General features: G+C 68.0%; 55 protein-coding genes and 1 pseudogene. 36 read left to right on the top strand and 20 right to left on the bottom strand.

Going from position 1 to position 54801, the window contains the following annotated elements:
• The first annotated feature begins 22 nt into the window (after positions 1-22).
• Positions 23-820 (top strand): IclR family transcriptional regulator, encoded by a 798-nt coding sequence (locus tag RR928_RS07530; protein WP_332538722.1) that lies wholly within the window; start codon positions 23-25, stop codon positions 818-820.
• 13 nt (positions 821-833) lie between these two features.
• Here RR928_RS07530 and RR928_RS07525 read toward each other — a convergent pair whose 3' ends face one another.
• From RR928_RS07525 to RR928_RS07515, 3 genes are read right to left on the bottom strand one after another with little or no spacing between them, the layout of a single operon-like run.
• On the bottom strand, positions 834-1508 hold the full coding sequence (locus tag RR928_RS07525; protein ID WP_332682016.1) for an RraA family protein: 675 nt from the start codon (positions 1506-1508) through the stop codon (positions 834-836).
• Between the two features lie 26 nt (positions 1509-1534).
• On the bottom strand, positions 1535-2503 hold the full coding sequence (locus RR928_RS07520) for a Bug family tripartite tricarboxylate transporter substrate binding protein (protein ID WP_332538724.1): 969 nt from the start codon (positions 2501-2503) through the stop codon (positions 1535-1537).
• A gap of 40 nt (positions 2504-2543) precedes the next feature.
• Positions 2544-3230, bottom strand: a complete 687-nt coding sequence (locus RR928_RS07515) for an RraA family protein (RefSeq protein ID WP_332538725.1) — start codon at positions 3228-3230, stop codon at positions 2544-2546.
• Between the two features lie 68 nt (positions 3231-3298).
• Between RR928_RS07515 and RR928_RS07510 the strand changes: the two genes are divergently transcribed.
• On the top strand, positions 3299-4201 hold the full coding sequence (locus RR928_RS07510) for a LysR family transcriptional regulator (RefSeq protein ID WP_332538727.1): 903 nt from the start codon (positions 3299-3301) through the stop codon (positions 4199-4201).
• Here RR928_RS07510 and RR928_RS07505 read toward each other — a convergent pair whose 3' ends face one another.
• Positions 4202-5128, bottom strand: coding sequence for a LysR substrate-binding domain-containing protein (locus RR928_RS07505; RefSeq protein WP_332682013.1), 927 nt, complete (start codon positions 5126-5128; stop codon positions 4202-4204). It abuts the gene before it with no gap.
• Between the two features lie 136 nt (positions 5129-5264).
• Here RR928_RS07505 and RR928_RS07500 point away from each other — a divergent pair, with 136 nt between their 5' ends.
• Complete coding sequence (locus RR928_RS07500) at positions 5265-5942, top strand: RraA family protein (RefSeq protein ID WP_332682011.1); 678 nt, start codon at positions 5265-5267, stop codon at positions 5940-5942.
• Positions 5935-7164, top strand: coding sequence for a pyridoxal phosphate-dependent aminotransferase (locus tag RR928_RS07495; RefSeq protein WP_332682008.1), 1230 nt, complete (start codon positions 5935-5937; stop codon positions 7162-7164). Before RR928_RS07500 ends, RR928_RS07495 begins: the two co-directional genes overlap by 8 nt.
• A 15-nt stretch (positions 7165-7179) precedes the next feature.
• Here RR928_RS07495 and RR928_RS07490 read toward each other — a convergent pair whose 3' ends face one another.
• A complete protein-coding gene (locus tag RR928_RS07490; RefSeq protein WP_332538730.1) occupies positions 7180-8115 on the bottom strand; it encodes a LysR family transcriptional regulator in 936 nt (311 codons plus the stop codon).
• 109 nt (positions 8116-8224) lie between these two features.
• On the opposite strand from RR928_RS07490, the gene RR928_RS07485 reads away from it, so the two are divergent.
• The 5 genes from RR928_RS07485 to RR928_RS07465 all read left to right on the top strand — a co-directional run bounded on the left by RR928_RS07485 (position 8225) and on the right by RR928_RS07465 (position 12671).
• On the top strand, positions 8225-8761 hold the full coding sequence (locus tag RR928_RS07485; RefSeq protein WP_332538731.1) for a phosphonopyruvate decarboxylase: 537 nt from the start codon (positions 8225-8227) through the stop codon (positions 8759-8761).
• Positions 8761-9357, top strand: a complete 597-nt coding sequence (locus tag RR928_RS07480; protein ID WP_332538733.1) for a thiamine pyrophosphate-dependent enzyme — start codon at positions 8761-8763, stop codon at positions 9355-9357. The genes RR928_RS07485 and RR928_RS07480 overlap by 1 nt, the downstream gene beginning before the upstream one ends.
• A 61-nt stretch (positions 9358-9418) precedes the next feature.
• The gene (locus RR928_RS07475) at positions 9419-10897 is read left to right on the top strand and encodes an aldehyde dehydrogenase (protein WP_332538734.1); all 1479 of its coding nucleotides are present in this window, start codon (positions 9419-9421) and stop codon (positions 10895-10897) included.
• Between the two features lie 88 nt (positions 10898-10985).
• Positions 10986-11984: a Bug family tripartite tricarboxylate transporter substrate binding protein gene (locus tag RR928_RS07470; RefSeq protein ID WP_332682005.1), complete on the top strand. Its 999-nt coding sequence runs from the start codon at positions 10986-10988 to the stop codon at positions 11982-11984.
• A 309-nt stretch (positions 11985-12293) separates the two neighbouring features.
• On the top strand, positions 12294-12671 hold the full coding sequence (locus RR928_RS07465) for a response regulator (RefSeq protein WP_332538737.1): 378 nt from the start codon (positions 12294-12296) through the stop codon (positions 12669-12671).
• Positions 12672-12751: 80 nt separating this feature from the next.
• On the opposite strand, the gene RR928_RS07460 is transcribed toward RR928_RS07465, so the two are convergent.
• The gene (locus RR928_RS07460; RefSeq protein WP_332547833.1) at positions 12752-13849 is read right to left on the bottom strand and encodes a sensor histidine kinase; all 1098 of its coding nucleotides are present in this window, start codon (positions 13847-13849) and stop codon (positions 12752-12754) included.
• A 75-nt stretch (positions 13850-13924) separates the two neighbouring features.
• Positions 13925-14896, bottom strand: coding sequence for a LysR substrate-binding domain-containing protein (locus tag RR928_RS07455; protein ID WP_332538740.1), 972 nt, complete (start codon positions 14894-14896; stop codon positions 13925-13927).
• A gap of 105 nt (positions 14897-15001) precedes the next feature.
• Between RR928_RS07455 and RR928_RS07450 the strand changes: the two genes are divergently transcribed.
• The 12 genes and pseudogenes from RR928_RS07450 to RR928_RS07395 all read left to right on the top strand — a co-directional run bounded on the left by RR928_RS07450 (position 15002) and on the right by RR928_RS07395 (position 25358).
• Positions 15002-15850 carry an FAS1-like dehydratase domain-containing protein gene (locus RR928_RS07450; protein WP_332682003.1) on the top strand — a complete coding sequence of 283 codons (849 nt, stop codon included), beginning with the start codon at positions 15002-15004 and terminating at the stop codon, positions 15848-15850.
• A 29-nt stretch (positions 15851-15879) separates the two neighbouring features.
• Positions 15880-17040: an acyl-CoA dehydrogenase family protein gene (locus tag RR928_RS07445; RefSeq protein ID WP_332682001.1), complete on the top strand. Its 1161-nt coding sequence runs from the start codon at positions 15880-15882 to the stop codon at positions 17038-17040.
• A 15-nt stretch (positions 17041-17055) separates the two neighbouring features.
• Positions 17056-18237, top strand: coding sequence for a CaiB/BaiF CoA transferase family protein (locus RR928_RS07440; protein ID WP_332681999.1), 1182 nt, complete (start codon positions 17056-17058; stop codon positions 18235-18237).
• 24 nt (positions 18238-18261) lie between these two features.
• Entirely contained in the window at positions 18262-19248 is a 987-nt protein-coding gene (locus tag RR928_RS07435; RefSeq protein WP_332681997.1) for a tripartite tricarboxylate transporter substrate-binding protein, read from the top strand.
• Between the two features lie 287 nt (positions 19249-19535).
• A pseudogene (locus RR928_RS07430) lies at positions 19536-19721 on the top strand (electron transfer flavoprotein subunit alpha/FixB family protein); the annotation flags it as partial.
• 2 nt (positions 19722-19723) lie between these two features.
• The gene (locus tag RR928_RS07425; RefSeq protein ID WP_332547829.1) at positions 19724-20377 is read left to right on the top strand and encodes an alpha/beta hydrolase; all 654 of its coding nucleotides are present in this window, start codon (positions 19724-19726) and stop codon (positions 20375-20377) included.
• Positions 20378-20389: 12 nt separating this feature from the next.
• Entirely contained in the window at positions 20390-21241 is an 852-nt protein-coding gene (locus RR928_RS07420; protein WP_332681995.1) for an HpcH/HpaI aldolase/citrate lyase family protein, read from the top strand.
• Positions 21242-21402: 161 nt separating this feature from the next.
• Positions 21403-21723 (top strand): ArsR/SmtB family transcription factor, encoded by a 321-nt coding sequence (locus RR928_RS07415; RefSeq protein ID WP_332537260.1) that lies wholly within the window; start codon positions 21403-21405, stop codon positions 21721-21723.
• A 7-nt stretch (positions 21724-21730) separates the two neighbouring features.
• Positions 21731-23020, top strand: coding sequence for an arsenic transporter (locus tag RR928_RS07410; protein ID WP_332681993.1), 1290 nt, complete (start codon positions 21731-21733; stop codon positions 23018-23020).
• Positions 23021-23031: 11 nt separating this feature from the next.
• Positions 23032-23463, top strand: a complete 432-nt coding sequence (gene arsC / locus RR928_RS07405) for an arsenate reductase (glutaredoxin) (RefSeq protein WP_332537257.1) — start codon at positions 23032-23034, stop codon at positions 23461-23463.
• Positions 23450-24166 carry an arsenical resistance protein ArsH gene (gene arsH, locus RR928_RS07400; protein WP_332681991.1) on the top strand — a complete coding sequence of 239 codons (717 nt, stop codon included), beginning with the start codon at positions 23450-23452 and terminating at the stop codon, positions 24164-24166. The genes arsC and arsH overlap by 14 nt, the downstream gene beginning before the upstream one ends.
• A gap of 4 nt (positions 24167-24170) precedes the next feature.
• Positions 24171-25358: an MFS transporter gene (locus RR928_RS07395; protein WP_332681989.1), complete on the top strand. Its 1188-nt coding sequence runs from the start codon at positions 24171-24173 to the stop codon at positions 25356-25358.
• On the opposite strand, the gene RR928_RS07390 is transcribed toward RR928_RS07395, so the two are convergent.
• Positions 25355-25993: an FMN-binding negative transcriptional regulator gene (locus RR928_RS07390; protein WP_332537252.1), complete on the bottom strand. Its 639-nt coding sequence runs from the start codon at positions 25991-25993 to the stop codon at positions 25355-25357. The two genes, RR928_RS07395 and RR928_RS07390, sit on opposite strands and share 4 nt — an antisense overlap.
• A 70-nt stretch (positions 25994-26063) precedes the next feature.
• Between RR928_RS07390 and pdxR the strand changes: the two genes are divergently transcribed.
• Positions 26064-27551 (top strand): MocR-like pyridoxine biosynthesis transcription factor PdxR, encoded by a 1488-nt coding sequence (pdxR, locus tag RR928_RS07385; RefSeq protein WP_332537251.1) that lies wholly within the window; start codon positions 26064-26066, stop codon positions 27549-27551.
• A gap of 20 nt (positions 27552-27571) precedes the next feature.
• Here the strand turns inward: pdxR and RR928_RS07380 are convergent, their stop codons facing one another.
• The 4 genes from RR928_RS07380 to RR928_RS07365 all read right to left on the bottom strand — a co-directional run bounded on the left by RR928_RS07380 (position 27572) and on the right by RR928_RS07365 (position 32639).
• Positions 27572-30025: a TonB-dependent siderophore receptor gene (locus RR928_RS07380; RefSeq protein WP_332681987.1), complete on the bottom strand. Its 2454-nt coding sequence runs from the start codon at positions 30023-30025 to the stop codon at positions 27572-27574.
• 151 nt (positions 30026-30176) lie between these two features.
• Positions 30177-31178, bottom strand: coding sequence for a FecR domain-containing protein (locus RR928_RS07375; RefSeq protein WP_332681985.1), 1002 nt, complete (start codon positions 31176-31178; stop codon positions 30177-30179).
• Position 31179: 1 nt separating this feature from the next.
• Positions 31180-31707 carry a sigma-70 family RNA polymerase sigma factor gene (locus RR928_RS07370; protein WP_332537246.1) on the bottom strand — a complete coding sequence of 176 codons (528 nt, stop codon included), beginning with the start codon at positions 31705-31707 and terminating at the stop codon, positions 31180-31182.
• Positions 31708-31724: 17 nt separating this feature from the next.
• Positions 31725-32639, bottom strand: coding sequence for a LysR family transcriptional regulator (locus RR928_RS07365; protein ID WP_332537245.1), 915 nt, complete (start codon positions 32637-32639; stop codon positions 31725-31727).
• Between the two features lie 51 nt (positions 32640-32690).
• Here RR928_RS07365 and RR928_RS07360 point away from each other — a divergent pair, with 51 nt between their 5' ends.
• Positions 32691-33617 (top strand): DMT family transporter, encoded by a 927-nt coding sequence (locus RR928_RS07360; protein WP_332537243.1) that lies wholly within the window; start codon positions 32691-32693, stop codon positions 33615-33617.
• 20 nt (positions 33618-33637) lie between these two features.
• Here RR928_RS07360 and RR928_RS07355 read toward each other — a convergent pair whose 3' ends face one another.
• Entirely contained in the window at positions 33638-34519 is an 882-nt protein-coding gene (locus RR928_RS07355; protein ID WP_332681983.1) for a LysR substrate-binding domain-containing protein, read from the bottom strand.
• A 229-nt stretch (positions 34520-34748) separates the two neighbouring features.
• On the opposite strand from RR928_RS07355, the gene phnD reads away from it, so the two are divergent.
• The 9 genes from phnD to RR928_RS07310 all read left to right on the top strand — a co-directional run bounded on the left by phnD (position 34749) and on the right by RR928_RS07310 (position 45330).
• Positions 34749-35612, top strand: coding sequence for a phosphonate ABC transporter substrate-binding protein (gene phnD, locus RR928_RS07350; protein ID WP_332547835.1), 864 nt, complete (start codon positions 34749-34751; stop codon positions 35610-35612).
• A complete protein-coding gene (gene phnC / locus RR928_RS07345) occupies positions 35609-36439 on the top strand; it encodes a phosphonate ABC transporter ATP-binding protein (protein ID WP_332537239.1) in 831 nt (276 codons plus the stop codon). Before phnD ends, phnC begins: the two co-directional genes overlap by 4 nt.
• Positions 36436-37254, top strand: a complete 819-nt coding sequence (gene phnE / locus RR928_RS07340; RefSeq protein WP_332537237.1) for a phosphonate ABC transporter, permease protein PhnE — start codon at positions 36436-36438, stop codon at positions 37252-37254. The genes phnC and phnE overlap by 4 nt, the downstream gene beginning before the upstream one ends.
• Positions 37254-38501 carry a phosphonoacetate hydrolase gene (phnA, locus tag RR928_RS07335; protein WP_332537236.1) on the top strand — a complete coding sequence of 416 codons (1248 nt, stop codon included), beginning with the start codon at positions 37254-37256 and terminating at the stop codon, positions 38499-38501. The genes phnE and phnA overlap by 1 nt, the downstream gene beginning before the upstream one ends.
• Positions 38502-38510: 9 nt before the next feature.
• On the top strand, positions 38511-39611 hold the full coding sequence (gene psrA, locus RR928_RS07330) for an iron-containing alcohol dehydrogenase PsrA (protein ID WP_332681980.1): 1101 nt from the start codon (positions 38511-38513) through the stop codon (positions 39609-39611).
• On the top strand, positions 39608-41062 hold the full coding sequence (phnY, locus tag RR928_RS07325) for a phosphonoacetaldehyde dehydrogenase (RefSeq protein ID WP_332547820.1): 1455 nt from the start codon (positions 39608-39610) through the stop codon (positions 41060-41062). The genes psrA and phnY overlap by 4 nt, the downstream gene beginning before the upstream one ends.
• A 119-nt stretch (positions 41063-41181) precedes the next feature.
• Complete coding sequence (locus tag RR928_RS07320) at positions 41182-41691, top strand: sigma-70 family RNA polymerase sigma factor (protein WP_332547819.1); 510 nt, start codon at positions 41182-41184, stop codon at positions 41689-41691.
• A complete protein-coding gene (locus RR928_RS07315) occupies positions 41688-42680 on the top strand; it encodes a FecR domain-containing protein (RefSeq protein WP_332681977.1) in 993 nt (330 codons plus the stop codon). Before RR928_RS07320 ends, RR928_RS07315 begins: the two co-directional genes overlap by 4 nt.
• Positions 42681-42780: 100 nt before the next feature.
• Complete coding sequence (locus tag RR928_RS07310) at positions 42781-45330, top strand: TonB-dependent siderophore receptor (RefSeq protein WP_332681975.1); 2550 nt, start codon at positions 42781-42783, stop codon at positions 45328-45330.
• Here the strand turns inward: RR928_RS07310 and RR928_RS07305 are convergent.
• From RR928_RS07305 to RR928_RS07285, 5 genes are read right to left on the bottom strand one after another with little or no spacing between them, the layout of a single operon-like run.
• Entirely contained in the window at positions 45327-45917 is a 591-nt protein-coding gene (locus RR928_RS07305; protein WP_332537225.1) for a VOC family protein, read from the bottom strand. The genes RR928_RS07310 and RR928_RS07305 overlap by 4 nt on opposite strands.
• A 23-nt stretch (positions 45918-45940) precedes the next feature.
• Positions 45941-46948: a zinc-dependent alcohol dehydrogenase family protein gene (locus tag RR928_RS07300; protein WP_332681973.1), complete on the bottom strand. Its 1008-nt coding sequence runs from the start codon at positions 46946-46948 to the stop codon at positions 45941-45943.
• Positions 46935-47513 carry an amino acid synthesis family protein gene (locus tag RR928_RS07295; protein WP_332537223.1) on the bottom strand — a complete coding sequence of 193 codons (579 nt, stop codon included), beginning with the start codon at positions 47511-47513 and terminating at the stop codon, positions 46935-46937. Before RR928_RS07295 ends, RR928_RS07300 begins: the two co-directional genes overlap by 14 nt.
• A 21-nt stretch (positions 47514-47534) precedes the next feature.
• Entirely contained in the window at positions 47535-48506 is a 972-nt protein-coding gene (locus tag RR928_RS07290; protein WP_332537221.1) for a tripartite tricarboxylate transporter substrate binding protein, read from the bottom strand.
• A 42-nt stretch (positions 48507-48548) separates the two neighbouring features.
• A complete protein-coding gene (locus tag RR928_RS07285; RefSeq protein WP_332547815.1) occupies positions 48549-49412 on the bottom strand; it encodes a fumarylacetoacetate hydrolase family protein in 864 nt (287 codons plus the stop codon).
• 140 nt (positions 49413-49552) lie between these two features.
• Between RR928_RS07285 and RR928_RS07280 the strand changes: the two genes are divergently transcribed.
• Positions 49553-50269 carry a GntR family transcriptional regulator gene (locus RR928_RS07280; RefSeq protein WP_332537217.1) on the top strand — a complete coding sequence of 239 codons (717 nt, stop codon included), beginning with the start codon at positions 49553-49555 and terminating at the stop codon, positions 50267-50269.
• Between the two features lie 17 nt (positions 50270-50286).
• The gene (locus tag RR928_RS07275) at positions 50287-50679 is read left to right on the top strand and encodes a DoxX family protein (RefSeq protein WP_332537215.1); all 393 of its coding nucleotides are present in this window, start codon (positions 50287-50289) and stop codon (positions 50677-50679) included.
• 36 nt (positions 50680-50715) lie between these two features.
• Here RR928_RS07275 and RR928_RS07270 read toward each other — a convergent pair whose 3' ends face one another.
• Complete coding sequence (locus tag RR928_RS07270; RefSeq protein ID WP_332537213.1) at positions 50716-51657, bottom strand: LysR substrate-binding domain-containing protein; 942 nt, start codon at positions 51655-51657, stop codon at positions 50716-50718.
• Positions 51658-51814: 157 nt separating this feature from the next.
• On the opposite strand from RR928_RS07270, the gene RR928_RS07265 reads away from it, so the two are divergent.
• Entirely contained in the window at positions 51815-52813 is a 999-nt protein-coding gene (locus RR928_RS07265; protein ID WP_332547814.1) for a Bug family tripartite tricarboxylate transporter substrate binding protein, read from the top strand.
• Between the two features lie 91 nt (positions 52814-52904).
• The gene (locus tag RR928_RS07260) at positions 52905-54056 is read left to right on the top strand and encodes a mandelate racemase/muconate lactonizing enzyme family protein (protein WP_332537209.1); all 1152 of its coding nucleotides are present in this window, start codon (positions 52905-52907) and stop codon (positions 54054-54056) included.
• Between the two features lie 112 nt (positions 54057-54168).
• Here the strand turns inward: RR928_RS07260 and RR928_RS07255 are convergent.
• Positions 54169-54801, bottom strand: a 633-nt coding sequence (locus RR928_RS07255; RefSeq protein ID WP_332681969.1) for a zinc-binding dehydrogenase, incomplete at its 5' end; no start/stop codon positions are given.

Below are 54801 nucleotides of genomic sequence, written 5' to 3'. Positions count from 1 at the left end.
TGTTTTGCCGCCAAGGACGCCCATGGACCCGGCCCGCTCAGAAATCCTGCATGACAAGCCCGGACAGTCGCCCGCGAACCGCTCGCTGGAGCGCGGCATAGAGATACTGCGCGCCTTCCGGCCGGGCTCCGAGCTGCTGGGCAACGGCGATCTGGTCGAGCGCACGGGGCTGTCCAAGGCCACGGTGAGCCGGCTGACGCAGACGCTGGTGGGCGCGGGCATGCTGCAGGTCGATCAGCAAAGCCGCGCCTATCGCCTGGCGCCCGCGGTGCTGAGCCTGGCGCATGCGATGCGCACTGGCTCGAGCGTGCTGTCGGTGGCCGCGCCGCGCATGCGCGCGCTGGCCGAAGGCCGCAGGATCAATGTGGGCCTGGCCTGCCCCGACCGCGATGAAATGGTCTATCTGGAGTCGATACGCTACAGCCGGCGCATCGTGCTGCGGCATGTGGTTTCGGGCCAGCGCGTGCCCATGGAGCTGACATCCCTGGGGCGCGCCTATCTCGCGGTCGCGCCCCAGGCCAGGCGCGAAGCGCTGCTGGCGCGCTTTGCGCAGCGGCGCGCGGCGCAGTGGCCGGCGCTGCAGGAGGAAATCGCCCGGGCGGCGCAGTCGGTGGCGGCGCGCGGCTTTTGCGCCGCGGCCTGGCAGCCCGAGGTGGTGGCGCTGGCCACGCCGCTGGTCACGGCCGACGCGGTCTATGTGCTCAACTGCAGCCTGTCCACGGCCGAGCCCCTGGCCCAGGTGGCCGAGGAGCTGTGCGCGCCTCTGCTGCAGCTGCGCGGCGAGATACTGCAGCAGCTGGACGCGGCCGCGGCCCCTTGAAGGGCGCGGGCGCTCAGCGCTCGATGAAGCAGTTCAGCCGCGTGAGCGTTGCATCGACCCAGGCGCGGTCCAGCGTGCCGGCTTCGATGTCGGCGACCATGCGGGCTTCGACTTCCTGCTTGGCGCGCGCCGCGGCCAGCAGGGTTTCGACCTGGTCGAACGGCACGCACAGCAGGCCGTCGCCGTCGCCTATCACCAGATCGCCGGGCTCGATCACCATGCCGTCAATCGCAATCGGCACATTGATCTCGCCGGGGCCGTCCTTGTAGGGGCCGCGGTGCGTGACGCCGGCGGCAAACACCGGAAAGTCGCGCTCGGCGATCCAGTCGGCGTCGCGGATGGCGCCGTTGATGACGATGCCGCCGAGCTTTTGCCGCATGGCGTCGCCGGTCATGATCTCGCCGATCAGCGCATTGGTCAGGTCGCCGCCGCCGTCGACGACGATGATGTCGCCGGGCACGGCCAGCTGCAGCGCCTTGTGGATCATGAGGTTGTCGCCGGGCCGGGTCTTGATGGTCAGCGCCGGGCCGGCCATGCGCGCGCTGCGGTGCATGGGACGCAGGCGCGGGCCTGCGGCCGTCATGCGCGCCATGCAGTCGCTGACATTGGCCACGGGCACGTCGAGGAACTGGCGCGCGAGCGCGAGGTCGACGGCGCGGCGGCGCTGGAGAATGCGAAGTCCTATCATGGGATCTTTCCTCTAGGGTGTCGGGCTCAGTCGGCCTTGGCGCCCGAGCGCTTGACCACGGATTCCCACAGCGGCAGCTCCTGGGCGATGAATCGGGTGAAGCTTTCGGGCGTTCCGCGGCTGTCGGTGGAGCCCATTTTTTCCAGGCTGGCGCGCACCTCCTTGGCGTCAAGCACGGTGTCGAGCGCCTGGCCCAGGCGCTGCACCAGCGCCGGCGGGGTTTTGGCCGGCGCGAACAGGCCGTACCAGTTCTCGGTCACGAAATCGGCCATGCCCAGCTCCTTCATGGTCGGCACGTTGGGCAGGCTCTTGGCGCGCTGGGCGCTGGTGGTGGCCAGGGCCCGCACCCGGCCCGAGGCGAGCTGCGGCACGATCACCGAGGTGGTCTCGAACGCCATCTGCACCTGGCCCGAGACCACGTCCTGCATGGCCGGGCCCTGGCCCTTGTACGGAATGTGCACGACATCGATGTTCTGCTCGAGCTTGAGCAGCTCGCCCATCAGATGCTGCGGGCTGCCGCTGCCGCCCGAGGCATAGCTGAACTTGCCGGGGTTCTTCTTCACCAGCTCCACGAGCTGCTGCAGGCTTTGCGCCGGCACGTTGGCATTCACATAGAGCACCAGCGGCACCGAGGCCACCTGGCCTATGGGCGCCAGGCCCTTGACCGGATCGACGCGCAGCTTGTAGAGGTTGCGGTTGATCGCCACGCCGGTGTTGTTGCCCAGCAGCAGCGTGCAGCCGTCGGGCGCGGCCAGCGCCACCTGTTCGGTGCCGATGTTGCTGCTGGCGCCGGCCTTGTTCTCGACAATCACCACCGTGCCCAGTTCCTTGGACAGGCCCGGCTGTATCAGCCGCGCCAGCAGGTCGGTGGTGCCGCCGGGCGGATACGGCGAAACCAGCTTGACGGTGTTGCAGGGGTAGGCGGCCTGGGCGTTGGCCGCGCCGCAAGCTGCGGCCAGCGCCGCGCAGGCGGCAAGGGTTGAAAGAATGCGCACGGGTTTGTCTCCTGTTTTTTATGGTCTGGGCTCGGGCTTTTCAGGCGTTGAGCGGTGAGTCGGCCGCGCGCTGCAGGCTGTGGTAGTTGAACTGCTTGCGCGCCTCGGTCAGCGGCGTGCCGGCCAGGGCGCTGGCGAGAATCTGCTCCTCTACCACGCGTGTCGCCAAGGCCTTTTGCAGCACTTCCTGCAGCCGCGCACGCGCCACCACCACGATGCCGTCGGCGTCGCCGACGATCAGGTCGCCGGGACATACGCGCACATCGCCCAGCGACACCGGCTGCTCATAGGCTTCGACCTGCACCCGGTCCTTGCCGGTGCGCATGAAGCGGCCGTTGGCGTACAGCGGATAGCCCGCAGCGTCGGCCTCGGCGGTGTCGCGGCATACGCCGTGCACCACCGTGCCCGCCAGGCCCTTGTGCGCCGCCAGCTGGCTCAGAATGCCGCCCCAGACCGTGCAGTCCAGGCGCCCGCCGTTGTCGAGCACGGCCACGGTGCCGGGCTGCAGCGTGTCGATGAAGTCGCCCACGGTGCCGGGCGCGGCGCGGTCTATGGGCGCGAAGCGCACGGTGAAGGCCAGGCCGAACAGCTTGGCCGGACCGGCAATGGGTTGTATGCCGAACGCGCTGCCGGGCAGCTTCAAGGCGTCCAGCGCGTCGGAGATTTCGGCCGTCGACAGGGTCTTGGCCTGTTCAAACCAGTCGGCTTGGGTGATGTCGGTGTTCATGAAACAGGATCATGAAGCACTGAATATCTGAATGCAATTGCTGAATTTTGAATTAATATTCAGAAATTATGAATCTAAGACAGCTGCGCTATTTCTGTGAAGTCGTCGAGGCCGGCAACGCCCGCGCCGCGGCCGAGAAGCTGTTTGTCGCACCCACGGCAATCAGCATGCAGATCAGCCAGCTGGAGACCCAGCTGGGCGGCGCGCTGCTCGACCGCGCGAGCCGGCCGATGAAGCTCACGCCGCTGGGCGAGTTTGTCTACCCCAAGGCGCGCGAGCTGCTGCTGGCCAGCAGCCGGCTGGAGTTCGAGGCCAAGGGCATGGCGGCCGGCAAGCTGGGCTGGCTGGGCATAGGCTTCACGCGCTCGACGATCTTTTCCATCCTGCCCGAAGCCGTGCGCGCAATGCAGTCGGCCTATCCCGACGTGCGCGTCGAATTGCTGGAGATACTCACCGAGGAGCAGCCCGCGGCGCTGCGCAGCGGCGCCATCCACCTGGGGATTGCGCGCAGCCTGGGCGCCTTCCCGCGCGAGCCCGATCTGCACTACACCGAGCTGTTTGACGACCCGCTGGTCGCGGCGCTGCCGGCCCAGCATCCGCTGGCGCGGCGCGCGGCGCTGGTGGCCGCCGATCTCGAGGCGCTGCCGTATGTGAGCTATCCCAAGGTGGCCAACGCCCACTTCTCGCGCCAGGTGCTGAGCATCCTGGCCCAGGCCGGCGCGCGCGTGCAGGTCGGCCATGAAGCCAAGGAGATACACACGGCGCTGGGCCTGGTGGCCGCGGGCCTGGGCACGACCATCGTCGGGCGCAGCGTGGCCGCGAACAATCGCACCGACCTGTGCTTTGTGCCGATCGCGGACCTGCCGCAGCAAAGCCAGGTGCTGGCGGTGCGCAAGGCCGGGCCGGCCCATCCGCTGGTGGCGGCGTTTCTGGCCAAGCTGGGCGAGCAGGTGCCGGCGCCGCCGGCTTGATCAGCCGCGGCGCGCCGGCGCTCTCGGCGGCCGGGCCCGCAGCCAGGCAATGGCTTCATCGACCATGGGATGGTGGCGCCGGGTGTTCCAGACTGCGGCCGCGGTCACGACCATGATCTTTTCGTGCAGCGGCCTGACAACCACGTTCTCGGGGGCGAGCTTGCGCATGGCCGCGGGCACCAGCGCGACGCCCTGGCCGCAGCTCACGTAGGCAATCTGCGAGGTCACCGAGCGCACCTCGTGGACCACACGCGGCGCGAATCCATGGCTGCGGCAGATGCTGGTCAGCAGATCGAAATACACCGGACTGACCTGGCGCGACGACATCACGAGCTGCTCGGTATCGAGCGCCTTCAGGCGTATGCGCGACTTGGCGGCCAGCGCGTGGTCCCTGTGCAGGGCCACCGCCAGCCGGTCTTCGGCCAGTGGCAACGTGGCGATATCGCCGCTGATTTCACCGTCGAGCCGCACAAATGCCAGGTCGATCTCGCCGGCTTCGAGCGCCGGCACGGCGTCCACACTGTCGATCTCCTTGACGAAGGTGGTGAGCTGCGGGTGGCGGCTTTTCAATGCGGCCAGCAGCGGCGGCACGGCGTCAAGCATGGCCGAAGTGATAGCGCCCACATGCAGCACGCCGGACTGGCCGGCCGCGACTTCGCGCACCACGCGTTCGAGCTGCTCGGCCTGCCCGACGAACTGGCGCACCGCGGGCAGCAGCGCCGCGCCCGCGGCGCTGAGCTGGGTGCCGCGGCGCGAGCGCTCGAACAGCTGCAGCTTGAGCGACTGCTCCAGCACCTTGATCTGTTCGGTCAGCGGCGGCTGCGACATGTTGAGCCGCTGCGCGGCGCGCCCGAAGTGCTGCTCCTCGGCGACCGCCAGGAACATCCACAGCTGGCGTATCAGGCGAAAGTCTATGGTCCTGGTCATGCGCGGACTCCTTGAAGGGGCGGGTGCGCCATCTTAGCGCTGATCCGATTTTTGTATCACAGCCATAGTAAGTTCGGAATTTACATATCAGTGCGCGGGCCAGACCATGCAGGGGTTCTTTCACGAGACCTCCAACATGTCTTCACATTCCATTCTCGAGCGCCTTGCGGTCTTCGACACCAACACTGTCTCCGATGCGCTGGATTTCCTCGGCCTGGCCGGCGCCACCTACGGCCTGCGCCCGCTGTGGGACTGCCCGAAGATAGTCGGCCGCGCCTCGACCATACAGCTAGGCCCCAAGCGGCAAGCCAAGCCGACCGTGCATCTGATCTCGCCGGTGATAGACGCCGTGACCAGCGACGAGCGCGTGCTGGTGATTGCCGGCGGCGCCGAGGGCATTTCCTGCTGGGGCGACATCCTGGCCAACGCGGCCGTGGCAAGGAAGGTGCGCGGCTCGGTGATCGACGGCCTGAGCCGCGACATCGAGGGCAGCGAGTCGGTCGGCTACCCGGTCTATGGCCGCGGCGTGACCATGATCAGCGCGCGCAACCGCGTGATCCAGATCGATTCGGGCCGCCCGGTGCAGATGGCCGGCGTCACCGTGCATGAGGACGACTACGTGATTGCCGACCGCTGCGGCACGGTGTTCGTGCCCGCGGCCCGCATCGAGGAAGTGCTCGACATGGCCGAGCGCATTGCGCGCCGCCAGGACGGCATGGTGGCCGCGGTGCGCGCCGGCCGCTCGGTGGCCGAAGTCATGCACGACAAGGAATTCGAGGCCATCGCCACCGCGCAGGAGAGCCGCAATGCATGACGACGCCCACCGCGCGCAGCGCACCCTGAACCGCTTCCTGGCCGATGCCCGGCCCTCGGCCACCTACCAGGTGATGGACCGCGTCGCGGCGCGCCGCGCCGCCGGCCACGCGGTGATCTCGCTGAGCGCGGGCGAGCCCGACTTCGACACCCCGGCTCATGTGCGCGCGGCCGGCATTGCCGCCATCGAGGCCGGCCAGACGCGCTACACCCAGGTGGCCGGCCTGCGTGCGCTGCGCGAGGCGATTGCCGCCAAGTTCGCGCGCGAGAACGGCCTGGGCGTCGACTGGCGCGACACGCTGGTGTGCAGCGGCGGCAAGCAGGTGATCTTCAACGCGCTGGCGGCGACGCTCAACGCAGGCGACGAAGTCATCGTGCCCGCGCCGTACTGGGTCAGCTACCCGGAAATCGTGCAGCTGTGCGGCGGCCGGGCCATCACCGTGGCCTGCGGCGCCGCCAGCGGCTTCAAGCTCACGCCGCGGGCGCTGGCCGCGGCGATCACGCCGCGCACGCGCTGGCTGATACTGAATTCACCGTCCAACCCCACGGGAGCGGTCTACAGCCGTGCCGAGCTGCAGGCGCTGGCCGAGGTGCTGCTGGCCCATCCCCAGGTGCTGGTGCTCAGCGACGACATCTACGAGCACCTGATCTTCGACGGCCTGGAATTCTTCACGCTGGCCCAGGTCGAGCCGCGCCTGCAGCCGCGCGTGCTGACCATGAACGGCGTCTCCAAGGCCTATGCCATGACCGGCTGGCGCATAGGTTTCGGCACCGGGCCGCGCTGGCTGATCGAGGCCATGGAAAAGCTGCAAGGCCAGCAGACCTCGGGTGCCTGCACGATTTCCCAGCATGCGGCGCTGGCCGCGCTGACCGGGCCGCAGGACTTCGTCCGCGAGTCCCGCGCGGTGTTCCAGCGCCGGCGCGACATGGTGGTCGAGCTGCTGAACCAGGCACCGGGCCTGCACTGCGCCGTGCCCCAGGGCGCGTTCTATGCGTTTGCTGCCTGCGCCGGCCTGCTGGGCAAGACCACGCCGGCCGGCACCACGCTGCACAGCGACGAGGATGTGGTCAACGCGCTGCTCGATGAAGCGGGCGTGGCCACCGTGCATGGCAGCGCCTTTGGTCTGGGCCCGTACATCCGCATTGCCTATGCGCTCGATGATGCGTCGCTGCGGCGTGCCTGCACGGCGATCCGCACGTTCTGCGCGGCGCTGACGGGCTGAAGCCGCGCGCAGCCTTCACGCTCCCAGCCACTGTCCCTCGGGCCAGTCGCCCGCGTCTATGGTCAGGCGCGCCTGCTGCACCAGCAGATCGATGGCGCAGCGCACATGGCGCGGCGTGGGCCGGTGCAGCGGCAGGGCCAGAACGATGGTGCGGCGGATTCCGGGAGCGGCCAGCGGCGCGCCCTTGAGCTTGCCCTCGCGCAGGTCGTCGGCCACGGCAATCGGCGGCAGGATGGTCAGGCCATGGCCGCCCAGCACCAGGCTGCGCTGCACGCTCAGCGCATTGGTCTCGGCCGACAGCTGCAGCGTGACGCCGGCAAGCACGCAGGCATGCTCGACCAGCGTGCGCAGCCCGTGCGGCGCGCTCGGCAGCACCATGCGCTGCGCGGCCAGCTCCGCCAGGGCGACGGGCCTATCGGGCTGCAGCGCGCTGTGCGGCGGGCCTATGACCCACAGCGCTTCCTCGACCAGCGGCGTGGTCTGGATGTCGGGCGAGCGCTCGGCGCCGTAGAGCAGGGCGGCGTCGACTTCGCCCGAGGCCAGCCATTGCATCAAGGTGCCCGCATAGCCCACGGCAATGCGCACGCGTATGCCCGGATGGGCGGCGGCCACGGCCGAGACCAGGGCGCTGGACAGCAGGTCGACGGTGCTGGGCAGCAGTCCCAGCGTCACCAGACCGCTCAGGCCGCCCGCACTGCGGCCGCTGAGTTCGGCGCGCGCGCGGTCGAGTTCCAGCAGCGCGCGGCGCGCATAGCCGACCAGCGCCTGGCCGGCCTCGGTCAGCGCCATGCCGTGGCGCTCGCGCTCGAACAGCGGCGTGCCCATGTCTTCCTCGAGCAAGCGGATCTGGCGCGAGACCGCGGGCTGCACCAGGTGCAGCAGCTCGGCCGCGCGCGTCACGTTGCCGGTCTCGGCCACCGTCAGAAAGGCGCGCAGCTGCTTCAAGTCCATGGCGTATGTCCCATCAGAAAGCGTGATTGTGGAATGCTGAAATTCTATTTGAGATTGCTTGTCATCAGATTTTATTATTTCCATATTCCAACCACTTCAAGCACTTCCCATGAACTCCCACCCGGATACGGCGCCTGACTGGCAAAAAGCCGTCTTCAATGTTCTCAAGGCCGGCGGTGTGCAGCAGATCGCCTATGTGCCCGACGCCGGCCACTCGCATGTGATACGCAGCGCCATTGCCGATCCCGACATCACCGACGTGGTGCTGACCACGGAAGAAGAGGGCGTTGCGCTGTGCAGCGGCGCCTGGCTCGGCGGCCAGCGCGCGGTGCTGCTGATGCAAAGCAGCGGCGTGGGCAACTGCGTGAACATGTTCTCGCTGCTGCAGTCGGCCGACCTGCCGTTCTTCACGCTGGTGACCATGCGCGGCGAGTACGCCGAGTTCAACCCCTGGCAAAGCCCCATGGGCCAGGCCACGCAGGCCGCGCTCGAATTGATGGGCATACAGGTGCTGCGCGCCTCCAAGCCCGAGGAAGTCGAGGAAATCGTCAGCGCCGGCTTTGACGCCGCGTTCGAAGCCGGCGCCAAGGTGGCCGTGCTGCTGGGACAGGAACTGATTGGCCGCAAGAAGTGGGAGCGCAAGTGATGAACCGCAAGCAATTGACAGCGCGCGCCGACCGCCGCGCCTTCGTGGCCCAGCTGATCGCGGCCACGCCCGAAGCGCTGATCGTCTCCGGCCTGGGCTCGGCGTCCTATGACGTGTTTGCCAGCGGCGACCGCGACAAGAACTACTACCTCTGGGGCGCCATGGGCGGCGCGACTTCGCTGGGCCTGGGCCTGGCGCTGGCCCAGCCCGACAAGCCGGTGGTGGTGATCACCGGCGACGGCGAGCAGCTGATGGGCATTGGCAGCCTGGCGACGATTGCCGCCAAGCAGCCCAGTAACCTGACCATCGTGGTGCTGGACAACGGCCACTTCGGCGAGACCGGCATGCAGCAAAGCCATTCGAGCCTGGGCACCGACCTGGTGGCCGTGGCCAAGGGCTTCGGCATCGCCGACGCGTTCTCGGTCGACAGCACGGCGGCCAGCGCCGAGATCGCCCAGGGCATCAATGCGCGCCAGGGAACGCGTTTCGTGCAGGTGTTCATCGCGGCCGACGAGCCCGAGCGCGCCTTGCCGCCGCGCGACGGCCCCTACATCAAGAACCGCTTTCGCGCGGCCCTGGGTCTGAAGCCTTTCTGAGCCCCGTGTCCGGCGCCTGGCGCGCCGGGCGCCGCCTGTTCTTCTTTTTTGCGAGTTCCCCATGCAACGCTATTCACTGCGCATCAACGGCCAGGCCTGCGCGCCCCAGGGCGGCGCCTGGTTTGCGAGCCAGAACCCCTACACCGGGGAAACCTGGGCCGAGATCCCGCGCGGCGATGCGCGCGATGTCGATGCCGCGGTGCAGGCCGCGCATGCGGCGCTCACCACCGGCCCCTGGGCCGAGCTCACGGCGACCCAGCGCGGCGCGCTGCTGCGCACGCTGGGCGATCTGATTGCGCGCGACGCCGCCAAGCTGGCTGCCACTGAAGTGCGCGACAACGGCAAGCTGTTTGCCGAAATGAGCGCCCAGCTCAACTACCTGCCGCAATGGTTCTATTACTACGGCGGCCTGGCCGACAAGGTGCAGGGCAGCACGCTGCCGCTGGACAAGAAAGGCTATTTCGCCTTCACCCGCAACGAACCCGTGGGCGTGGTCGCGGCGATCACTCCCTGGAACTCGCCGCTGCTGCTGCTGGCCTGGAAGATCGCGCCGGCGCTGGCCGCGGGCTGCACCGTGGTCGTCAAGCCCTCGGAGTTCACTTCGGCGTCTACGCTGGAGCTGGCCGAGCTGTTCGAGGAAGCGGGCTTTCCGCCGGGCGTGTTCAACGTGGTCACGGGCTTTGGCCAGGAAGTGGGCACGCCGCTGGTCGAGCACCCGCTGGTCAGCAAGATCAGCTTCACGGGCTCGGACGCCACGGGCCGGCTGATCAACGAGCAGGCCGCCCGATTGCTCAAGCACACGGCCATGGAGCTGGGCGGCAAGTCGCCCAACATCGTGTTTGCGGATGCCGACCTCGACCAGGCGGTGTTCGGCGCGATCTCGGGCATCTTTGCCGCCACCGGCCAGACCTGCATCGCGGGCTCGCGCCTGCTGGTGCAGGACAGCATCCACGACGCCTTTGTCGAGAAGCTGCTGGCCGTGGCGCGCAGCGCGCGCATGGGCGACCCCATGCACCCCGACACCCAGGTCGGCCCCATCACCACCGAGCCGCAATACCGCAAGGTGCTTGACTACATAGCCATCGCGCGCAGCGAAGGCGCGACCGCGGTGCTTGGCGGCGCCAAGGGCGAGGCGCCCGGCTGCGGCAAGGGCTGGTTCGTGCAGCCGACGATCTTCACCGGCGTGCGCAACGACATGCGCATCGCGCAGGAGGAAGTCTTCGGCCCGGTGCTGTCGGTGATCCGCTTCCAGGACGAAGCCGACGCGCTGCGCATTGCCAACGGCGTGCGCTTCGGCCTGGCGGCCGCGGTCTGGACCGGCGACATTGCGCGCGCGCTGCGCATGTCCGAGCGGCTGCAGGCGGGCACGGTGTGGATCAACACCTACCGCGCGGTGAGCTTCATGGCGCCGTTCGGCGGCTACAAGGACTCGGGCCTGGGCCGCGAGAACGGCAGCGACGCGATCCGCGAATACCTGCAGACCAAGACGGTATGGATCAACAGCGGCGCGGTCACGGGCAATCCGTTCGTGCTGCGCTAGGCGGAGATTGCCCAAGACCCGGCACAGCGTTTTCCCCCGGCAAAGAGCGCACAGAACGCTCTTGCCTCAACCCCAATGGAGACAAGCCATGCACCGTTCCTCTCGCCGCCTGCTGCTGCAGGCCAGCGCATCGTCCCTGCTGGGCCTGGCCATCAGGCCGGCCCTGGCCCAGCCCGCCGCCTCAACGCTGCCCAAGGGCAACATCACCCTGGTCGTGCCGTTTGCCGCGGGCGGCGCCACCGACGTGGTCTCGCGCCTGGTGGCGCAAAAGCTCGGTGAGCGCATACAGCGCACCGTGGTCGTCGAGAACATCGGTGGGGGCGGCGCCACCATTGGCGCGGCCAAGGTCGCGCGCGCCGCGCCCGACGGCCATACGCTGCTGATGGGCACGATTGCCACGCATGTGATCAATCCGCTGTCCATGGCCCAGCTGCCGTACAACGCCCAGACCGGCTTCACGCCGATCTCGCTGATCGCCACCGTGCCCAATGTGCTGCTGGTCCACCCCTCGGTCAAGGCCAGGAATGTGCAGGAGCTGATCGCGCTGGTCAAGTCCCAGCCCGGCAAGTTCAGCTACGGCACCTCGGGCGTGGGCACGCCGCCGCATCTGTCGGGCGAGCTGCTCAAGTCCATGGCGGGGCTGGAGATGGGCCATGTGCCCTACAAGGGCGGCGGCCCGGCCATGGCCGATCTCGTGGCCGGGCATATTCCCATCCTGTTTGACGTGCTCACCGGCGCGGCCGCGCATATCCGCGCCGGCGCGGTGCGCACGCTGGGCGTGACCACGCGCGAACGCGTGGCCTCGTTTCCCGAGATTCCCACCCTCGCCGAATCGGGCGTTGCCGGCTATGAAACCTGGACCTGGAATGCGATCTTCGGCCCGGCGGGCATGCCGCGGCCCCTGGTCGAGGAGCTGAGCCTGGCGCTGCAGGCCGTGGTCGCGCTGCCCGACGTGCAGGCCAGGTTGAAGGACCTGAGCGCCACCCCCGTGGGCTCCACGCCCGAAGCGCTGACCACGCTGGTCAGGACCGAGACCGAAAAATGGCGCGCGGTGATCCAGTCGATAGGTGGGCTCAAGCGCGACTGATCGCCCGCGGCCTGGCGCAGGGGCTTGCGCCGGGGTCTGTGATGACAGGGGGAAAGCGTCTGCGGGGGACCTGGCAATAGCCTGCGTCCTACCCCCGGCGGTTTTCAGGTCGGCTGAAATGGCTTGGAGCACTTCGGGCAAATGACCCGGAGCGCATTCCTACCGGTGTTTTGCAAGGCGGGGATTGTGCGCGCAAAGGCGATGGCTGCGTCCAGTGTCTGTTTGGGGCCGTTGCTGCAGTTGTGGCGCGTCGCATCGTAATTCATCCTCTTTCGGATTCCCTGTACATGCTGACGCTGAAGGCCACCAATGACGACCCCAACGATGATCCTGATAGTGGACGACCATGTGGACTCCGCAGACGTTCTGGGTCTGGTCATGAAGATGAACTTTCCCGATACGGCTGTCTTGGTCAACTATGCCGGCCCGCAAGCCATCGACAGCGCCACCCGGCAGCGCCCGGATGTAGCGCTGCTGGACATGGAAATGCCGGAGATGGATGGCGAAGCGCTGGCCCAGCGCTTGCGATCCCTGTACCCCGGCGCCGCCCCCCTGTTGATTGCCTTGTCCGGAAACCTGGAGCGGCTCGAGCAAGCCATGGGCAATGGCAGCTTTGATCGCTGCATGAGCAAGCCCGTGGATCTCGATGCCCTCACCCGCATGGTCCAGCAGCGGCTTGGCGGCTGAGCCTGGCCTGCGTCAGGAGGAGGCGGGGCGCAGGCATCGATCAGCGCGACGAGGTACTCCTCGGTGGGCTGCAGCCGGTCTCAGCATTTAGGCACTTCGATCGTGAACCGCACCCTGTGCGCGCTGCTTGTGCCCTTGATCGTGCCGCCATGGGCGGTGGTGACCTGCCGGACAATGAAAAGGCCCAGGCCCAGGTGGCTGCGGTCCACCCGGGCCGAGCCGCTGCGCCCGCGGCGCAAGGGCTCGAACAGCTGTTCGATCTCATCGGGCGGCAACTCGCCGGCATTCTCCACCGATACCCGCACGCAGGCCGTGTCGCCCTCGACCTCCACGCTGACCGCAGCGCCCGCGTCGCCGTGCTTGATGGCATTCGTCACCAGATTGCCAATCGCCTGTCTCAGCCAGGATGCGTCGAACACGCCTTCGGCATTGCCCTGCACCCTGTATTCAATGCGCGCATCGGGGTAGGCGGCGCGCTGCAGATCGAGTTCATCGGCGCACACCACGGCCAGATCGACGGGCTCCCTTTGCAACGGCATGTCGCCGCCCAGGTTCGACCGGCTGTACTCCAGCAGCGTGTTGAGCAGCCCTGTCATGCGTTCTATGCCGCGCGTGAGCAGCGCCGTCTGCTGGACGGGAGCGCTGCCTTGCTGGCGCATGAGTGCCGTCGTCAAGGAAATGGTGTGCAGCGGACCGCGCAGGTCGTGGCCCACGATGCCCAGAAAGATTTGCCGCCAGCGTTCGCGCTCGTCCGCATGGAACTTCACCGATTCGGCCACGGCCTGATCGATTGCCTCGTTGAATCGGGTGATGTCTTCGAAGGCATCCGGTCCCATAGGATAGGCCTCGGCCCACAGCCTGAGAATGCTCGCGCGCAAGGCCCTGAACTCCGCAATCAGCTGCTCGATGTTGATTCCGTCCTGCGCACGCGTCAGCCCATGCGTCTGTGCCGAGGTCTGGGACGTGCCTGGAGTGGCCTTGCCATGTGACTTGAGAATCGACGCGGCCCTCGTCTGCGAGGTCCTCAGGTCCGCGGAAATGGCTTCGAGCACTTCCGGAAGATGGTCGCGCAAGGCTTTTTCGCTGGTGTGCTCCAGGGCGGGAATAGTCTTTGCAAACGCAATCGCCTCCGCCAGGATCTGGACGTGGGCCGTTTCTATGAACGTGGCAAGCCGCATGGGTGGTAGGTCCTAATTTTTTCCTATTTATACCTGCAGCAGCATGGCGTCGCTGCGAATAAACCATCCACTTCGCTAGCGCTTGCCTGGCGGGCGCGCCGCAGATGAAGCGGGCGCGGCCGCCGCGCCCACCCACTGCGCGGGCCAGGCGCCCGACTCCACCATCTGGCGCAGCACGCGCTGCGTGAGTTCGGTCACGGCCGCGCAGGCCACCGACGTGGGCCGCGCAGCATTGGTGGCGCAGACCACACGCCGGCGCATCAGCGGGCTGTCTATGGTGGCAATGCGCAGGCGGTTGGCCGCTACTTCCTCGGCCACCGAGCCCAGCGGCAAAATGGTGCTGCCGATATTGGCTTCGGCCGCGAGCTTGACGCTGCTCAGCGACTCGATCTCGGCGACGATGTCCAGCGCTATCTTCTGCGGCGCGCAGGCGTCGTCGATCATGCGCCGCAGCGCATGTTCGCGCCCCGGCAGCACCAGCGGCCATTCGCCCAGGGCCTTCAATGGAATCCGGGCCGGCAGCTGGGTGTTGGCCGCGCTGGTGATGAACACCAGCTGGTCGTCGAGCAGCGGCCGCTTGAACAGGCCCGAGTCCACGCCATCCCCGTACATCAGCGCCAGATCGAGCTGGCCCGACTGCAGCCGTTCGCGCAGAAAGCCGCTGTAGGCCTCGACCAGCTTGAGCCGCACCTGCGGCAGCTCGGCGCGGCAGGCCGCAAGAATCGGCATGATCGCCGCCAGCGCCACGGTGGTCGTGAGACCCAGCGCGACTTCTCCCTGCGGCACGGACGTGGCCTCGCGCACCGCCATTTTCGCGCGCTCGGCATCAAGCAGCACCACGCGCGCATGTTCCAGGAAGATGCGCCCGGCTTCGGTCAGCGCCACGCCGCGGCTGGAACGCTCGAACAGCTGCGCGCCGACTTCGTCCTCGAGCGCGGTGATCTGCTGGCCCAGCGCGGGCTGGGCCACATGCAGCCGGCCCGAGGCCTTGAGCAGGCTGCCGGCCTCGCTCACACCGATGAAGTAGCGCAGTTGTCGAAGTTCCATCGAGGCTCCTGTTTGGCTAGTTGTTTTGCATATATCGCATAGGTTCAATAAGTATTTCACATATATCGCTGGGCTTCGCACAATGCAGCTTCCAAGGAGACAAAGATGACACTCGATATCGACCATCTGCGCAGCTGGACGGGCCACACCGAGACGATGGCCGACACCGTAACGCTGGCGCCGCTGCGCGCGCTGACGGCCACGCTGGACCGCGATGACGCGCCGGCACACGGCGACCCCGTTCCGCCCTGCTGGCACTGGCTGTACTTCCTGCCCGTGGCGCGCCAGTCCGAGATCGGCCCCGACGGCCATCCGCGGCGCGGCGGTTTTCTGCCCCCGGTGCCGCTGCCGCGGCGCATGTGGGCCGGCAGCCAGATCGAATTCCACGCGCCGCTGCGCGCCGGCCAGGCGATAGAGCGCCTGTCGCGCATCGAGGACGTGAAGCTCAAGGAAGGCCGTACCGGCCCGCTGGTCTTCGTCAAGGTGCGCCATGAAATCCGCGCCGACGGCGCGCTGGCCATCGTCGACCAGCACAACATCGTCTACCGCGACCTGCCTGCCGAAGGCGAACCTTCACCCGAGTACGCAGCCGCGCCCAGCGATGCGCAATGGCAGCGGCGCATCGTTGCCGACGACGTGCTGCTGTTTCGCTACTCGGCGCTGACCTTCAACGGCCACCGCATCCACTACGACCGCCGCTATGTGACGCAGGTCGAAGGCTATCCCGGGCTGATCGTGCACGGCCCGCTGATTGCCACGCTGCTGCTGGACCTGCTGCGGCGCGAGCGCCCCGGCGCGCAGGTCAGGCATTTCACTTTCCGCGCGCTCAAGCCGCTGTGCGACATCGCCCCTTTCGACGTCTGCGGGCGCGACAACGGCGATGGCAGCGTGGCCCTGTGGTCGCGCGACGCCGCCGGCCATCTGACGATGGACGCCACGGCGCTGCTGGCCTGAACGGCCGCTTCTCTCCCCAGGAAAAAATCATGTTCCACGAAACCGACGACTACCAGGAAATCCGCGACGCCGTGCGCGCGCTGTGCCAGCAATACCCCGACGAGTACTTCCGCAAGATCGACGAGCAGCGCGCCTACCCCGAGGAGTTCGTGCAGGCGCTGACCCAGGCCGGCTGGATGGCGGCGCTGATCCCGCAGGAATACGGCGGCTCCGGCCTGTCGATGGCCGAGGCCTCGGTCATCATGGAGGAGATCAACCGCTCGGGCGGCAACTCGGGCGCCTGCCACGGCCAGATGTATGTGATGAACGCCATCGTGCGCAGCGGCACCGACGCGCAAAAGCAGAAGTACCTGCCGCGCATCGCGTCGGGCGAGCTGCGCATCCAGTCGATGGCCGTGACCGAGCCTACGACCGGCAGCGACACCACGCGGCTCAAGACCATGGCCGTGAAGAAGGACGGCCGCTGGGTGGTCAACGGCCAGAAGGTCTGGATCTCGCGCGTGCAGCACAGCGACATGATGATCCTGCTGGCGCGCACCACGCCGCTGGAGCAGGTGCACAAGCGCTCCGAGGGCCTGAGCTGCTTTCTGGTCGACGTCAAGCAGGCCACGGGCAATGGCATGACGGTGCAGCCCATCCTCAACATGGTCAACCACGAGACCAACGAACTGTTCTTCGACAACCTGGAGATTCCCGAGGACAACCTGCTGGGTCCCGAAGGCCAGGGCTTCAAGACGCTGCTCGATGGCCTGAACGCCGAGCGCACGCTGATTGCCGCCGAGTGCATTGGCGACGGCTACTGGTTCATCGATCGCGCGACCAGGTACGCCAACGAGCGCGTGGTCTTCAACCGCAAGATAGGCCAGAACCAGGGCGTGCAGTTCCCGATTGCCGAAGCGCTGATCGAGCTTGAAGCCGCCAATCTGATGCGCTGGAAGGCCTGCGAGAAGATCGACGCCCACCAGAACGCGGGCGCGGCCGCCAACATGGCCAAGCACCTCGCGGCCAAGGCCTCGTGGGAAGCGGCCAATGTCTGCCTGCAGACCCATGGCGGCTTCGGCTTTGCCTGCGAATACGACATAGAGCGCAAGTTCCGCGAGACGCGGCTGTACCAGGTGGCGCCGATTTCCACCAACATGGTGTTCAGCTACGTCGCCGAGCATGTGCTGGGCCTGCCCAAGTCGTATTGATCGCCGGAGCGCACCATGACCCGACCTCTGGACGGCGTGACCGTCGTCACGTTAGAACATGCGATTGCCGCGCCTTTTTGCACGCGCCAGCTGGCCGATCTGGGCGCGCGCGTCATCAAGATCGAGCGCCCCGGCACGGGCGACTTCGCGCGCGCCTACGACGAGCGCGTGCAGGGCATGGCCTCGCACTTTGTCTGGACCAACCGTTCCAAGGAAAGCCTCACGCTGGACGTCAAGCACCCGGACGCGCAGAAGGTGCTGGCCCAGCTGCTGGAAACCGCCGACGTGCTGGTGCAGAACCTCGCGCCCGGCGCGGCCGCGCGCCTGGGGCTGTCGTTCGAGGCGCTGCATGCCAGGCACCCGCGGCTGATCGTCTGCGACATCTCGGGCTATGGCGAAGACGGGCCCTACCGCGACAAGAAGGCCTATGACCTGCTGATCCAGAGCGAGTCGGGCTTTCTGTCGGTGACCGGCTCGCCCGATGAGCCCGCCAAGGCCGGCTGCTCGATTGCCGATATCGCCGCCGGAATGTACGCCTACACCAACATCCTGGCGGCACTGATGCAGCGCGGCAAGACCGGCGTCGGCAGCCACATCGATATTTCCATGCTGGAAAGCATGGTCGAGTGGATGGGCTATCCGCTGTACTACGCCTACGAGGGCGCGGCGCCGCCGCCGCGCGCCGGCGCGGCCCACGCCACCATCTATCCCTACGGGCCGTTTCCCGCGGGCGACGGCCGCAACGTGATGCTGGGGCTGCAGAACGAGCGCGAATGGGCGGCGTTTTGCACCTCGGTGCTGGAGCAGCCCGCGCTGGCGGCCGACGAGCGCTTTGCCTCGAACTCGCGCCGCGTCGCGCGGCGCGACGAACTGCGCGCGCTGATCGTCGCGGCGTTTGCGGCGCTGACCAGCGAGCAGGTGGTGCAGCGGCTGGAGGCGGCGCAGATCGCCAACGCCGCCGTCAACGAAATGCGCGATGTGTGGGCGCACCCGCAGCTGCAGGCGCGCGGGCGCTGGACCGAAGTGGCCACGCCCGCCGGGCCCATTGCCGCGCTGCTGCCGCCGGGGCGCACCGACGCCTACACGCCGCGCATGGAAGGCGTTCCCGGCCTGGGCCAGCATGCCGACGCCATTCTTCACGAACTGGGCTGGTCGCAGGACGGCATTGCCGCGCTGCGCCGCGAAGGCGCGATCTGACAAAAATATAACCAGGAGACAAAAATGACCTCATTCCCCCGCACTGTGACTTCGCTGGCCTGCCTTTCGCTGGGCCTGCTCGGCGCCGGCCTGGCCGCGGCCGATAGCTATCCCGCCAAGCCCATCACGCTGGTCGTTCCCTATTCCGCGGGCGGCCCGACCGACGTGGTGGCGCGCACGCTGGCCGCGGCCATGGGCAGGACGCTGGGCCAGACGGTGATCGTGGAGAACAAGCTGGGCGCGGGCGGCACCATTGCCGCGGCCCATACCGCGGGCGCCAAGCCCGACGGCTATACCTTTCTGATCCACCACAACGGCATGGCGACGGCGCCGGCGCTGTACCGCAAGCTCAACTACAAGCCGCTGGCCGACTTCGACTATGTGAGCCAGGTCATCGACGTGCCCATGACCGTGGTCGGCCGCAAGGATTTGCCGGCCAAGGATTTCAGGGAACTGCAGGCCTATGCCAAGGCCCAGGGCAACAAGCTCAACCTCGCGCATGCCGGCCTGGGCGCGGTATCCCATCTGTGCGGCATGCTGCTGACCCAGGCCATGGGCGTGGACCTGACGTCCGTGCCGTTCCAGGGCACGGGGCCCGCGATGAATGCGCTGCTCGGCGGCCAGGTCGACCTGCTGTGCGACCAGACCACCTCGACCACGCCGTTCATCAAGGCCAACTCCGTCAAGCTCTACGGCGTGACCACCGCCTCGCGCCTCAAATCCCTGCCGGCCACGCCGACCCTGGCCGAGCAAGGCCTGGCGGGCTTTCAGCTGGTGGTCTGGCATGGCATCTATGCGCCAAAGAACACGCCCAAGGAAGCGATAGACAAGTTCGGCACGGCGCTCAGGACCGCGCTCAAGGACCCCGAGGTCGCCAAGCGCATGGCGGATCTGGGCGCCATCATTCCCGCCGACGACAAGCTCAGCCCCCAGGGCCTGCAAACCTGGCTGGAACAGGAAACCCAGCGCTATGCGCCGGTGATCAAGGCCGCAGGCCAGTTTGCCGATTGACGAAATCGCCGCCGAGTCAGCCCTGGGTTTCAAGGAAAAGAGAGCTGCCGGCTAAGGAGCGGCCGGCTCAGGCGCGGCCGACCCCGGCATGTTCACCGAAGTCATCGCCGGCCTGCCTAAAGATAGAAGGGTGAACAGCCGGCCCCCAGCACGCGGCAGTACTGCGCTTCGACCAGCTCAGCGCGAACGGAAGGCGACGCGGTACTCCAGCCAAGCCTGCGCTAACTCCATACCGAAAGAATGGCATGACCCCTCCCGTTATTGCAGAACACGACAACGCCTCGCGCTACGCGGCCCATGATCCGCAGCGAGCCCGGACCGGAAAAATCGCCACTGCGCAACTTCATGTTGCCGCCGGCATGTCGGGCGGCATCCAGCATCTGGCGGGCATCAAGGACTCCAAGGTGATTGTGGCGATCCACAAGGAAGCCGACCTGTTCACGGCCATGCCCGAACTGAGCCGGGCGCTGTGAGCATGGCCGCGCTGGATCTGACGCGCAGCGGCGCGTGTTTTGCCGACGGCCCCGTGGGGCGCATCGAAATGCTGGTGGATGTGCCCCGGGGTGAAGCCCTGGGCCTGGCGCTGATTGCCCATCCCCAGCCTTTGCAGGGCGGCACGGCGCAGCACAAGATCGTGCAGCTGCTGGCGCGCGCGCTGGCCGATGCGGGCTGGCTCGTGGTGCGCCCGCATTTTCGCGGCGTCGCGGGCAGCGCCGGAGTCCATGACGCGGGCCTGGGCGAGACCGAGGACCTGCTGGCGCTCTACCGCCAGCTGCGCGCCGCGCGGCCCGAACTGCGCTGCGCCTTGCTGGGTTTTTCGTTTGGTGCCTTCGTGCAGGCGCGCGTGGCCAGCGCGCTGCTGGCCGCCAACGCGGCGCCGTGGCGCATCTGCCTGGCGGGCATGCCTTCGGGCGAAGTCGAAGGAGGGCGGCGCTACGACACGCCCACCGAACTGCCCGACGCGCTGGTGGTGCATGGCGAACTCGACACGCGCGTGCCGCTGGGCGCGGTGCTCGACTGGGCGCGGCCGCAGGGCCGGCCCGTGGTCGTCGTGCCCGGGGCCGACCATTTCTTCACCGGCAGGCTGCACATCCTGCGCCAGCTGGTGCTTACCCATTTATCCGTCTGAAACGGCCGACCCATGTCTTCCTCTGCATCGCTCACGCTGGCCACGGCCCGCAGTTTTCTGTTTGTCCCGGGCAACCGTCCCGAACGCTTTGAAAAAGCCATGCGCAGCGGCGCGGACGCGGTGGTGCTGGACCTGGAAGATGCCGTTGGCCTGAGCGATAAGACCGCGGCGCGCGACGCCGTGCGCCAGGCCTGGCCACGGCTCCAGGGCCTGGGCGTGCCGCTGGTGCTGCGCATGAATGCCGCCGGCCAGGCGCTGGGCGCGCAGGATCTGCGCCTGCTGGCGCAGCTCGATGGGCTTGACGGCGTGATGGTGCCCAAGGCCGAGTCGGCGCAGCAGTTGGCCCAGGTGCAGGCCGCATTGCCGGCCGTGCCGGTGCTGCCGCTGATTGAAAGCGCCGCCGGCTACGGCGCGCTGGCCGCCATTGCCGCGGCGCGCAATGTGCTGCGGCTGGTGATAGGACATATCGACTTCATGGCCGACACCGGACTGCAGTGCTCCGAGGGCGAGCCCGAACTCGCGCCCCTGCGTTTCGCCGTGGCCATGGCGACACGCGCCAACGCGCTCGCGCCCGCGATCGACGGCGTGACGGTGGCCATACATGACGACGAGCAGCTGCGCCGTGACACGCGCCAGGCGCTGCGCTACGGTTTTGGCGCCAAGCTGTGCATACATCCGCGCCAGATAGCCATCGTGCACCAGGCCATGGCCCCGGTGGCCGCCGATGTGGCCTGGGCGCAGCGCGTGCTCGAGGCCGATGCCCGGTCGGGCGGCGCGGCCGTGCAGCTCGACGGCCGCATGGTCGATCTGCCCGTGGTGCTGCAGGCGCGGCGCCTGCTGGCGCGCGCGGCCCTGGGGCGTTGATCTGCCCCGCATCAGGCGGACTTTGAGCACATTGAGCGCAGCGTGAAGAACGCGGGGGCAGATGCTCCCGCTTTTTAGCCGCTAAAGTCTTGCATGCCGCAGCCCCAGGTATTGACTGCAACTTTTCTCTAATGATTCAACAATTGTTGTATTATTGATTTATGCAAGAAGCCCAAGTCATTCGTTCTCTCGCCGCGCTGGCCCATGAAGCCCGGCTGCGCATATTCCGCGCACTGGTGGTGGCCGGCCCCGAGGGGCTGACCCCGGGCGCGCTGGCCGCGCAACTGGGCATCGCGGCCAATGCGCTGTCGTTCCATCTCAAGGAGCTGGCCCATGCCGAGCTCGTGAGCCAGGAACGCCAGGGCCGCCATGTGCTGTACCGCGCGGCGTTTCCGGCGATGAACGGCCTGCTCGACTATCTGAGCGAAAACTGCTGCCAGGGCATTCCCTGCGCTCCTGCCGAACTTTCCTGCAAAGGCTGAGCCGACCATGTTGACCGCCTTTGTGATTTTCGTCGCCACGCTGGTGCTGGTCATCTGGCAGCCGCGCGGCCTGGGCATAGGCTGGAGCGCCTCGCTGGGCGCGGCGGCGGCGCTGCTGCTGGGCGCGGTGCAGCTCTCGGACATTGCCGTGGTCTGGGGCATTGTCTGGAACGCGACCGCGACCTTTGTCGCCATCATCATCATCAGCCTGGTGCTCGACGAGGCCGGCTTCTTTGAATGGGCGGCGCTGCATGTGGCGCGCTGGGGCCGGGGCCGGGGGCCGCGGCTGTTTGCCTTCATCGTGCTGCTGGGCGCGGCGGTCTCGGCGCTGTTTGCCAACGACGGCGCGGCGCTGATTCTCACGCCCATCGTCATGGCCATGCTGCTGGCCCTGGGCTTTTCGCCCGCGGCAACGCTGGCCTTCGTCATGGCCGCGGGCTTCATTGCCGATACCGCGAGCCTGCCGCTGGTGGTCTCCAATTTGGTGAACATCGTTTCCGCCGACTTCTTCCACATCGGCTTCAACGACTATGCGGCCGTGATGCTGCCCGTCAATCTGGTCGCGGTGCTGGCCAGCCTGGGCATGCTGATGCTGTTCTTCCGACGCAGCATTCCCGCGCGCTATGAACTGGCCCAGCTCAAGCCGCCGGCCGCGGCGATTCGCGACCGGGCGACGTTTCGCGCCGGCTGGGTGGTGCTGGCGCTGCTGCTGGTCGGCATGTTCGCGCTCGAGCCGCTGGGCGTTCCGGTCAGCGCCGTGGCCGCGGTGGCGGCCGTGCTGCTGCTGCTGGTCGCGGGCCGGGGCAGGGCAATCAGCACGCGCCGGGTGATGCGCGGCGCGCCCTGGCAGATCGTGGTGTTCTCGCTGGGCATGTACCTGGTGGTCTACGGCCTGCGCAATGAAGGCCTGACCGATGAACTCGCGGCGCTGCTCGATGTCTTTGCGCAAGGCGGCGTCTGGGGCGCGGCGCTGGGCACGGGCCTGCTGTCGGCGCTGCTGTCGTCGGTGATGAACAACCTGCCGTCGGTGCTGATAGGCGCGCTGTCCATCGATGCATCCACGGCTACTGGCGTGGTCAAGGAGGCCATGGTCTACGCCAATGTCATTGGCTGCGATCTGGGCCCCAAGATCACGCCTATCGGCAGCCTGGCGACGCTGCTGTGGCTGCATGTTCTGGCGCAAAAGGGCATGAAGATCGGCTGGGGCTACTACTTCAAGGTCGGCGCCGTGCTCACGTTGCCGGTGCTGGTCGTGACCCTGGCCGCGCTGGCATTGCGTCTGAGTCTGTTCTCCTGAAAGGAATCCATATGAGCGACATCACCATCTATCACAACCCGGCCTGCGGCACTTCGCGCAATGTGCTGGCGCTGATACGCAACAGCGGCGAAGAACCGCAGGTCATCGAGTACCTGAAGACGCCGCCCGACCGTGCGACGCTTGAGCAGCTGATCGCCGCCATGGGCATTTCCGTGCGCGATCTGTTGCGGCAAAAAGGCACGCCCTATGAAGAACTGGGCCTGGGCGATGCGAAGTGGAACGATGCGCAGCTGATCGACTTCATGCTGGCCCAGCCGCTGCTGATCAACCGGCCTATCGTCGTCTCGCCGCTGGGCACGCGGCTGTGCCGGCCTTCGGAAACCGTGCTCGATATCCTGCCCCAACCGCAGCGCCAGGCGTTTGCCAAGGAAGACGGCGAAGCCGTCGTGGACGCGAAAGGACAGCGCGTTGCCAAGCCCTGATCTGCCCCAACTCGACGCCCAGGCGTTTGCCGCGCCCACGCTCGCCGATCTTCTGCCGGCCGAGCGCGCCACCCATGCGCCGCGCATCCTGCTGCTCTACGGCTCGGTGCGTGAGCGCTCCTACAGCCGGCTGCTGACCGAGGAAGCCGCGCGCCTGCTGCAGGCCATGGGCGCCGACACCCGCATCTTCGATCCGCGTGGCCTGCCGCTGCCCGACGACGCGCCCGATGACCATCCCAAGGTGAAGCAACTGCGCGCACTCGCGGTCTGGGCCGAAGGCATGGTCTGGACCTCGCCCGAACGCCATGGCGCGATGACCGGCATATTGAAGGCGCAGATCGACTGGATTCCGCTGGCCGCGGGCGCGCAGCGCCCCACGCAGGGCAAGACCCTGGCCGTGATGCAGGTCTCGGGCGGCTCGCAGTCGTTCAATGCCGTGAACCAGTTGCGCGTGCTGGGCCGCTGGATGCGCATGCTCACCATCCCCAATCAGTCCTCGGTGGCCAAGGCCTTCATGGAGTTCGATGACGCCGGGCGCATGAAACCTTCGCCTTATTACGAACGCGTGGTCGACGTGATGGAGGAGCTGGTCAAGTTCACGCTGCTCACGCGCGACTGCGCCGACTACCTCGTGGACCGTTACAGCGAACGCCGCGAAAGCGCGCAGGCGCTGTCCGAACGGGTCAACCAGCGCAGCATCTGAAGCCATGTCCGCCAGCCGCACCCAAACCACCGTGATGCTGGGTCTGGCCCAGACCCTGTCCTGGGCATCTTCGTACTACCTGCCCGCGGTGCTGGCCGCGCCCATGGCGCGCGCCGTCGGCGCGTCCTATGCGACGGTGTTTGCGGCGTTCTCGCTGGCGCTGCTGGTGTCGGCCGCGATGGGGCCGGTGGCCGGACGGCTGATCGACCGCCTTGGCGGGCGGCCGGTGCTGATTGCCAGCAATCTGGTGTTTGCCGCCGGGCTGGGCCTGCTGAGCCAGGCAACGCAGACGCACCAGGTGTTCATTGCCTGGGCGGTGATGGGCCTGGCCATGGGCAGCGGGCTGTATGAAGCGGCGTTTGCCACGGTGGTGCGGCTCTACGGCCAGGACGCGCGCCATGCCATCACCGGCATCACGCTGTTTGCGGGCTTTGCCAGCACCGTGGGCTGGCCGCTGTCGAGCTATCTCGCCAGCGCCTGGGGCTGGCGCGAGACCTGCATGGTCTGGGCGCTGCTGCATCTGCTGCTGGGACTGCCGCTGAACCTGCTGCTGCCGCGCGCCTCCCCCGTGGCTGTCATGCCCGACAGCGCCGGCGCGGCGCGCGGCGCCACAGCGGCGCCAGCGGCGCTGCGCCGCACCGCGCTGCTGATGGCCTATGTGTTTGCGGTGTCCTGGTTCATCAGCACGGCTATGGCCGCGCACCTGCCGCAGCTGCTGCAGGCCAGCGGCGCGGCCCTGGCCGTGGCGATTGGCGCGGCGGCGCTGGTCGGGCCGGCCCAGGTCGCGGGGCGCCTGGTCGAATACCGGTTTCTGCAGAACGCCCACCCGCTGCTGTCGGCGCGGCTGGCGATACTGGCCCATCCGCTCGCGGCACTGTGCCTGGGCCTGCTGGGCGCGCCCGCGGCCACTGTCTTTGCCATTGTCCACGGCCTTGGCAATGGCATTTTGACGATTGCCGTGGGCACGCTGCCGCTCAAGCTGTTTGGCGCGCGCGGCTACGGCCAGCGCCAGGGCTGGCTGATGGTGCCGGCGCGCATCGTGCAGGCGGGCTCGCCGTTTCTGTACGGCATGGCGGTGGCCCAATGGGGCACGGGCGCGCTATGGCTTTCCGCGCTGCTCGGCTTGAGCGCTTTTGCGGCGCTGTGCTGCATGCGCGTGGCGCCGGAGCCGGCGGTGCGGGTCGCGCCCTAGTTGCTGCCGGGCGCCCCCATGGCCTGGGCCAGCGCGTCGTTGCCGCGGGCGCGCAGCGCCTGCACCACGCCCGCGTGATCGCGCGCGTCCTTGTTCTGGCTGAGCTTGCGCTTGCCAACCAGCGAAGTCAGCGTGACCTCGATGCCGACAATGCGGCGCAGCAGTTCGTCAATGAACTCGGGCGCCGAATCCGCCATCTTCCAGGGCCTGGGCTCGGCGGCCTCATGGCGGCGCGTGAGCCTGCCCACCATGGCGCGCACGAAGCGCGCGTCGTCGCGCACCGTCAGCAGGCCGTGGGCATGCACCACCTCGTAGTTCCAGGTCGGCACCTGGCGGTGTGCCTCGTGCTTGCTCGGGTACCAGTTGGGCGAGACATAGCCTTCGGCGGCGCGAAACACCACCATCACGGGCAGGCCCGTGGGGCATTGCCGGGCGCTCTGCCACAGCGGGTTGGCGCGCGCCACATGGGCGCTCAGTTGCCCGCAGCTGCCGGCGGCCGGGTCGAATTCAAACGGCAGATGGTCGGCGTCCAGGCCCTGCGCGCCGTGGGTGACCAGCATGCCCAGCGGGTGCTGCGCGATGATGCGTGCCAGTTCTTCGGGGCGGGTTTCGGCAAATTGCGCGGGGATGTACATGGGGCCTCCTGATGCGCCTACTTTGGCCGTTACGCGGCACAATCACAAGATCCAGTTTCGGTGAATTTATATGGACCAGTTGCAGCCGCCCGCCAACCGCCGCAGCGGCGCCAATGGCGGCGGCCGGCGCGTCTACGACCTGCTGCGCGCGCAGATGGCCGACGGCAGCCTGGCCGTGGGCGCAAGGCTTCCTTCCACGCGCGCGCTGGCCGCGGACCTGGGCGTGGCGCGCAGCACCGTCACCGTGGCCTACGAACAGCTGGCCGCCGAAGGCTTTGTGGCCACGGCGCCGGGCCGCAGCGCGCGCGTCGCGGCGCCGCTGGCGCCAAGGGCCGAGTCGCGCGCGCCGGCCGGGCCCGGGCCGCTGCGCGCCGCGGCGCTTTCGGCCTATGGGCAGCGCCTGGCCGCATTGGAGCTGCTGACGGCCCAGACTTCGGCCACGGAGTCCGCGCCCATTGATTTCCTTTACGGCGCGGTGGCGGCGCGCGACTTTCCCACGCTGGCCTGGAAGCGCGCCTACCAGGCCGAGCTGCTGCGCCAGCGGCCCAGCCTCTACTATGGCGCGCCCGAAGGCGACCCCGATCTGCGCCAGGCGCTGCAGGGCTATCTGCGCCGCGCGCGCGGCCTGACGTGTTCGGCCGAGCAGATCCTGATCGTGCAGGGCGCGCAGCAGGCCATAGACCTGTGCGCGCGGCTGCTGCTGGACGCTGACAGCGCCTATGTCTTCGAGGATCCGGGCTATGTCATGGCGCGGCGCTGCTTCGAGGCCAGCGGCGCGCGCGGCCTGGCCGTGGGCGTGGACTCCCTGGGAATGGACACCTCCAGCCTGCCCGGCGATTCCGGGCTGCGGCTGGCCTATGTCACGCCCTCGCACCAGTTCCCGCTGGGCGGCGTGCTGCCCGTGGGCCGGCGCCAGGAACTGCTGCGCTGGGCGCGCCAGCAGGATGCGTGGATCATCGAGGACGACTACGACGGCGAGTTCCGCTACGGCCAGCGCCCGATAGACGCGCTGCAGTCCATGGACACCGATGGCCGGGTGCTCTACATCGGCACGTTTTCCAAGGCGCTGTCGCCGCAGCTGCGGCTGGCCTACATGGTGCTGCCCGAGCGCCTGGTGCCGCTGTTTCGCAAGGCCAAGCGGCTTGCCGACCGGCATGCGCCGGTGATGGAGCAGCGCGTTTTGGCGGCGCTGCTGGACAGCGGTGCCTACGAGCGCCATGTGCGGCGCATGCGCCGCGAGAACGAGCGCCGGCGCAATGCGCTGCTGGACGCGATACGGCGCCATCTGCCGGCCGACGCCAAGGTGGCGGGCAGCGCGGCCGGCCTGCATCTGGTGCTGTGGCTGCCCGCGCTGCGGCCGCGCCACGAGCCGCAGCTGATCGCCGCGGCGCGCGCCGCGGGCGTGGGCGTGTATGGCGTGTCGCCGCTGTTTGCCCGGCCGCCGGGCGCCATGGCGCCACGTCCGGCCGGGCTGATCCTCGGTTACGCCAGCCTCACGCTGGCGCAGATAGACGCGGGCATGCAGCGCCTGGCCGGCGCGCTGGCCGTCTTGGCCTGAGGCCGGCCTGGCGCGCGCTCTCAGAAATCGTACTTGGCGGTCAGCAGCAGCTTGCGCGGCGCGCCGTAGTAGATCTGCGTGCCGGCGAAATCGTAGTAGTTCTTGTCGAGCAGATTGCTGACGTTGAGCTGCAGCGACAGCTGGCGGCTCACGTCATAGCTGGCCATCAGGCTGGCAATGGTCACGCTGCCCTGGTCGCGGCGCGCGGCCACGCCGGTCGAGGTGGTGGTGGTCGCATAGGTCGCGCCGTGCCATTGCAGCCCGCCGCCGAGCTTGATCGCGCTCAAGGCGCCGGGCAAACGGTAGCTGGTGAATACATGGGCCATGTTCTGCGGGCGCTGGGGCTGCAGGCGCGAGGCGTCGGCGTTGCGCGCCAGCGCGCGCGCGAAACCGGCCGTCATCTGCCAGCCCTTGGCCAGCTCGCCCGACAGCTCGGCCTCGAAGCCCTTGCTGGTCACGCCTTTCTCGCCGCGGTAGGCCGCGTTGGCCGAGCCGCTGACGAGCGCATCGCCGTCCTGCACGCCGACATTGTCCTGGGCAATGCGGAACACCGCCAGCGAGGCATTGAGCCGGCCGCCAAAGTAGGCGGCCTTGACGCCGGCCTCATAGGCCTTGCCCATCACGGGATCGAGGTAGGCACCGTTGACGTCCTGGTAGTTCTGCGGCTTGAAGATGTTGGTGTAGCTGGCGTAGACCGAATAGGTCGGGTCCAGGTCATAGATCAGGCCCGCATAGGGCGTGAACACATCGTGCTTGCGCGTTTCGCTCAGGCTGCGGGTCTCCCAGCGGCTTTGCCGGCCGCCGACAATCAGCTTGAGATCGTCGGCCAGCGACAGACGCACGGCGCCATACACCGCACTCTGGCGCGTGCGGTCGTCGCCCAGCGGGCGGAATGCGCCCCATGCGGGCTCGGCATACGAGCCGTCCCATTCGAAAATATTGCCGACCGGACCGGTGGTGTAGCTGTAGTTGCCGTAGGTGTAGTTCGATTGGCTGCCGGTCAGCCCGACCACGGCTTCATGCGTGCGCCCGAGCAGCGCGAACGGTCCCGTGGCCTGCAGGCTGGCGCTGTTCTGTGCGAACGACTGCTGCGAATAATTGGGATAGGGGTTGATGCCGCTGCCGCCGGCATCGGGCTGGCCCAGCAGGTAGAACAGCTTGGAGGTGTAGTCGCTGTCCAGGCGGCTGGCGTTGGCCTTGAGGCTCCAGCCGTTGTCGAAGCGGTGCTCGAGCCCGACGTAGGCGGTGTTGCTGGTGGTGTTCCACTCGGTCCAGTCGGCGCCTATGCTGAAGGAGCGCGGCCAGTGGGTGGGCGAGCCATCCTTGTAGACCATGGGCAGGCCGCCCCAGGTCACGCCCGTGGGGCGCTTGGCCTGGTGCTCTATGCCGGCCCACAGCGTGGTCGCGGGCGTGAGGTCGGCTTCGACCGTGGCCAGCAGCGCGCGGTTGCGCGTGTGGTAGCGGTCCAGGTGCGAATCGTGGTCGTCGGTCATGGCCGCGACGCGCGCGCGCACGCTGCCGTCGGCATTCAAGGGCGTGGACAGATCCACGCTGCCGCGCAACTGGCTCCACGAGCCCACGCCCAGCGTGGCCGAGCCCGTGAACTCCTTGCTGCTGGCGCGCTTGCGCACCAGGTTGATGGACGCGCCGGGCTCGCCCGCGCCGGTCATCAGCCCCGTTGCCCCACGCACCACTTCAATGCGGTCGTAAAGAATGGGGTCGAGCATCGAGGTGCCGAAGAAGTCGTTGGAGGCGGCAATCGGCACGCCGTCGTATTGATAGCTGTCGATGTAGAAGCCGCGCGCGTTCAGGTCGGTGCGGTCGCTGTCGGAACTGATGGCCGTGACCCCGGTGATGTGGCGCGTGGCTTCGGCCAGCGTGGTCACGCCCTGGTCCTGCATCTGCTGGCGCGTGACGGTGCTCACGGACTGCGGCGTTTCCCGCGGCGACAGCAACAGGCCGGTGGCGGCGGCGGTGCTGCGCGCGGTGTAGCTGCCCGTGCCTTCGGTGACCGGGCTGCGGTCGGATTGGGCCGAGACGCGCACTTCCGCCAAGGCAACGCTGGCGCCGGCGGCGGCGCTGGCCGCGGGCGCGGCGCTGCGCGGCGCAGCGCGCAGCGCATAGGCGCCGCTGGCGTCACGCACCGCTTCGAGCGGCGCGCCCGCGAGCAGCGCGGCCAGGGCCTGGGGCACGGCCAGGTTGCCTTGCACCCCGGGGGTCTGCAGTCCGGCCACCAGCTCGGGGGCAAACGAAATCAGCGTGCCGGACTCGCGCCCCAGGCGGTTGAGCGCCGCGCCCAGCGGGCCGGCGGGAATCGCATAGCTGCGTGCGGCCTCGGCGGCCGCGGTCTGGGCCATGGCGGCCTGGGGCACGAGGGCGAACGCGGCGCAGGTGGTGAGGCTGGCGCACAGCAGGCGGGCGGCAATGGCCGTGGCGCGCGCTGCGGCGGGAAGTGCAAGAGGGTGGCAGTGCATGCGAAGTTGTCCGTTGATGGGTGTTTGCAGGAGCGCGCCGCGCAGTCGTTCGCGGTGCTTCTGCAGGGAATGACACGCAGGGCGGCAGGAATGGCCAGGTTTTTTCAGCGGCGCGAAAAATCACCGCGCGCCGCGCGCCATTCCACCGTCATCACCCTTGGGACGGCGCGCGCATTTCCACCGTGACCCACCAGCGCGTGCGGCTGTGGATGTGCACCGGCAACGAGCGCGTGAGCGCCTGCAGCACGCGCCCGGTGTCGGCAAGCGGGTAGCTGCCCGAGACGCGCAGCTGCGCGGCATCGGGCGCGCAGCGCAGCAGGCCGGGCCGGTGGCGCGCGAGCTCGGCAATGAAATCCGCCAGCGGCATGTCGTCGGCCACCAGCATGCCTTCGGCCCAGGCGCCCACGCCCTCGCGCAGGTCTGGCTCGCGCCGGGCAGCGGCCGCGGTGAAATGCCCCGCCTGCCCCCTGGACAGCCGCAGGGCCGGGGCGGCGGAATTGCGCGGCTGCAGCTCCACCAGGCCGTCCAGCACCGCGACATGGGTGCTGCCGTCGTGCTGGCGCACGCTGAAGCGCGTGCCTATGGCGCGCGCCGTGCCCTGGCTGCTGCGCACGCGCAGCGGGCGCGCGGCGCGCGTGGCGGGATCGGGTTGCGGGTCGGGCGCGCTGTGCACCAGGATTTCGCCGGCGCGCAGCACGATCAGGCGCTCGCTGGCCGAGTAGTGCAGGTCGACGGCCGAAGCCGTGTTGAGCCACAGCCGCGTGCCGTCGGCCAGCCTTTGCTCGCGCCGCTCGCCGGTGGCCGTCGACAGGTCGGCGCTTGCCTGCTGCCAGGCCTGGCCGGCCAGGCCGCTGTGGCGCGCGGCCAGCAGCCCGCCGGCGCCGGCCGTGAGCAGCAGCGCCAGCCGCACCGAATGGCGGCGCGCCAGGCCCGGTGCGGCCAGGGTCTGCAGCGCCAGCGGCGTGGGCAGGCCGCGCAGCTGGCCGTCGACCTGGGCAATGCGCTGCCAGGCCTGCAGATGGCGCGGGTCGGCGTCCAGCCAGGCCTGCCACTGGCGGCGCGTGCGCGTGTCGCCCGGGCTCAGCTCCAGCAGCCAGTGCACGGCGGCGCGGGCGATGTCAGGCGGGATCTGGGGCGCGTCGGTGGGCGCCATTTCAGAGCGTTTCGGCAAAGTAGCAGCGCTCGGCGGCCTGGGCCAGATGGCGGCGCACGCTGGTGCGCGAAATGCCCAGCTGCGCGGCAATCTCTTCCTGCGTGAGATCTTCCAGCCGCCAGAGCAGGAAGGCCTTGCGCGCGACCACGGGCAGCGCGCCCAGCAGCCGGTCTATGGCGACCAGCGTTTCCAGCACCATCAGCTGCGCCTCGGGCGGCGGCGCCACGGGCTCGGGCAGCGAAGCCAGGGCTTCGAGGTAGGCGCTCTCTATCTGCCGGCGCCGCAAATGGTTGGCCAGCAGGCGCTGGGCAATGGTCGTCAGATAGGCGCGCGGCTCCAGCACCTCGCCCAGCGCCAGACCCTTGGCCGTGAGCACGCGCACAAAGGTGTTTTGCGCCAGATCGGCCGCGTCCCAGGCACAGCCGAGCTTGCGCCGCAGCCTTGCGACCAGCCAGCCGTGATGGGCTGCATAAAGCGTTTGCACCGGGTCGACGGGAGTCTGAAGCGAGAGGGCAGGGCCGGCTGGCATGGCGCTATGGAATGATTTTAATGAGAATGCTTCTTATTATATGTTGGATGGGCGCCGGCTTGCACTGCGCGTGCCTGGCTTTTTGCCAGCGCCACGAACGCCTGGGCCGCGGGCGACAGCCGTTCAAAGCGCAAGGCCGCCAGGGCGGTCATGCGCAGGCGCGGGGGCTCGAAGCCGCGGTACACCACGCCCCGGGGCGCATCGGGCAGGGCCAGCCGGGCGGCAATCGCCAGCGCATGGCCGCGGGCGACAAAGCCCAGCATCGACGACAGCTGCTCGAAGCGAAACAGCGTTCGCGGCACCGCGCCCTGGGCCGTGAGGAACTGGTCGATGTGCGCGCCCGAACCGGCGGCGGTGCGAATGAAAGGCTGGCCGTGAAAGTCCCTGGCCTCGATGCGGGCCTTGCCGGCCAGCGCATGGGATTCGGGCAGCACCGCGACCAGCTCGTCCTGGGCCAGGGGCACGACTTCAAAGCGTTCGTCGGGCAGCACGACAAAGCCCAGCTCCACGCGCCGCTCGAGCAGCGACTGGATCACGGCTTCGTCGACCTGCTCGTCGATCTGCACTTCGACCAGCGGGTGCTGGCGCGCGAACTTCTCCAGCAGCGGCGGCAGCAGCTGCAGCGACGACGTGGCGCCGAACGAGGCAATGCGCAGCGTGCCGCGCGCGATGCCGCGCTCATGGTCGGCCTCCTGCTGCAGCGCTTCCTTTTGCTGCAGGATGTCGTTGGCGCGCTGCAGCAGCCGCGTGCCGACATCGGTCAGCGCCGACGCCGATCCTGCGCGGCGTATCAGGCACACGCCCAGTTCGGTTTCGAGCTGCTTGAGCGCATGGCTCACGGCGCTTTGCGTGATGCCCAGGGCGGCCGCCGCGCGCGAGAAACTGCCGACTTTGGCCAGCGCGGCAAAGACTTCGAGCTGGGTGAAAGTCATGAGTGATTGCTCATTCGACTATTGGTTGAAATGAGTGGATATTAGCGACCCATGACCTCTCCTCGTTATTCCACCCACTTTGGTTTGATTGGCATGGCCGCTCTGTGGGGCGCCTCCTGGCCCTGGGGGCGCGTCGTCGCCCAGGCCATGCCGCCGCTGGCCGCGGCCTGTCTGCGCTTCGTGTTGGCCAGCGCCGTGCTGTTGCTCTGGATGCAGCGCAGCGGCCGGCTGTCTTCCGTGGCGCGCCTGCAGCCGCGCCAGTGGCTGGGAATGGTCTGCGCCGCGGCCGCCGGCGTGCTGGGATATGCGAGCTTTTTCCTGCTGGCCCTGCAACTGGTGCCTGCGGGCCGGGCCGCGATCGTCATCACGCTGAATCCGGCGGTGACGCTGCTGTGTGCGGCGCTGCTGTTTCGCGAAGCGCTCAACTGGACCATAGGCCTGGGCGTGGCGATGGCCATTGCCGGCGCGCTGTGGGCCATCACCAGCGGCGCCTCGGACCAGGCGCTGGCCAGTCCGCTGGGCACGGGCGAACTGCTGCTGCTGGGCTGCGTTCTTTGCTGGGTGGCCTATACCTTGATAGGCCGGGTGGTGCTCACGCGCATCGATGCCCTGACCACCGTGACAGTGACGGCCGTGCTGGGCGCGGTCATGCTGCTGGCTGCGAGCCTGGTGGTCGAAGGCCCGGCCGCATGGGCCGCGCTGGTGCACGCACCGCTGGCGGTCTGGGCCTGTCTGGCGGGCCTGGCGCTGGGCTCGACGGCGCTGGCCTATGCCTGGTATTTCCAGGGCGTCAAGGACCTGGGCGCGGGCGCTGCCGCGGGCTACATGGCGCTGGTGCCGGTGTTCGGCGTGCTGTTTTCCAGCCTGTGGCTGGACGAGCCCGTGAGCTTCGCGCTGGTGGCCGGCGGCCTGCTGGCGATTTTCGGCATGGTGGTCATGCATTACGGGCGCCAGCGCGCGCTGGCGCGCGCCGCCTGAGCGGCGGGCCGGCAGGGCAATCAGACTTTCCTGGCAAACCCCGGCCGGTTCAACGCGGTATCGAAGAATGCCTTGACCATGCGCATGCTGCGGCGCTCGGCAAGGCACAGGATGTGCGCGTAGGTGAAGATCTGCGCGTCGCTGATGCCCACCAGGTGCAGGCCGGGCCCGGTCACATACTCGACCGTGGACACCGCGGCAATGCCAATGCCTTGCGACACCGCTTCGCGGATCATTTCCCGGCTGCTGATTTCCATCACGGGTTCGACCGTGATGCCGGCCTCGCCCAAGGCCAGCTCCAGCGCCTTGCGCGTGGTCGACCCCTCCTCGCGCAGGATCATGCGCTCGCCCTGCAGTTCGGCCAGCCGTATGCTGCGCCGGCGCGCAAAGCGGTGCGAGCTGGCGGTGAAGATGCCCACCGGGTGGCGGCCGAAGGGCACGGACAGAAAGCGCTCGTCCTCCACCAGCTGCGCCAGCACACCCACGTCGGCGCGGTAGTCCAGCAGCCGGTCGAGAACGTCCTGTGAATTGCCGGTGCTGACATTGACCTTGATGTCGGGGTAGTGGGCGTTGAAGTCGGCGAGCATCTGGGTCACGTGGTAGGGCCCGACGGCCGCCACGCGCAGGTGGCCGGTGCGCAGCTCGCCGGCGTCGGCCAGCAGGCTCACGGCATCGGCCTCGAGACCGAAGATCTGCTGCGCCAGCCGCATCAGCTGCTCGCCCAGCGGCGTCAGCTGCACGCGCCGCCCGCTGCGGTGAAACAGCTCGACCTTGTAGCTCTCCTCGAGAAAACGCACCTGCGTGGTGATGGTCGGCTGGCTCACATGCAGCTGCTCCGCAGCCTTGGTGAAACTGCCCATGCGGGCGACCGCGTAGAAGGAGCGAAGCTGGGTGAGTCGCATAGAAAAAAAGAATAGAAGTCGAGAAACTTTTGAATTGGTCGAATTCTTGAGCGAGTGGTTTACTTTGTCCAGAGCGGTGCAGGCGTCGACAGAACTGCCGCCCGCTCATGGATCTTCAGCATTGCACAGGTGGGACTTCGCCGGCTGAGAAATTCCAGGCCGGACGGCACTTCCCTGTCAAGGATGAAGAAATGTCATGCGTCAAGAATATGCAGGAGACAAACTCATGATGAAACGCAGAAATGTGCTGGTGGGTGCCGCCGCCGCGACCAGCGCGCTGGCCTTTCCCGCGCTGGCCCAGCAGCAGGTGCTGACCGTCGGGCTGATCCCGTCCGAAGATTCCCGCGCGATGATCGCCAACAGCCAGAAGATGATGGACATGCTGGCGGCCGCGCTGGGAATGCAGGTCAAGCCCTTTGTCGCGGCCGACTACAACGGCGTGATCGAGGCGCTGCGCTCCAAGCGCCTGGACGTCGCCTACCTCGGGCCGTTCTCCTATGTGCTGGGAGCGACGATTGCCAACATCGAGGCCTTTGCCGTGGCCGAGACCAAGAAGGCCGGGCGCACCTTCTATCACAGCCAGGTGGTGGCCCACAAGGACAGCGGCATCCGCACCGTGGCCGATCTCAAGGGCAAGACCTTTGCCTTTGTCGACCCCAGCTCGACTTCGGGCCACCTGTTTCCCAAGGCCGGTCTGATGAAGGCCGGCTTCAACACCGACAAGGATTTCGGCCGCGTCATCTTCTCGGGCTCGCACGACTCCAGCGCGATTGCCGTGCAGAACAAGAAGGTCGATGCCGCGGCCATCGCCGACCGCATTCTCGATGCGGCCATAGCCAAGGGCCTGGCCAAGCGCGAGGACCTGGTCGAGGTCTGGCGCTCCGATCCCATTCCCGAGTCGCCCACGGTGTGGCGCACCGATCTGCCGGCCGACCTGAAAAAGCGCGTGCAGGCGGCGTTCCTGCAGGTCAAGGACATCCCCTGGTCGGACCAGGGCCTGCTCAACGGCTTCTTCCCGACCAATGACGCGGCCTACAACGTCATCCGCGACACGGCCAAGCTGCTCAACCTCGACCTGAGGAAGATGAAATGATAGAGATCCGCAACCTCACCAAGCGCTACGGCGACTTCGTGGCGCTGGACGACGTCAGCCTGAGCGTGGCCAGGGGCGAGTTCGTCGTGATCCTGGGCGCCTCGGGCGCGGGCAAGTCGACCTTGCTGCGCTGCATCAACCACCTGGCCGAGCCTTCGGGCGGCGAGATCCGCGTGAATGGCGAAGTCTCGCGCGGCGACCGCGCCGGCCTGCGCCGCGTGCGGCGCAACGTGGCGATGATCTTCCAGCACTACAACGTCGTGCCGCGGCTGTCGGTGCTCAAGAACGTGCTGACCGGCCGCCTGGGCTCCATGCCTGCGGTGCTGTCGTGGTTCCAGCTGTTTCCGCGCGCCGACATCGATGTGGCCCGCGAGTGCCTGCGCCGCGTCGAGATGGAGCACAAGGCCGACGTGCGCACCGACACGCTGTCGGGCGGGCAAAAGCAGCGCGTGGGCATTGCGCGCGCCCTGGCCCAGCAGCCCAAGGTGATCCTGGCCGACGAGCCCGTGGCCAGCCTGGACCCCAAGACGTCGCGCAAGGTGCTGCGCTATCTGCAGCAGGCCAGCCGCGAGTCCGGCATCACGGTGATCTGCAACCTGCACCAGGTGGACTACGCGCGCGAGTTCGGCCAGCGCATCATCGGCGTCGCCGGCGGCCGCGTGGTCTTCGAAGGCCGGCCCGACGAACTGTCCGAGGAGGTGCTGCAGCGCATCTACCCCGGCGGCCTCGAAGGCCCGGCCACGCCCCAGGCGCCGGCGCCGGCCCTGCCCGCATCCGTTCCTGTCGCGGCCTACGCCGCGCCGCAGCTGGTATTGGAGCAATCATGATAGGCATAGGACGCTACAACCTGCTGGTCGCCAAGAGCGCCGGCAACGAGGGCTGGTGGAAGTACGCCGCCACGGCGCTGGCGCTGGTCGCCGTCTTCTGGTGGGCGGCCATAGGCAGCCAGGTCAGCCTGAGCGAGCTGGTCAAGGGCGCGCCCTGGATCAGCGACTTTCTCTCGCGCATGTTTCCGCCCAACTGGGAGTTCGCGGCCAAGCTCGTGACGCCGGCCATCGAGACCGTGCAGATCGCGCTGTGGGGCACGCTGCTGGCTTTCGTGCTGGCGGTGCCGGTGTGCTTTCTGGCGGCGCGCAACCTCTCGCCCCACCCGGCGGTGTTTCACTTCATGCGCCAGGTGCTCAACATCATGCGCGGCATCAACGAGATCATTCTCGCGCTGATCTTCGTCGCGGCCGTCGGCCTGGGGCCGTTTCCGGGCGTGCTGGCGCTGGGCCTGCATGGCGCGGGCATGCTGGGCAAGTTCTTTGCCGAGTCCATAGAGGACATAGACCAGGGGCCCATCGAGGCGCTGCGGTCCACCGGCGCCGGCCCCATCCAGACCATCATCTTCGGCGTGCTGCCGCAGGTGGTGACCGCGTGGATCGCCGTCATTCTCTACCGCTTCGAGACCAATCTGCGCCAGGCCACCGTGCTGGGCATGGTGGGCGCGGGCGGCATAGGCTTTGAACTGGTGGGCAGCATGAAGCTGTTCCAGTACCAGGACACGGCCACCTGCATTCTCGTGATCGTGGTCATGGTCATGACCGCCGATTTCATTTCCAGCAAGCTGCGCGCTTGGATACAGCAAGGAGCACGTTAATGGCCCCCGATCATTTCAAACTCAAGGTCAACGACCGCGAATACAGCAAGCCCACCCAGCCCGTGGTGGTGGTCTGCGTCGACGGCTGCGAGCCCGACTACATCACCCAGGCGATCCAGGCGGGCGTGGCACCCTTCATGGCGAAGATGCTGGCCAAGGGGACCTCGCTGGTGGGCGACTGCGTGGTGCCCAGCTTCACCAATCCCAACAACCTGTCCATCGTCACCGGCGCGCCGCCTGCGGTGCACGGCATCTGCGGCAACTACTTCCTCGACACGGCGCTGGGCAAGGAAGTGATGATGAACGACCCCGCGTATCTGCGCGCCGAGACGCTGCTGGCCGCGTTCTCGCGCGCCGGCGCCAACGTGGCGGTGGTGACCGCCAAGGACAAGCTGCGCACCCTGCTGGGCCACCAGCTCGAAGGCGGCATCTGCTTTTCCGCCGAGAAGGCCGACAAGGCCACGCTGGCCGACAGTGGCATAGACAAGGTGCTGGAACTGGTGGGCAAGCCCGTGCCCTCGGTCTACAGCGCCGACCTGAGCGAGTTCGTGTTCGCTGCCGGCGTCAAGCTGATGGAGACCCGCCGGCCCGATCTGATGTATCTGTCGACCACCGATTACGTACAGCACAAGTGCGCGCCGGGCACGCCGGGCGCCAACGATTTCTACGCCATGATGGACGGCTACCTGGCCCAGCTGGACGCGCTGGGCGCGGTCATCGCCCTGACGGCCGACCATGGCATGAGCCCCAAGACCGACGCCGCGGGCCGCCCGCGCATCGTCTTCCTGCAGGAAGTGCTGGACGCCACGGCCGGCGCCGAAGGCAGCCGCGTGATCCTTCCTATCACCGACCCCTACGTGGTGCACCACGGCGCGCTGGGCTCGTTTGCCACCGTCTACCTGGCACCCGGCACGGATGCCCAGGCCATTGCGCGCGATCTGCAGACGCATGACGGCATCGAGGCGGTGCTCACGCGCGCCCAGGCGGCCGAGCGCTTCGAGCTGCCGCCCGATCGCATCGGCGACCTGGTGGTGGTGTCCGACCACCTCACGGTGCTGGGCACGCGCTCCGCCGAGCACGACCTCAGCGGCCTCACCGTGCCCCTGCGCTCGCATGGCGGGCTGTCCGAGCAGAAGGTGCCGCTGCTGTTCAACCGCAAGCTGCAGGGCCTGGCGCCCGGACGCAGATTGCGCAACTTCGACATCTTCGATCTGGCGCTGAACCACGCGGTGCTCGCCACAGCCTAGAAGCCCACCATGACCGCAAACTACTACAACCCCGTGCAAAGCGTGTACGGGGCGGGGGGACTGCTGTCCCTGCCGAAACTGCTGGGTGGGCGCCGCGCGGCGCTGGTCACCTTCCCGGAAGCGCGCGCGCTGGGCCTGCTGGCCCGGCTCGAAGAGGTGCTGGGCGCGCAGCTGGCCTGCGTGATCGACCAGGTGCAACCCAATCCCGACGTGGCCGAACTGGCCCGCACCTACGAGGATTTCTGGCGCGCGCACGCGCAGGTCGAGGTGATTGTCGCCGTCGGCGGCGGCAGCGCCATCGACACCGCCAAGGCCTTGATGGTGGCCGACGACAGCGGGCAGTTCGGCGCGCTGATCGCCGGGCTGGCCGGCGAGCGGGTGTTCACGCCCACGCGCTGCAAGACGCTGATTGCCGTGCCGACCACGGCCGGCACCGGCAGCGAAGTCACGCCCTGGGCAACGATCTGGGACCGCCAGCGGCAAAAGAAGTACTCGCTGCATCTGCCCCAGACCTGGCCCAGCGTGGCGCTGATCGACCCCGAGCTGATGCTGTCGCTGCCGCCCGCGGTGACGCTGCAAAGCGGGCTGGACGCGCTGTCGCATGCGCTCGAAGCCATCTGGAACGTCAACGCCAACGCGGTGTCCGACGCGCTCGCGGTGTCGGCGGTCAACGACATTCTTTCCGTGCTGCCGCGGCTGATGCGCGACCTGGACCGGGTGCAGCTGCGCGGGCGCATGGCGCTGGCCGCGCTCAAGGCCGGCATGGCGTTTTCCAACACCAAGACCGCGCTGGCGCATTCGATCTCCTACGAGATGACCTTGCGCTACGGCCTGCCGCACGGCATTGCCTGTTCGTTCTCGCTGCCCATGGTGTTGGAGCGGGCCATGGGCCGCAGCGCCGAGCGCGACGCGGTGCTGGGCCAGGCGCTGGGCCTGCCGCTGGCCGAGGCGCCGGCGCGCCTGGCGCAGTTCATCGAGGGCCTGGGCGTGAAGACGCGCTTCAGCGACTACGGCGTGGGCGAGCAGGAGGCCAGGCAGATGGTGCTGCAGGCCCAGGGCGGGGCGCGCGGGCGCAACTTCATTGGCCTCACCGAGGAGACTCTGACATGAACGTACGCATCCCTCTGCGCGACAGCGCGCATTTCCGCAGCGAGGCGCTGCGCATCGCCGGCGAGCGCGTCGCCTGCGAGCGCCACCTGGACATCATCAATCCCTATTCGCGCGAGCGTGTCGGCATGGTGGCGCTGGCGACACTGGACGACGTGCGCCGCGCCTACCGCATTGCCAACGCCTACCAGGCCAGGCTCACGCGCTACGAGCGCTCGAGCATCCTGCAAAAGGCCGCGGCGCTGCTGCGCGCCCGCGCCGACCAGGCCTCGACGCTGATCACGCTGGAGTCGGGCCTGTGCCGCAAGGACTCGATGTACGAGATCGGCCGCGTGGCCGACGTGCTGGTGTTCGGCGCCAACGAGGCCTTGCGCGACGACGGCCAGGTGTTCTCCTGCGATCTCACGCCGCATGGCAAGAAGCGCAAGGTGATCACCACGCGCGAGCCGCTGCAGGGCGTGATCAGCGCCATCACGCCGTTCAACCACCCGATGAACCAGGTCGCGCACAAGGTGGTGCCCAGCATCGCCACCAACAACCGCATGGTGCTCAAGCCTTCGGAGAAGGTGCCGCTGTCGGCCTACTTCCTGGCCGACATCCTCTACGAGGCGGGCCTGCCGCCCGAGATGTTCCAGGTGATCACCGGCGACCCGCGCGAGATCGCCGACGAAATGCTGACCAACGCGCATGTCGACCTGATCACCTTCACCGGCGGCGTGCCCATAGGCAAGTACATCGCGTCCAAGGCCGGCTACCGGCGCATCGTGCTGGAACTCGGCGGCAACGACCCGCTGATCGTGATGGACGACGCCGACCTCGACAAGGCCTCCGATCTCGCGGTGCAGGGCTCGTACAAGAACTCGGGCCAGCGCTGCACAGCCGTCAAGCGCATGCTGGTGCAGGAGTCGGTGGCGGCGCAGTTCACCGAGCTGGTGGTGGAGAAGACGCGCCGCTGGAAGCATGGCGACCCGATGGACGAGAGCATGGACATGGGCACGGTGATCGACGCCCAGGCCGCGGCGCGCTTCGAGGAGCTGGTGAACCAGGCCGTGGCCCAGGGCGCGCGGCTGCTGACCGGCAACCAGCGCGAGGGCGCGCAGTATGCGCCTACGGTGATCGACCAGGTGCGCCCCGAGATGACCGTGGTGCGCGAGGAAACCTTCGGGCCGGTCTCGCCCATCATCCGCTTTCGCGACATCGACGAGGCCATCGCCATCTCGAACGGCACGGCCTACGGCCTGTCCTCGGGCATCTGCACCAACCGCATGGACCATGTGACGCGCTTTGCCCAAGAGCTCAAGGTGGGCACGGTGAACCTGTGGGAAGTGCCGGGCTACCGCATCGAGCTCACGCCCTTCGGCGGCATCAAGGACTCCGGCCTGGGCTACAAGGAGGGCGTGCAGGAGGCCATGAAGTCGTTTTGCAACGGCAAGACGTTTACCTTGCCCTGGTAAGAAGCGGCAAGGAGGGAGGGGCGAGCGGGCCGGGCGGGGCGCGGTGAATGACAGGATAGAATGGGAACGATTATCATTCATGTCGTCGGGCCTGTCGCCCTTTCCTGCGGAAACATTGCATGCCCGTCACCGTGGACGCCGCCCACCGCGAAGTCGCGGGTCTCTATAACGAACACCACCGCTGGCTCAGCGCCTGGCTGCGCAAGCGCCTGGGCGACGCCCACCAGGCCGCGGATATCGCCCACGATATCTTCGTGCGCCTGCTGGCGCGCGAGGAGCCGGTGCAGGCACGCGAGCCGCGCGCCTTTCTGACCACGGTGGCGCAGCGCGCGCTGTTCAGCCACTACCGCCGCCAGCAGCTCGAGCGCGCCTACCTCGAGGCGCTGGCGCATTGCGCGCCGCAGCTTGCGGCCTCGCCCGAGGAGCGCGCCATCCTGCTGGAAACGCTGGTGGAAATCGATCGCATGCTGGACGGCCTGCCGGCCGTGGTGCGCAAGGCCTTTTTGCTGAGCCAGCTCGACGGCCTCAAGCAGGCCGAGATCGCGCAGGAACTGGGCATCTCGCTGGCCAGCGTCAAGCGCCACCTGGTCAAGGCCGGAATGCACTGCATTTTTGCCGTCGCGCCATGACCCAGGCGGTGCACGACATTCCCGCGCATGTGGCGCGCCGCGCCGTCGAGTGGATGCTGGAGCTGCAGTCCGCGCCGGCCACGCCCGCGCTGCGCCAGGCCTGGAGCGACTGGCGCGCCGCCCACCCGGCGCATGAAGCCGCATGGCAGCGCGTGGAAAGCGTGCGCAGCCGGTTTGGCGGCCTGGCGGGCGTTTCGGGCGCCGCGGCCGTGGCGCATGCGACGCTGTCCGCACGGTCGCGTGCGCGCCGGCGCAGCGTCCAGGCGCTGGCCGTGCTGCTGCTGGCCGGCGGCGCGGCCTATACCGTGGAGCAGCGCACGCCCTGGCGCCAATGGGCCGCCGACCACCGCACGCGCGCGGGCGAGCAGCGGCGCATCGTGCTGGCCGACGGCAGCGCGCTGGTGCTCAACACCGATACCGCGATCAACGTGCGCTTTGCCGCGGGCGAGCGCCGCATCGTGCTGCTGCGCGGCGAGATCTTCGTGGCGACGGCCAAGGACCCGGGCCGGCGCTTTCTGGTCGAGATGCCCCAGGGCCTGGCCCAGGCGCTGGGCACGCAGTTCAGCGTGCACTCCGAAGCGCAGCGCGCCGTGGTGCGGGTGTTCGAGGGCGCGGTGGAAATCACGCCGGCCCAGGCGGGATCGCCGGCGCTGGTGCTGCGCGCCGGGCAGGGTGCGGACCTGAGCGCGCAATCCGTGAGCAGCCCCCGGCCCGTGGGCGATGCCGACCGGTCGTGGGTGCACGGCACGCTGATTGCCAAGAGCATGCGGCTGGCCGATCTGCTGGCCCAGCTCAGCCGCTACAGCCCGCACCCGCTGGTGTGCAGCGACGCCGTGGCCGAGCTGCGCGTTTCGGGCGCCTACCCGGTGGCGCAGATTCCGCTGATCCTGGAGTCGCTGAGCGCCACGCTGCAGCTGCAGATCGAGACCCAGACGCGTTTCTGGGGCCGGCAGGTGGTGCAGGTGCGGCTGGCGCCGCGCGGCGCATAGAAAAAATTCGCGCCGGCCTGAGCTGTTTTCCAAAGTCGTGCGACAGGTAGGAGGAGAGCAGAAATCTTGCTGCTCCGCATCGCATACAAGGAATACGTTCATGGCCCATCGTCCGGCGCGGCACTGCCGCACGCTTTCGTTTTCATTCCTGCCCAGCGCGCTGGCGCTTGCCGTGGCGCAACTCGGAGCGGTCACCCCGCTGCTGCTGACCGCGGGCGCGGCCCAGGCCCAGGCGCCGGCCGCGCCGGCGCGCAGCTTCGACATTCCCGCCGGGCCGCTGGAAGACGCGCTCAACCGCTTTGGCCAGGATGCAGGCCTGGTGCTGGCGTTCTCGCCCGAGACCGTGGCCGGCTTGCGCAGCGCAGGTCTGCAGGGCAGCCACAGCGTGCGCAGCGGGCTGGACGCGCTGCTGCAGGGCACGGGCGTGCGCGCGCTGCAGCAGCCCAACGGCGTCTATGTGTTCCAGCGCCAGGCGGCGGCCGCGGCACCGGCGGCCGAGGCGGGCGCCGCCGCGCCCACGCGCTCGCTGGCCGAGATCCGCGTGCAGGCCCGGCGCGAAGCCAGCGGCACGACCGAAGGCACGGGCTCGTACACCAACCAGATCACCAGCATTGCCTCCAAATCAGACCAGTCGTTCCGCGAGATTCCGCAGTCGGTGTCGGTGATCACGCGCCAGCTGATGGACGACAAGAAGGTCGTCGATGTCGAGCAGGCGCTGGCGCTCACGCCCGGCGTGATCGTGGCCGACAATTCGGGCCGCTATTTCTCGCGCGGCTTCCAGGTCACGAGCATGCAGGTCGACGGCGGCGCGCCGCTGGCGCTGGGCGCCTACACCTATCAGCCGCAGCAGGAGATGGCGTTCTATGACCGCGTCGAAGTGATGCGCGGCGCCTCGGGCCTGCTGGGCGGCGTGGGCGACCCGGGCGGCATCATCAATCTGGTGCGCAAGAAGCCGCTGGCCCAGCGCCAGATCGATGTCTCGCTGTCGGCCGGCAGCTGGGACCAGCGCCGCACGGAGCTGGATGTGACCGGCCCGCTCAACGCCGAGCGCAGCGTGCGCGGGCGCGCGGTGCTGGCCTACCAGGACGGCAACTCTTACTTCGACCATGTGAGCCTGGAGAAGCCCTCGCTGTATGGCGTGCTCGAAGCCGATCTCACGCCCGAGACCCTGCTCACCGTGGGCGCGTCGTACGGCAAGGTGAAGCAGACCGGCGACTACGGCGGCCTGCCGCGCTTTGCCGACGGCCGCGACCTGGGCCTGTCCGGCAGGACCGTGTTCTCCAACGACTGGTCGTACTTTCACTACAAGAACCAGGAAGTGTTTGCCCAGCTCGCGCACCGCTTCGACAACCACTGGCAGCTCAAGCTCAACGCCACCCATGCCCAGACCGACCAGAACCGGCTGTGGAGCAGTCTCTCGGGCCCGGTCAATCCGCAGACGCTGACGGGCCCGCTGTGGCGCGGCGGCCTGCTGGACTCGTCGAACACCCAGGACAGCGTGGACCTCAATCTCGGCGGCCCGTTCTCGGCGCTGGGCCGGCGCCACGAACTGCTGCTGGGCCTGGACTGGCAGCGCGTGCGCAGCCATTGGCAGAACCTGAGCTTTGCCGACAGCGCCCAGGTGGGCGGCAATGTGTTTGACCCCCAGCCCTGGACGCCGCAATTCGGCCGCTACAACCTCAATCTGAGCGAGCGCTACGCGCCCTGGGGCCAGGAGCAGGTCGGCGGCTATGGCGTGCTGCGCCTGAACCCGACCGACAGGCTGCACGTGATTGCGGGCGCGCGCCTGAGCCGCTACGAGTTCACGCAGACCATCTCCAACCTGCTGGACGCCGCGGGCAGCACCGCGCCGCGCTCGGCGAAATCCTTCGAGGAAAGTTCCAAGGTCACGCCCTATGGCGGCGTCATCTACGACCTGAACGCGCAATGGTCGGCCTATGCCAGCTATTCCTCCATCTTCAAGCCGCAGGCGCTGATGATGTCGGGCCCGCTGCCGGGCGCGCCGCTGGCGCCCATCAAGGGCCGCAGCTACGAGGCCGGCGTCAAGGGCGAGCTCATGGACGGCAAGCTCAACGCCACCTTCAGCGTCTTCAACGTAGAGCGCACCGGCACCGCCGTGCTCGACACGCGCTACACCGCCACCCCCAGCCTCTGGGGCGCGGCCTGCTGCTATCTGCCCCAGGGCAAGGTCACGAGCCAGGGCTTCGACGTGGAAGTCGGCGGCCAGCTGGCAGCGGGCTGGCAGGTCGCCGCCGGCTATACCTTCAACGAGACCCGCGACAAGACCGAGAACAAGGTCTTCAGCAGCATCACGCCGCGTCACCTGCTCAAGCTGTCGACGGCCTACACGCTGCCCGGCGAGTGGTCGCGCTGGCGCCTGGGCGGCAGCGCCCGCGTGCAGAGCGCGCAGTTTGTCTCGGGCACGGTGACCGGCGCGAACGGCGCCTCCCAGCCCTATGACTTCACCCAGCCCGGCCATGCCATCTGGGATCTGCTGCTGCAATACCGCATAGATCCCAACTGGAGCCTGGGGCTCAACGTGAACAACGTGCTCGACAAGCGCTACTACCAGACCGTGGGCACGGTGTTCTCGGGCAATATGCAAGGCCTGCCGCGCAATGCCATGCTGACGCTGCGGGGCAAGTTCTAGGGCCGGGTCGGCGCGGCAGCTGCCGGTCCCGCGTCCGGGCCGCGCTGCGCCAGCCGCCTTTGCGTGAACTGCGCGGCCCAGTCGCTGGCCAGCATGTAGCTGGGATCGGTGCGCACGATGCGCTCGGTCTCGGCCCACAGCGTGGCATCGTCCTGGTCCAGGTCCAGCGGGTCGCCGTGCGGCTGGCTCACATACCAGGGCGTGTCCAGGTAGATCTCCACGGTATTGCCTTCGGGGTCCTGGCAGTAGAGCGACATGGCATTGCCGTGGTTGAGGCCGCGCATTCCGGTCGCGCCCATTTCAAGCGCGCGCCGGCGCGCTTCGCGCAGCTGCTCCAGGTCCAGCACCTTGAACGACAGCTGCATCACGGTGCTGGGCGCATCGGCGCCGCGGCCCGAGGCCAGCACCAGCTGGTGGTGCTGGTCGTCGCGGCCGCTGAGAAACACCAGCGTGTAGCGGAAGGTTCCGCCCACGCCGCGGTCGGTTTCCTGCATGTCGAAGGTGCCGCAGTAGAACGCCTTCAAGGCTTCGACGTCGCGGCAGAAGATGCCGCAGTGCGACAGATTGGGTGCATAAATGGCGGTCATGGCGCGCTCTTCGTATAGGTTGCTCAAGGATGCAGGACCAGCTTGCCCAGCGAGGCGCCGCTGTCGAGCAGCTCGTGTGCGCGCCGCGCCTGGGACAGCGGCAGGCGCGTCGCGGCCGGCGCGCGCACTGCGCCGCCGGCCATCAGCGCGATCGCCTGCTCCATCAGGCCGCGGCGCAGCGGCCGGTCGGCGTCGATGGCGTGGATGGAGAAGGTGCGTATCGCCAGGCTGCGCGCCAGCAGCTTGCGCATCTCATCGAACACATCGCCTGCGGGCGCGCCGCCCAGAATGTTGTACGACACTGCCATGCCGCCGGGCGCGAGGCTGCGCAGGCAGGCGATGAACAGCGCGCCGCCGATATGGTCGAAGGCCAGATCGACGCCGCGCCCGCCGGTCGCGGCAAACACGCGTTCGGGCAGGCCCGCAGGATCGGCATCGACCAGCTCGCTCACGCCGTTGGCCAGCGCGAAATCGCGCTTGGCCGGCGTCGAAGCCGTGCCAATCACCTGCAGGCCGCGCGCGCGCGCCACCTGCGCCACGGCCGTGGCCACGCCGCCCGCGGCGCCGGGCAGCAAAATGGCGCGCGCCGGCAGATTGCCGTTGCTCGCCAGCAGCGCCAGCGCGAGCTGGAAGTTGCCCAGGCTCACGGCATCGTCAAACGCCAGGCTGTCGGGCAGCGCGAAAGGCGCGTCCTGCGGCACGCAGATCGCCTCGGCGTAGCAGCCGCCGCGCTGGCGCAGTTCGCGCGCGCTGACCAGCACGCGCTGGCCCACGGACAGCAGCGTCACGCCCGCGCCCACGGCATCGACCACCCCGGCCATCTCGTTGCCCGGAATGGCCGGCAGGGGCGGCATCCATTTGTAGCTGCCGTTGCGTATCAGCACGTCGGGCCCGCCCGCGCCAATGGCATGCGCGCGCACGCGCACTTCACCCGGGCCGGGCAGCGGCAGCGGCAGGTCCAGCCATTCGAGCACTTCAGGCCCGCCCGGGGCCTGCAGGCGCACGGCCTTCATGGTGTCAGCGCTGGCCATCGTGCACCGCCACATTGTCCTTGGTCAGGCCGCCCAGGCGCGAATGGATGCGCCCGCCATCGGCCATCACCAGCGCAAACAGGATTTCATCGGGGCGCGGCGCGTCCTGGATGCCGACTTCGGCGCTGTTGTAGTGGCTGCGCACGTACGACGCGTGGATGTAGTGCAGCGGCACCATCAGCCGGTAGCCGGTCTGGGCCACGGCCTTGGCCGCGGGCACCATGGCCTTGGGCTCGCCCAGCACGGCGCGCATTGCCCAGCCGCCGGCTTCGTGCCAGACCGCGCCATGTTCGAGTTCGCCGTTGACGCCGACGATGGCGGCCTTGCTGTAGGCCTCGACATTGTCCCGGCCCAATGTGGCGACCAGTTCCTCGGCCAGCAGCGTGCCCAGGCCGCGCAGCTCGGCCATGAAGGGCAGCAGGTCGGGTTCGTAGCGCCCGGCATAGGGGTTGCGTATCACGGCGCAGGCCGCGGCAACGCGCAGCGGCTTGTCGGCCGGCGGGCCGCCTTCGTGGTAGATGGTCTCGATGTTGAGGCTGCGTTTGCGTATGGCGATCAATGACATGGTGTGTCTCGTTGGAATGGACTATTGCTTGGGAATCTTGGCCTCTGTGACGACCTGCGTCCAGCGCTCCAATTCCCGGGTGACCAGGGCTTTCATTTCCTCGGGCGTGCTGGCGCGCGCCTCGCCGCCCATGTCTTCGAGGCGCTGGCGCACTGCCGGCACCTGCAGCGCGCGCAGGGTTTCGGCCTGCAGCCGCTCGACCACGGCGCGCGGCGTGCCGGCCGGCGCCATCAGGCCGGCCCAGGAGCTGACGTCATACCCTGTCACGCCCTGCTCGGCGACCGTGGGCACCTGGGGCAGGCGCGGCCAGCGTGCGCCGCCGCTGGTGGCCAGCGCGCGTATCTTGCCGGCCAGGATATTGGGCATGGCGGCCGTGGGCGGAACCACGATGAACTGCACATCGCCCGACAGCAGCGCCGTGAGCGAGCCCGCGTCGCCGCGGTAGGGCACATGCAGCAGCGGTACCTTGGCGGTCTTGGCCAGCAGTTCCCCGGCCAGGTGGTGGGTCGAGCCCACGCCCGCCGTGCCGTAGGGCAGGCCGCCGGGATGGCTGGGCGCCGCCGCCAGCAGTTCGCGCAGGCTGTTGAACTTGCTGTTCGCGTTGACCACGATCAGAAAGGGAAAGAAGGTGACGGTGCTGATCATCTCGAAATCGGCGACCGTCTTGTAGGGCAGGTGGTTGTACAGCGCGCCCGCGACCGCATGGCCGCCCGTGGCCAGCAGCAGCGTGTAGCCGTCGGGCCTGGCGCGCGCCACGTTCGTCGCGGCAATCGTGCCGCCAGCGCCGGTCTGGGCCTCGACGACCACCGGCTTGCCCAGCGACTTGCCGATTTCCACGCCCAGCGCGCGCGCGATGGCATCGGCGTTGCCGCCGGGCGCAAAGCCCTGGTAGATCTTCAGCGGACGGTCGGGCCAGTCCTGGGCCAGCGCCGGCAGGGCGCAGGCCGCGGCGCTGGCGGACAGCAGGTTCAGCATCAGTCTTCTGGTGTGCATGTTCTTGTCTCCTTGGACGCCGTGCCGCAACTGCGTGCGCTTTCAGCGTGACTGGGCGACGACCGGATTGACCAGCGTGCCAATGCCTTCGATCTCGACTTCCACCGTGTCGCCGGCCTGCATGAACTGCGGCGGCTTCTTGCTCCAGCCCACGCCCGCGGGCGTGCCGGTGGCGATCACATCGCCCGGCGCCAGCGTGAAGATCGTCGAAGCGTAGGCAATCAGCGTGGGAATGGAGAAGATCAGGTGGCTGGTGTCGCTGGACTGCACGACCTTGCCGTTCAGGCGGGTCTCGAGCTTGAGCACGCGGCCCGGCGCGATCTCGTCGGCCGTGACCATCCAGGGGCCGAAGCCGCCCGTGGACTCGAAGTTCTTGCCCGAGGCGATCTGCTTGGCGTGGAACTGCCACTCGCGCACGCTGGCGTCGTTGTAGGCGCTGTAGCCGGCCACATGCTTCCAGGCATCGGCCTCGGCGATGTCGCGCCCGCCCGTGCCGATGATCACCGCCAGCTCGCCTTCCCAGTCCAGCGAGTCCGAGACATGGGGGCGCACGATGGGGCCCAGATGCGGGGTCTGCGAGCGCCACACGCGCAGAAAGATCGGCGGCTGCTCGGACAGCTCGCGCTGCATTCCCGCGGCCAGCACTTCCTGGTGGTGGTCCATGTAGTTGCGCACCGCGCAGACGATCTTCTCGGGCTTGGGAATGGGCGGCAGGAAGGTGATGTCGGCGAGCCGGGCTTGGGCCGCGAGGCCGGCAACCAGCGCATCACGCTCGGCAAAGCGCGTGCTGCCGACGAAGTCGGCGAGGCTCGCGCAGCCGCTGCGCTCGGCAAGACTTGCGACGCCGTCGCCGATGACGACGCCCCAGGTTTCGCGGCCGGCGTGCAGGTAGGACAGGAGTTTCATGAGGTTTTCCTTGGACTTTGAAAAAGCAGAATCTTTCTGACTCCACATGAAAATGGACTTTATGCATAAAAAGTAAGATAAAGCATAGAACTAACCCTTACGTAGACTTTGGCCGCGCTTTTCCTATAATCGAGCCCGAGATGCCACGCCTGCCCACACCCCCCACCGATGCGGCCGAAGCCGCCGTCCCGCTTGCCGAGCAGGCCTACCGCCGCCTGCGCCAGTCCATAGTCCGCTGCGACTTCGCGCCGGGCCAGCGGCTGCGCGTGGAGGAGCTGAGCCGGCAGTTCGAGATCAGCAGCAGCCCGCTGCGCGAGGCGCTCAGCCGCCTGGCCGAGCAGGGGCTGGTGCAGGCCTTCGAGAACCGCGGCTTTCATGTGGCGCCGCTGTCGGTCGCCGGCATTGCCGACCTGACGCGGGTGCGGCTGCTGGTCGAGTGCGAAGCGCTGCGCGACGCCATGGTCCATGGCGACGACGCCTGGGAGGCGGGCGTGGTGGCCGCGGCCCATGGGCTGGCGCTGGTCGAGAAACGCCTGGGCGACCAGGCGCCTGTCCTGGACGAATCCTGGTCGGGCCGGCACCGCGAATTCCACCTGGCGCTCTACGGCGGCGGCACTTCGCCCATGCTGAACAATCTGGTGGGCGTGCTGTTCGACAACGCCGAGCGCTACCGCCAGTTCTCGGCGCGCCACCGCAAGATCAAGCGTTCCAAGAACGCCGAACACCAGCAGCTGATGAACGCCGTGCTGCAGCGCGACGCCGACACCGCGCTCGGTCTGCTGCGCCAGCACATCAGCGGCACCGAGCGCAATGTGGTCGAAGCGCTGATTTCCATGGCGCCGGGCACGCTGCAGTAGCGCCAGGAAGCGCCGCAATGCATGCCGCCGCGCCGCCGGGCCCGGGCCGAAAAGCCGCTCTGGGCTTTGTCTTCCTCTGGTTCTTTCTTGGCGGCATCGCCCATTTCGTCGCCACCGAGGCCGAGATGCGCATTGTTCCCGCCTGGATTCCCTGGCCGCGAGAGGCGGTGCTGGTCACCGGCGTGCTGGAACTGCTGGGCGCGATCGGCATTCTCTGGCGGCCTTTGCGCCGCAGCGCGGGTTGGGGCCTGGCGCTGCTGACCCTGGCCGTGACGCCGGCCAACATCGTGATGCTGCAGAACGCCGCCGATTTTCCGGCCGTGCCTTACTGGCTGCTGGTGGCGCGCCTGCCGCTGCAGGTTGCATTGCTGTGGCTGATCCTGTGGAGCACCGCGCCGCGCGACCGTTAGGCACGGCTGCTGCGCAGCTGTCGGTGCGAGCCTAGATCAGGCGTCATTGACGCCTTGCTGCTGAGCGGGCCACAGCGCGTAGGGGCCCGAGGTCAGCTGCTCCTGCAGAAAGCGTACGCAGACACCTAGCTTGGCCGATTCCGACAGGCGTCCGGTAGTGACTGCCCAGATGTCGGCGGGCCAGCGGTAGGCCGGCAGCACGTGCACCAGCTCGCCTTCGCGCAGGCTTTTGCTGCAATCCCATTCGGCCAGCCGCACGATGCCGTGTCCGTCCAGCGCCCACTGGCGAATGATGTCGTTGTTGTTGGATGACAGCGCTCCCGTGACCTTTGCCGACTCCAGCCCCTTCGGCCCGGTCAGCCGCCAGGTGCCAAAAGGCTGGTCACGCTCGCGGAACACCAGGCACGAGTGCTGCGCCAGTTCGGCCAGCTGCGTGGGTGCGCCGTGGCGCTCGATGTACGACGGCGCCGCACACAGGATGCGGTGGCTCTGGGCGATGCGGTGGGCGATCAAATGCGGCTCCGGCACTTCACCGATGCGGATGTCCAGGTCCAGGCCTTCGCTCAGCAGATCGACCGGGCGGTCGAGCACGGTCAGCGACACCTCCAGCTGCGGATAGCGCTTGGCCAGCAGCGAGATGGCCGGAGCCACATGATTGCGGCCCAGGCGGAAGCTGGAACTGACGCGCAGGCGGCCCTGTGGTTCTGCCGTGTCTTGCGCCAGCGCTTCCTGCATCTGGCGCACGCCATCCAGGATGCTGCGCGCCCATTCGTAGGTTTTCTCGCCCTGGGCCGTGGTGCTCACCCGGCGTGAGGTGCGGTGCAGCAGGCGTACTCCCAAGTCTTGCTCCAGCAAGCCTATGCGCTTGCTGACATAGGAGGGCGACATGCCCAGCTCGGTCGCGGTACGCACGAAGTTGCCCTGGCGTACGACTTCCACGAACAGGCGCAGATCGGAAAGGTTGGGGGTATCAGACACGATTCGTGGACCATGAAGTGACAAATGGCGTGATTCTAAATTGAATCGTCATGGATATGATGCCTTCAGCTTCCACGAAAACGGCAGAAACGGCGCACAAAAGAGGCATATCGGCGCCTGTCACAGCGAAGCCGAATCAACCTAACAGGAGACAAAAATGAGACCACTTTTTCGCACCGCATGCCGGTTCGTGTTGGGCGCCGTGGCGCTTGCGGGCACTCTGCAAGGCGCGGTAGCCCAGGAGTCCTACCCCCAGCGGCCCGTCACCTGGCTGGTGCCGTTTGCCGTCGGCGGCCCCACGGACGCGATTGCGCGCACCGTGGCCCAGCGGGTATCGGCTGAGCTGTCCCAGCCCATCATCGTGGACAATCCCGCGGGCGCGGGTGGCACCGTGGGCGCGCTGCGCGCGGCACGCTCCAAGGCCGACGGATACACGCTCTTCGTGGGCCACATAGGCACGATGGCCGCTGCGCCGTACCTGTTCAAGGGGCTCAAGTACGACCCGATGAAAGACTTCGTTCCCATCTTCCGCTTTCCGGACACACCCATGGTGCTGCTGGTGAAGAACGGCGCTCGCTTCAAAACCGTCAATGATCTGCTGCAGGAAGCGCGCAAGCGGCCTGGCGAGCTGACCTTCGGCACTGCGGGCGTGGGCTCGTCGTCGCACCTGGCAGCCGAGCACCTGGCCGCCACGGCCAAGGTGAAATTCACTTTTGTTCCTTACAAGGGCACGGGGCCGGCCATGACCGATCTGGTGGGCGGCCAGATTGACGCCATGCTGGACCAGACCAATGTCTCACTGCCGCAGATTCAAGGCGGCCGGCTCACGGCGCTGGCGCTGACCTCGCAGTCGCCCATGCCGCAGTTTCCCGGTGTTCCCACATTGGCCGATACCGATCTGCCGGGCTTTCTGGCCTCGACCTGGTACGGCTTGTATGCCCCTGCCGGCACTGCGCCCGTGGTGATCGAGACCATGCGCGTGGCCTATATGAAGGCCCTGGCAGACAACGCGTTCACCGACGCGCTGCGCAAACAGGGCATAGACGTGCTGCCGAACGACCGCGTGGGGCCCGCGCCCTTGCGCGAGTTCACCGTGAGCGAGCAGAAGAAATGGGAGCGTGTGATCCGCGAGGCCAATATCGCGGTCCAGCCCTGAGCCTGTCTTTTCCCTTCGTCATCGCGCAGCGGTTGCCTGGCCGACCGGGCCGGCCATCTGCGCCCGAAACCTTGAAAGAAAGTATCCCAGCATGAAGATCAAGCACATCGAGGCCATTCCCCTGGACATGGCGCTGAGCGAAGTGTTCACCGGCGGAACCTACCAGGTCACGGCCCGGCCCACCATTGTGACGCGAGTCTACTTGGACAACGGCATGGTCGGGGAGACCTATGGAGGCGACGAGGTCCACACGCAAAAGCAGATCGTGCAAGTAGTGCGCGAACAATTCGTGCCGCTGCTGGTCGGCCAGGACGTGCGCGACTTCCAGCGCCTGTGGGACGCGATGTTCACGCTGCCTCTGGACCTTGGCAATCGCGGCCTGCACCAGCTGGACATGCACCCCCGTGGCATCATCATGCAGGCCATCAGTTGCGTGGACAACGCCATGTGGGACGCACGTGGCAAGCTCTACGGAACGCCAGTCTACAAGCTGCTGGGCGGGGTGCGCGAGCGCGTGCCGGTGATTTCCATTGGTGGCTATTACCCCAAGAACGGCCAGGACCCTCTGGAGGCCATCGCCGAAGAGGTGGACATGGTGCGCGCGGCGGGTTGCATGGGCATCAAGATGAAGGTCGGCCGCGCGAGCTTGGAGCAAGACCTGGAGCGCGTGCGCGCGGCGCGCAAGGCGGGAGGCGCGGATTTTGTGATCACCGTGGATGCCAACCAGGGCTGGGATCCGCTGGATGCGGTGAAATTCTGCGTCGCCATGGAGCGCGCCGACCTGGGCGTGCGCTGGATGGAAGAGCCGGTGAAGTGGTATGACCAGACCGACGGCCTGATGCTGCTGGCGCACAAGACCACGATTCCCATCAACGTGGGCCAGGGCGAGATCAGCGGCCGCGCCTGCCGTGACCTGATCATCAAAGGCGGAGTGTCTATCCTCAACCTCGATTGCACGCTGTGCGGCGGGGTCACCGAATGGCAGCGCGTGGCCGACATGGCGCGACTGATGAACGTGGAGATGGCGCACCACGAAGAACCGCAGGTGGCGATACACCTGCTGGCCGCCAACCCGCACGGGCTGTTCGTGGAGATCTTCGCCAACCGCAAGCGCGACCCCTTGCTGTGGGAGCTGCCCGACGGCTTCCCCGAGATCGAGAACGGCTACATGCGGGTGCCGCAGGAGCCCGGCTTGGGCGTGCGCCTGCGGCCCGAGGTCATAGAGCGCTATCGCATCGACTGAGTGCCGGCCCGCAGGATATGCGGCCGGGAGCATGCTGCGCCGCTTTCCGCCGAAAAAAAACCGCCCGCGCGACCAGCGCCGCGGGCGGTTTCAGCCAAGCCGCTAGGGCTTTTTAGGCGTAGTTCACCACCGAACGGATGGACTTGCCTTCATGCATCAGATCGAAGGCTGCATTGATCTCGGTCAGCGGCATGGTGTGGGTGACGAAAGGCTCGAGCTGGATGTCGCCGCGCATCGCTTCCTCGACCATGCCCGGCAGTTCGGAACGGCCCTTGACGCCGCCGAAGGCCGTGCCCAGCCAGCGCCGGCCGGTGACCAGCTGGAAGGGGCGGGTGGAGATTTCCTGGCCCGCGCCGGCCACGCCGATGATCACCGACTGGCCCCAGCCGCGGTGGGCGCATTCCAGCGCCGCGCGCATCACGTTGACGTTGCCTATGCACTCGAACGAGTGGTCCACGCCCCAGCCCGTCATTTCAACGATGACCTGCTGGATCGGCTTGTCGAAGTCCTTGGGGTTGACGCAGTCGGTCGCGCCGAAAGTGCGCGCCAGTTCGAACTTCGAGGGGTTGGTGTCGATGGCGATGATGCGCCCGGCCTGGGCCAGCTTTGCGCCCTGCAGCACGGCCAGGCCTATGCCGCCGAGGCCGAACACCGCTACGCTGTCGCCGGGCTGGACCTTGGCGGTGTTCTTCACCGCGCCCAGGCCCGTGGTCACGCCGCAGCCCAGCAGGCAGACCTGCTCGGG

The sequence above is a fragment of the Comamonas sp. genome (assembly GCF_036666375.1).
Classification (GTDB): domain Bacteria; phylum Pseudomonadota; class Gammaproteobacteria; order Burkholderiales; family Burkholderiaceae_C; genus Comamonas.
This window is presented reverse-complemented; position numbering and strand designations above follow the sequence as displayed.

Excerpts from the sequence above, each read along its gene's own strand:
- RR928_RS07530 (WP_332538722.1), top strand. The coding sequence starts at position 23 with ATGGACCCGGCCCGCTCAGAAATCCTGCATGACAAGCCCGGACAGTCG.
- RR928_RS07525 (WP_332682016.1), bottom strand. The coding sequence starts at position 1,508 with ATGATAGGACTTCGCATTCTCCAGCGCCGCCGCGCCGTCGACCTCGCG.
- RR928_RS07515 (WP_332538725.1), bottom strand. The coding sequence starts at position 3,230 with ATGAACACCGACATCACCCAAGCCGACTGGTTTGAACAGGCCAAGACC.
- RR928_RS07510 (WP_332538727.1), top strand. The coding sequence starts at position 3,299 with ATGAATCTAAGACAGCTGCGCTATTTCTGTGAAGTCGTCGAGGCCGGC.
- RR928_RS07505 (WP_332682013.1), bottom strand. The coding sequence starts at position 5,128 with ATGACCAGGACCATAGACTTTCGCCTGATACGCCAGCTGTGGATGTTC.
- RR928_RS07500 (WP_332682011.1), top strand. The coding sequence starts at position 5,265 with ATGTCTTCACATTCCATTCTCGAGCGCCTTGCGGTCTTCGACACCAAC.
- RR928_RS07495 (WP_332682008.1), top strand. The coding sequence starts at position 5,935 with ATGCATGACGACGCCCACCGCGCGCAGCGCACCCTGAACCGCTTCCTG.
- RR928_RS07490 (WP_332538730.1), bottom strand. The coding sequence starts at position 8,115 with ATGGACTTGAAGCAGCTGCGCGCCTTTCTGACGGTGGCCGAGACCGGC.
- RR928_RS07485 (WP_332538731.1), top strand. The coding sequence starts at position 8,225 with ATGAACTCCCACCCGGATACGGCGCCTGACTGGCAAAAAGCCGTCTTC.
- RR928_RS07480 (WP_332538733.1), top strand. The coding sequence starts at position 8,761 with ATGAACCGCAAGCAATTGACAGCGCGCGCCGACCGCCGCGCCTTCGTG.
- RR928_RS07475 (WP_332538734.1), top strand. The coding sequence starts at position 9,419 with ATGCAACGCTATTCACTGCGCATCAACGGCCAGGCCTGCGCGCCCCAG.
- RR928_RS07470 (WP_332682005.1), top strand. The coding sequence starts at position 10,986 with ATGCACCGTTCCTCTCGCCGCCTGCTGCTGCAGGCCAGCGCATCGTCC.
- RR928_RS07465 (WP_332538737.1), top strand. The coding sequence starts at position 12,294 with ATGACGACCCCAACGATGATCCTGATAGTGGACGACCATGTGGACTCC.
- RR928_RS07460 (WP_332547833.1), bottom strand. The coding sequence starts at position 13,849 with ATGCGGCTTGCCACGTTCATAGAAACGGCCCACGTCCAGATCCTGGCG.
- RR928_RS07455 (WP_332538740.1), bottom strand. The coding sequence starts at position 14,896 with ATGGAACTTCGACAACTGCGCTACTTCATCGGTGTGAGCGAGGCCGGC.
- RR928_RS07450 (WP_332682003.1), top strand. The coding sequence starts at position 15,002 with ATGACACTCGATATCGACCATCTGCGCAGCTGGACGGGCCACACCGAG.
- RR928_RS07445 (WP_332682001.1), top strand. The coding sequence starts at position 15,880 with ATGTTCCACGAAACCGACGACTACCAGGAAATCCGCGACGCCGTGCGC.
- RR928_RS07440 (WP_332681999.1), top strand. The coding sequence starts at position 17,056 with ATGACCCGACCTCTGGACGGCGTGACCGTCGTCACGTTAGAACATGCG.
- RR928_RS07435 (WP_332681997.1), top strand. The coding sequence starts at position 18,262 with ATGACCTCATTCCCCCGCACTGTGACTTCGCTGGCCTGCCTTTCGCTG.
- RR928_RS07425 (WP_332547829.1), top strand. The coding sequence starts at position 19,724 with ATGGCCGCGCTGGATCTGACGCGCAGCGGCGCGTGTTTTGCCGACGGC.
- RR928_RS07420 (WP_332681995.1), top strand. The coding sequence starts at position 20,390 with ATGTCTTCCTCTGCATCGCTCACGCTGGCCACGGCCCGCAGTTTTCTG.
- RR928_RS07415 (WP_332537260.1), top strand. The coding sequence starts at position 21,403 with ATGCAAGAAGCCCAAGTCATTCGTTCTCTCGCCGCGCTGGCCCATGAA.
- RR928_RS07410 (WP_332681993.1), top strand. The coding sequence starts at position 21,731 with ATGTTGACCGCCTTTGTGATTTTCGTCGCCACGCTGGTGCTGGTCATC.
- arsC (WP_332537257.1), top strand. The coding sequence starts at position 23,032 with ATGAGCGACATCACCATCTATCACAACCCGGCCTGCGGCACTTCGCGC.
- RR928_RS07395 (WP_332681989.1), top strand. The coding sequence starts at position 24,171 with ATGTCCGCCAGCCGCACCCAAACCACCGTGATGCTGGGTCTGGCCCAG.
- RR928_RS07390 (WP_332537252.1), bottom strand. The coding sequence starts at position 25,993 with ATGTACATCCCCGCGCAATTTGCCGAAACCCGCCCCGAAGAACTGGCA.
- pdxR (WP_332537251.1), top strand. The coding sequence starts at position 26,064 with ATGGACCAGTTGCAGCCGCCCGCCAACCGCCGCAGCGGCGCCAATGGC.
- RR928_RS07380 (WP_332681987.1), bottom strand. The coding sequence starts at position 30,025 with ATGCACTGCCACCCTCTTGCACTTCCCGCCGCAGCGCGCGCCACGGCC.
- RR928_RS07375 (WP_332681985.1), bottom strand. The coding sequence starts at position 31,178 with ATGGCGCCCACCGACGCGCCCCAGATCCCGCCTGACATCGCCCGCGCC.
- RR928_RS07370 (WP_332537246.1), bottom strand. The coding sequence starts at position 31,707 with ATGCCAGCCGGCCCTGCCCTCTCGCTTCAGACTCCCGTCGACCCGGTG.
- RR928_RS07365 (WP_332537245.1), bottom strand. The coding sequence starts at position 32,639 with ATGACTTTCACCCAGCTCGAAGTCTTTGCCGCGCTGGCCAAAGTCGGC.
- RR928_RS07360 (WP_332537243.1), top strand. The coding sequence starts at position 32,691 with ATGACCTCTCCTCGTTATTCCACCCACTTTGGTTTGATTGGCATGGCC.
- RR928_RS07355 (WP_332681983.1), bottom strand. The coding sequence starts at position 34,519 with ATGCGACTCACCCAGCTTCGCTCCTTCTACGCGGTCGCCCGCATGGGC.
- phnD (WP_332547835.1), top strand. The coding sequence starts at position 34,749 with ATGAAACGCAGAAATGTGCTGGTGGGTGCCGCCGCCGCGACCAGCGCG.
- phnC (WP_332537239.1), top strand. The coding sequence starts at position 35,609 with ATGATAGAGATCCGCAACCTCACCAAGCGCTACGGCGACTTCGTGGCG.
- phnE (WP_332537237.1), top strand. The coding sequence starts at position 36,436 with ATGATAGGCATAGGACGCTACAACCTGCTGGTCGCCAAGAGCGCCGGC.
- phnA (WP_332537236.1), top strand. The coding sequence starts at position 37,254 with ATGGCCCCCGATCATTTCAAACTCAAGGTCAACGACCGCGAATACAGC.
- psrA (WP_332681980.1), top strand. The coding sequence starts at position 38,511 with ATGACCGCAAACTACTACAACCCCGTGCAAAGCGTGTACGGGGCGGGG.
- phnY (WP_332547820.1), top strand. The coding sequence starts at position 39,608 with ATGAACGTACGCATCCCTCTGCGCGACAGCGCGCATTTCCGCAGCGAG.
- RR928_RS07320 (WP_332547819.1), top strand. The coding sequence starts at position 41,182 with ATGCCCGTCACCGTGGACGCCGCCCACCGCGAAGTCGCGGGTCTCTAT.
- RR928_RS07315 (WP_332681977.1), top strand. The coding sequence starts at position 41,688 with ATGACCCAGGCGGTGCACGACATTCCCGCGCATGTGGCGCGCCGCGCC.
- RR928_RS07310 (WP_332681975.1), top strand. The coding sequence starts at position 42,781 with ATGGCCCATCGTCCGGCGCGGCACTGCCGCACGCTTTCGTTTTCATTC.
- RR928_RS07305 (WP_332537225.1), bottom strand. The coding sequence starts at position 45,917 with ATGACCGCCATTTATGCACCCAATCTGTCGCACTGCGGCATCTTCTGC.
- RR928_RS07300 (WP_332681973.1), bottom strand. The coding sequence starts at position 46,948 with ATGGCCAGCGCTGACACCATGAAGGCCGTGCGCCTGCAGGCCCCGGGC.
- RR928_RS07295 (WP_332537223.1), bottom strand. The coding sequence starts at position 47,513 with ATGTCATTGATCGCCATACGCAAACGCAGCCTCAACATCGAGACCATC.
- RR928_RS07290 (WP_332537221.1), bottom strand. The coding sequence starts at position 48,506 with ATGCACACCAGAAGACTGATGCTGAACCTGCTGTCCGCCAGCGCCGCG.
- RR928_RS07285 (WP_332547815.1), bottom strand. The coding sequence starts at position 49,412 with ATGAAACTCCTGTCCTACCTGCACGCCGGCCGCGAAACCTGGGGCGTC.
- RR928_RS07280 (WP_332537217.1), top strand. The coding sequence starts at position 49,553 with ATGCCACGCCTGCCCACACCCCCCACCGATGCGGCCGAAGCCGCCGTC.
- RR928_RS07275 (WP_332537215.1), top strand. The coding sequence starts at position 50,287 with ATGCATGCCGCCGCGCCGCCGGGCCCGGGCCGAAAAGCCGCTCTGGGC.
- RR928_RS07265 (WP_332547814.1), top strand. The coding sequence starts at position 51,815 with ATGAGACCACTTTTTCGCACCGCATGCCGGTTCGTGTTGGGCGCCGTG.
- RR928_RS07260 (WP_332537209.1), top strand. The coding sequence starts at position 52,905 with ATGAAGATCAAGCACATCGAGGCCATTCCCCTGGACATGGCGCTGAGC.